The following is a 57,671-nucleotide window of genomic DNA, read 5'->3' as shown; positions in this document are numbered from 1 at the left end:
TGATCGAAATCAAAAAAAGTGCTGTTACCGAACACCTGAATGCACTTGATTTGACCAGCCCCTTTCATCAATATGGAGTTCAAACGCTTTTGGAAAAAAATGACCTTCGGGCCATGCTCATAAGCTTGAATAGCGAAGAAATGCTCCAATACCTGCACGAGCACTACCCCCAGATTCTGCAACAAGTGCCCTCCAAGTACATCGCCAATTTTTTAGGAATCACTCCCCAATGGCTGAGCAAGATCAAACACAAACTCTGATTTCTGAAAGTAGTTTCAGATTTGCCTGATTGTCCCCCTCTAACTTTGCGTAAGCAAAGACGGAGAAATGAAAAACTGGACTTCAGAAGACATTCCCATTCAGGAAGGAAAAATTGCCCTGATCACCGGTGGGAATATAGGACTGGGTTATGAAATTGGCCTGCAACTGGCCAAAAAAGGAGCGACCATTGTAATTGCCTGTAGAACGGTTTCCAAAGGTGAACAGGCACTGGCTCAAATGGAAAAATCCCTGGGGTCTAAAATTCACGGTGACGTTATTGCACTGGATCTGACGAACCTGGATTCCATTCATAGCTGTGCTCAAACCTTTATCTCTAAATATACCCGGCTGGACCTCCTCATCAACAATGCCGGAGTGGTCAATCTAAAAGAGCGAATGACTACTCCCCAAGGCACTGAAATGCACCTGGCTACTAACCACTACGGTCATTTTGCCCTTACGGGACTCCTTTACCCCATCCTCATTCAAACACCTCATTCAAGAGTGGTGACCATGAGTAGCGGAGGACACAAATCAGGGAATATTGATTTTGACGATTTGAATTGGGAAAAACGTAAATACAGCCGGATGAAATCGTATGGCGATAGCAAACTGGCCAACCTCTTGTTCGTTAGAAGCTTGCAAGAAAAATTTGACCTGGCCCAATCCACCTCGCTTTCTGTGGCGGCTCACCCGGGGCTCTCAGCTACCGAACGACAGCAAACCATTGGGATTGGAGGATGGCTAAGCAAAATACTGGCTCAACCGGTATGGATGGGTGCTCTACCCGCCCTGAGAGCAGCCACCGACGATCGGGTTAAGCCCATGGAATACTACGGACCTAAAATTGGGCTTCGTGGTTATCCCACCTTGGCCGAAATGGACAAAAAAGCCTTTGACAAAAAAGTAGCTGACCGGCTTTGGACTATATCTGAACAATATACTGGCGTAAGCTTTTAAGATGATGAAATACACAGCGGTAGTTGTTGGAGCAACTGGTTTAGTGGGAAAGTTTCTCGTTCAGGAACTTATCGAAGATCCTCAATGTGAAAAGATTCGGGTTATTGTTCGGAGAAAGTCCTTTGAGCATCCGAAAATAGAGGAATGTATCATCGACTTTACCCGGGAAGATGACTACCTCGGTCAAGTGAAGGGAGATGTTCTATTTTCTTGTTTGGGCACTACCTTAAGGCAAGCCGGAAGCCGCGAAAACCAATTCGTGGTGGATTACACTTATCAATTTAGAGCGGCTCAATGTGGGGCTCAAAATGGTATTACCCACTATGTTTTGGTTTCTTCTCCGTTTGCCCTGTTAAAATCGAACAACTACTACCGAAGAATGAAGGCGCAATTGGAAGAATCGGTAAAAGCATTGGGTTTTGACAAAACGGTTATCCTTCAGCCCAATGGGTTAATGGGAAAACGTGATAAAAGCCGAAAAGCGGAAGAAATTGCTGCCCTCTTTTTTACTCCGCTCATTCGAGCCATTCCTTCTCTTCGAAAATATACCCCGATTCATGGAAGCCTTGTAGCCAGAGCCATGAGACTTTCTTACCTCAACTCTTTAAAAAGCGATTCCAGGATTTTGGTTTTAAATCGCAACGAGGTAATGTTGGCTGCCCAAGGTAAATAGCTTCAGGCAGTTATAACAACATATTCCCTTTTCCTACTGATAAGTATAGATTGATCGCTTGAAAAAATCAGGATAGATTGTACCTTCCCTCTCCGAATCGATGAGCCGTGGATTACCTTTGATACCCCACTACTCTGAATGAAACTTTTAGGATTGTATGAAGGATGTTTTTAAGGACCTGGAAGCCACGGAATGGCGAACCCGGTTAAAGTTCCTTTCCGACTTTGTTATTGGAACGGCTATGACCATCATGATATTGAGCCTGGAATTGCCTGAAATGGGTAACATTACCAATACCGGAGAACTCACCAAATTTCTACTTCGTCAGTTGAGCAGTATGGGTGGCTTTTTCATTGCCTTTGTAACGGTAGCTATTTACTGGATGAAACACCTGGAGCACTTTGGAATGATTAAGCGGGTCAATCAAACCTTCATGTGGTTTCAATTGCTCTTTATGGCCATGATCATGCTGGTTCCCTTTTGGAATGCCTATGTGACCAATTTCCCAGATAATATTGCTATCAAGGTCTTTTTTAGTTTGAATCTGGTGCTGATTGGATTGTTTTCATTTTTGAGTTTTAACTACGCTACAAGCCCAAAGAATTCATTGGTTATTGAAGGATTGCCTGAAGAATTGATCCTACTTACCAAAAGGCAAATTCTAACCGAACCAGCTATCGCCATCATTGCAGCGGGTTTAGTCTTCGTCCATCCAACGCTATGGGACATTACCTTCGTTTTGATTCCAGTGATGTTTGCCTTGCGCAAAAAGTTTGTTCAGGTACGCAGTGGCAAGTCAAAGAAAGCAGCTAAAAATTAGGCTCTTAGCTAACCCTTTTTAACGATTTACACCAGCTATCCACCTCGTTTTGTCCTAATTTTCAACATGATTCGGAAAACCGTCCTAAACCGACTTCTGTTTTGGCTAATCAGCCTGTTTTGGTTTCTGGCCGGAATGGTATTGGCTGTTTTTTCAGTAGGCCCCATTCGTAGCTTCATTCGTGATCTTTATCAATGGAGTACTGGAAATGCGTTCCTGTTTTATGGCAAACACATTATCATTAATCTGGACTTTATTTATCACCTCATTTTTGGATTGAGTGCAATTGTGGTTTGGGTAAACTTTCGTCACTTGCCTTTCAAAATGGCCTCCATCTGGTTGGGTTATTCGGTTTTAACTACTCTTTTTATTCTGATTAGTATTGCCTTTATTGATGCTCATTTCAAAGTCATTTCTTGCACGGCCTGTGACAATGGGATCGTTAACCTTCACTTAAATTCAATATCCTACAACCTCCTTATGGAAGTCGGGTTGATCGGTGGAATGATCCCTATTGCCTTCAAACTTTGGAAAGAAAAACGAGCCAGATCACTGCAAGCAGGTAATTGATCTTTTCAAATAATTTCAAGAGCTTTGCCTAATCCATGGAATTTCAAGAACAGGTCATAAAATACAAGGATCGGATTGTCTTTATTCGTCTTTCGATGCCCTTCTTCAATCGCACTATCAAGCATTATGTGGAAGATGAAGCCTGCTTTATGTTCGTCAACAAAGGCGAAGTAGGCGTTCGGGCTCCGGAAGACTACCTTAAACTTAATCGTAAAACGGCCATGCTCGCTAAATGCCTGAACTACTTCTTTGAACCGAGCGACGATACGGATGCCTGTAAAGATGGAATAGAATCGGTAGGTGTATTTCTCTACCCTTCGCTGGTGGAAGACCTCTTTGAGTTTGACCTGTCTACATCGAACTATAAGGTGGACTACAACTTAAAGCAGGTAGAGGTAGATCGATTATTGGAAAACTACCGCGAAAGCATAGACATCCTCCTCGACAATCCGGAACTAGCGGATGACACCATGGTTAAAACCAAGCTTAAAGAGTTTGTTTTGCTCATGACCAAATCCCAGGAAGCACCCTCGCAACTTGACTTTTTGGCTTCCTTGTTTCAGCCTCATGAGGTGGAATTTAAAACCGTAATCCAACAGAACCTGTATGCCAATCTCTCTTTGGAAGAATTGGCCGCTCTGGCTCATTTGAGTGTTTCCTCCTTTAAACGAAAGTTTAAGGAAGTGTTTAATGAAAGTCCCAAAAAGTACATCAACCGCAAGAAGGTGGATAAAGCAGCCGAGCTACTCAAATCGGAGGAATTACGGGTTTCTGATGTCGCCTATGATGTGGGTTTTGATTCCCTGGCAACCTTCAACCGAAACTTTACTTCTCAATTCGGCAAATCGCCCAGTGAATTTCGCATGAGCTAAAATGAGAAGTCTTTGAGCTAAAACGAGCTAAGGATCCTCTCCTCTCTCAAGACCTTTGTTTCGAACAATTAAAACAAGGTCATGAAAAATTCAAAAATCTTAAAAGCTTACCTGATCCTATCAGGACTTCTACTCACCTTTATCGGAGGTGCCACACTCTTTATGCCAGTGGTCATGAAAGCCAGTGGTGGAATTGACATTGCAGATAGCGTAAACGCCATTAACGATGTGAGGGCCTACAGCGCTTTGTTACTAGCCTCCGCCCTACTCGCTTTATTCGGCGTCTTTAATAAAGGACTTACCTACACTTCTACATTGGTTACTGTACTCGTATTTCTTTCTCTGGGTGCAGGACGACTCTTAAGCATTCTTCAGGACGGAATGCCAGCCGATGGGTTGGTCAAAGCCACTATCCTCGAATTTGTATTAGGAACTATTGGTGCCATTCTATTCTCAATTTACCGCACTAAAAAATAAATCAAGCCTCGCCTTACCCTCCTTTAATCATCAAAAAAAGAAAATCATGAATAAGACAATAATGATCACCGGAGCAAATGCCGGAATTGGAAAAGAAACTGCCAGACAATTGGCCTTGAAACCTGAAACCGAAAAAATCTATCTCGCTTGCCGAAATCCGGAGAAGGCCAAAAAGGCCAAACAAGAACTCGAACAAAGTACGGGAAAGAAGTTTTTTGAAATCATCATCATTGATGTGTCCAGTCCAGAATCCGTAAGAAAGGCCGTGAAGAATCTACCCGAAGCTGTAGATGCCTTGATCATGAATGCAGGTGGAACCGGAGGCCGTTTTCCTCAACAATTGACCAAAGACGGCGTCACTAACATTACGGCAACCAACTTGCTAGGGCATGTGGTTCTTCTGGAGGAAATGGTTCAGGCGAATAAGTTGAATAAAGTAGCCCTTTTTGCCAGCTCCGAAGCAGCTCGGGGAATCAAAAAAATGGGCATTAAAAAACCCGAACTTAAATCCTCTTCCGTGGATGAATTTGCCTCCGTTTTTAACGGTCGTTTTTTTGGGAAGAATTTCGATCCCATGGAAGTTTATGGTGCGATAAAATACGGCGGAACGCTCTGGATGTCGTCCATGGCCCGCAAACATCCACACCTGCGATTCATCTCCATGAGCCCTGGTGGGACTCGGGGTACTCAAGGATTTGATGATCTTCCGCTTCTTCAGAGAGTCATGTACAAATATGTAGGAATGCCCATTTTCATGCCCTTGTTGGGACTTTCTCACAGCCTCCAAAAAGGCGCTAAGCGTTTTGTGGATGGCATCGGTAATGACGCTCTGAGAAGTGGTGGATTTTATGCCAGTAAAGAAAGTGTTCTTACGGGCCCGATTGTAGACCAGGAGAGTATTTTTCCGGATTTGGCCAACAGCCGTTTCCAGGATAATGCCCACCAGGCGATTCACCAGTTTATCCACTAATTGGAATTGGGTTTCGGCAGCGGGATGTAAGAATTAGCATTGCCGCACGTCCCGCTCCTGCCCTATTTTTTTTAAACGGCTCAAGTGTATTCTTGAGCCGTTTTGTATTTAGGACTTTTCCCCTTTTCTTCCAACTCAAATTAACTAACTTGTGCACTAAGAAAACCAAACCCAATCGCAGCGCCAAGATCATGAGTTTTATATCCCGATTATTCAAAAGTCATACCCAGGAAGGCACCTTGATCAAGGATCCCAACGGCCCTCATACCCTGGGAGGTAAGCCGAGTGCCCAGCTTACCCTACCCAAGTTGGATGGCAGCCCTGTGGTCTACTTCGGCACCTTGAATCGCGACGTACCTCTATTGGACTCCCTCGATTTTGACCTGGCCCTTGTCTGTCCCCTTTTTATCGATTTGCAAGTGCCGGTGTTTCTGGACTATTCCGACCCAAACCGTCCTCAAATAATCCAGGATAATGTGAGCACCAACTTTGCTCCCCTTTTCGATGATATCCCTGCATCCACCTACGTGGAGTATCAGGAAATTGGATTTAAGTTAGATCGAAAAAAACCTCATCGAATGGATCAGGTGTACCCCGGTGAAGTAGGTCATTTTGGAACTCCCAACTGGATTCATGAGGACCTAACCCCAACTTGCCCGATTTCGGGCAAACCCATGGAGTTTCTCTTGCAACTCGGTGATATTGATGACGCCAAAACTATACATGGTCAGGAGGTTTTGGATAAGGAGTATATCGATCCCTACCTTCATTTTGGTCATGGGTATTTGTACGTTTTTTTCCAAGCTGACACGAAAGTGATAGCCTATCTAAATCAGCTTTAATACGAGTGATTGGGTCAATGGAAAAAAATCGTTTCATCGAAAAGTTTGAATCCAAATCCGATCATGAATTGGAGCAGATTATTGCAAATCCGGCAAACTGGCATGAGCAAGCCCGATCGGCTGCCTATTATCTTTTGAAAGAAAGAAACCCAGAATCTCCGGAGATTCAATCCTGGGAAAATGAACATACCAAACTTCTCGAAAAGGAGGAACAAAAAATCGAGGAAGAACGGCTCATAAGGGAACGAATTGTTACCCGTTTAAAGTCGATTCCCTTAAAATCCAGCCAAAAGTACATTTTGGATTATGGCAACGAACTTCAAGTAAAACGGCTCGGTAATAATCGATTTCAAGCGAGGATTGAAGATCATTATCGAAGTTTTTTGGCCCCCGTTGTAATTTACGAGATTAAAGGGCCCGATAGCTACCTGTATTATCCTTTCTTTTATGAAAAACCGTTCTTTACCTGGGGTGTTGGAGGCACACTTATCATTCTTGGGTTGATGCTCGTGGGTTGGATGGAGGTCATAATCCCTATGATTTTCTTTCCACTTGGATTTTTGGTGTTCACCCAGTTAATGGGAATGATTGTACTTCCCTTTTTAATTCATCGCAGGGTGGAAGAAAAAATTGGCAAAAAAGGACGATTGCCTTACCGCAAAAGATTTGATAAAAAACAAAAACACACGCCGTAATGAACGGTCTATTATCCCGTTGTTCAGGTAGAATCTTGTTATGCTTTTTCATTCTTTTTCTGGGTTTAATTCCGGAGGGAAAAGCACAGGATCAGCATAAGCTGGAGTTGGTGATCGACTCCTTAAATTTTAACGGCCAAATTTTTCCTAAGGATACACTTAGAGGTCAGATAGAACCTGGTAAAATCCAATACCTCACCCTACTGGATCAGGACTCCGTAGCTGTGCGAATTCGAATCAAATTGACCAGACGTGGGCAGCAACCCAAAACCCTGAAAGGACGTTTTGACTATTTTGAAAATGGAAAATGGCACAAACCACCGCTTACCTTTAGCCATCATGGTTGGTTTGGTTTTCACCTTTTCCGCTACCAATGTTGGTCTAAAACCACCCTGGGATACAATGCCGGATATCCAACAGACACCTACTGTTCCTGCCAAGAGCCTTTGCTAAAAAAGGACAGTCCCGATTTTCTCTTTCTTGGACAAATCCGGGTACTCTAATGTGCGTCTAATTCTACTCTATGTTTTCTGAAGTACTTTTGTCTCATCGCGAGGGAACAAGTCGAAATGATAAGCACAAAGGATACAGTAGAACGCTACTTTGAAGGATATGGCGAGTATAAGTGTGAAAGGCTCGTCGACTTTTTGGAATCTTTGAAATTGCCCACTTCTATCACCAAACAGAAGGGAGTACTCATGGCCTTTGTTACCCAAGGTGAAATGGAAGTTGGTGCTGGGTATGAGCGCTACCTGGCACGTGAAGGTAACCTCTTGATTATTCAGCCCAACAAACCCTTTTTTCTGGGCAGCCACACCACCGATGTAGACGGTTACGTGTTGCTTTTGAAAGGAGATGGTGTATTAGGGTCCATGGGAAATCACTCCCTGATCTTTAACCTGGAATTCCTCGAGACTTGGAGTGATTCCTTGTTTCACCTGGAACATTTGCCCACAGAATTCATTGAAAACATCTTTAAGCGAATTAAATGGGAAAAGGATGCCGAAGGAAGCAAACTTTCCGTGGTCAATGCTTACGTAATTACCTTACTCTTAGAAGTTAACCAGTTTTACAACGAATCTGCCCTAAGCAATCGGGCTTCGATCGATATTACCCGAAAGTTTAAGATGGAAGTCTACAATAACCTGAACAAAAACCTGAGCATAACTGAATTCGCGGATCGGTTGGCAGTCTCGCCCAATCACTTGAACAAAGCAGTCAAATCGGTCACCGGTGAATCTGCCTCTCAGCTCGCCCATAAAATTAAGATGGTGGAAGCCAAATACCGCCTGATGATGCCGGCCAGCAATATTGCGGAAATCGCGTCGGAACTGGGCTTTTCAGATGCCTCCTACTTCAGTCGCTTTTTCAAGAAGAACGCTTCTCTATCGCCCAAGGAATATCAAAATACGATTGATTTGTCCTAATAATGGAATCCTCTCGCTTCTGACTTAGCGACTCCTGGTACGGAACTTTGCGTCCATGTTTCATCAAAAAGAAAAAACATGTTGCAAAAATTGATCATAGGATTTCTATTGACCCCTGGGTATAGCCCAGCAGATATAATTGGCCTCGATGCCGTATTGGCCATTCATCCTCGTAACCAAGTGTTCTACGTGGCTGAAACAGACTCCATCGTTTATGGGAACTACCGTTTTGGAATTCAGCCCAATGCCACCTTTCAGGACTGCCCTCCTTTGGACATACTCGTAATCGGTGGAATGGCCCCTGAGGAAATGAATAACCCCAAAGTAGTGGAATTCATGACTCGAAAATCCCAAGAGGCCAAACACGTTATCGCCGTTTCCAATGGCGTACTTGCCTTGTATAAGGCCGGTGTTTTAACCCAACAAATGGTAACCGCCGATCGGCACACCCTTCAATTGCTCGAGAGCAGTACCCTTACGCTGAAAAATGAAGGCACTTGTATGGTGGATGGGAAATTTATCACTGGTGGTCCTTCTACTGGAGGTATTGAAGCAGCTTTTACAGCTGTAGATAAAACCCGGGGCAAATGGATTACTCAAATGTTGGAGTTTAACCTGGAATATGATGCCCACGTTCAATATCCGGTGGCCAAAGACACGGTGCTGAAAGCCCCCCATTGCCTGAGCCGATTAAAGTTGGAGTGTTTTTGGGTGATGGAATTTACATCCCCGACGTGATTGGTGCTACTGACGTTTTTGCCAGTATCCCCAATAGCGAAATCTACTTTCTAGGGAAACAAAAAGGACTCTCTAAATCGATTGCCAACGTGGGGCCTACGGTCGTGGCCAATACCACCCTCGAAGAATGTCCTAAGTTGGACGTGATGATTTTTGGCGCGTCACTTCCCGCCTACGTGAGCGACACTGCCATTCTAAACTTTGTGCTAGAGCAGGAAAAGTCAGCTCAAGCCGTGATTAGCGTGTGTGCGGGAACCTTTGTAATCGGATCAGCGGGACTACTGGATGGCCGGGAGGCGACCACCAACTACCACCAGATCAAAGACCTGAAACGAATCGGAGCCTGCTACACGGGTAAAGAGGTGGAAGAGGATGGAAAATTTCTCTCTGCCGGACCAGCTGTTGGTTCTTATGACGTGGGATTGAAGGCCGTAGAAAAAATCGCTGGACGAGATTGGGCCCAATACATAGAACATCAAGTGCTGGAGTTTTCTCCTCACCCGGTTTACGGAACCAACCCAAAAAATGCCAAAGGCTCTATTATCCGGACCACCAAAACCATTTCCTTTTTTGCCCGCAAATTCTTTCGACCTCACATTCGTAAAGGGTATTATGGACAGAGGAAGTAATCTTTTGCTCATGCAAGGCTGAAGTAAGTTTCCTGTTGTAAATTCGGGGTTACCCATTATTACCCCGATTTTACAACCTCATTTGAACCTCAAAAGTCAATACCTATCACTTGCCAAGCCAGATAAAATAATTGTCTCGATCGGTTTTTTGTCTCTTATTGTTGCAAGTGTTAAGCTAATCCTAATTTACGATCAATACGTCCACGGTCCAAGGTTTTATGACCCAAGAATTCTTTATAATATCATGTTTCCCAGGTGGACTTTCTTCTTTTTTGAAGTCATTTGCTATGGCTCACTTGGTTTGGCCGGAACTCTGATATTTTTTCACCGTAAAACGGCCTTTTACCTCTACCATTACTTCTTCTTTAGTTTTATCTATATGGTATCAGTTTCCCAGCATGATATCCCAGGTTGGTGGGATCATTTGGAATTTGGCTTGTGCTTCTTTTGCCTCTTATCCATCTATTTAATGAGGTGGTCCAAAATCTATTCTCTTTTCCAACTGAAAAAACCGCTGCACCTGTTAGGGTACCCAATTATTGCTGGAGTCACTTTCCTGTTCAGTGAATTGCCCTATTTCTTTTAGAAGATTTGAGTGCATAACGGTTTAATACTTTGATTTTGATTGGCCTATCATACCCCCTATTAACCACCTTTAATTCATGTCTGATAAGGGAATATTAATCTATATTAGTTGGAGTGCACCACGCTTACCAATATCTCTATATTGCCGAAAATCGCTTACATGAAAATTTCACTGGCTATACTTCCCATTTTCATCTTTTGTCAAATCCCATATTTCCTGTTTGGGCAGGATACCATTTCTACGGAATACGTTCAAAAAATCTCCTATGAGTTTCACCTCTCAAATGGAGAGCTAACTGGAACAGGTGCGATTTTTTTGAAAGGGGAATTTGATGCCTCCCAGTTTGTGCTGTTGGGCGAATATCATGGAGATGCCAGGATTAGTGAGTTTACTGAAGCCATAATTCCTGAGTTAAATAAATCCGGATTCCGAAACTTTTGCCTGGAAACGGGACCTGTATCTACCCAAATATTGAGTGAATTGGTTCAGTCTGATTCGGTAGAAAAAACACTATTCGATTTCTACACCGAATATTACAAACGGGTTCAGGATATTCCCCTCCCGTTTTTTGAAGGCAAGGAAGATGCAGCTTTTCTCCAGGCAGCAATCGATCATAAATGGCGACTTTTTGGAATCGATCAGGAATACTACTCAGGCACACTACTTCTTTTGGAAAGATTACATGCCCTGGATTCACGCCCTGACAATGAACGGGCCTATCAATCGGCAGTGGAATTTGTTATTGCTGAACAAATCAAGGACGCAAAAAGCAAGGATTATCCCTTGCATGAACGATTGCTCGACTCCAAGGAATTGGAATCGTATTTTGCTCAATTGGATCAATCCAATGCGCAGATTACGATCACTATCGAGCAACTCATCCAGTCTTGGGCCATCTATTCGCTTTACGATATTAACCGCTGTCAAAATCTGGATATGCGTGCCAACCACATGAAAAAGGAGTTTACAAGAAACTACCAATCACTTTCTCGAATGGATGATCAACCTCGGATACTGATCAAAATGGGAGCATCGCATACCCAACGCGGTATTACCTCAAATGCGGTTTATGATATTGGAAACCTGGTGAGCGAACTTGCCGATATGAATGGAACTCAAGACTTGAATATCGGTTTTATGTTTCGCTACATAGAAGATGAAGAAGAGCAACAGGGCTATTTTGATAATTCTGAGGGAGGATCGAAATGGCTGAGGGAACGGGCACCACTGATGCAACAAGGAAAAAAGGATAAATGGGTAGTCATCGATTTAAGAAAATTGAAAGAACCAATGATCAATCGGGAACTCTGGGTTTATCCAGCTATTAAGAATATGATTTATGATCTGGATTTAATCATCATTCCACCCATGGATCGGGAAATCACTCTCAACTATAAAACGAACTAAGGGAGAGCCAATCGCTTGAAATTATACGAGACTTGAAAATTTATTGAAACGACCACCCATGTTAATTAAAGACCTACTCCAACAATACGACCATCGCCCCTGGCCACTTCCCAAAACAAGCTGGAAATATTACCAGGAATGGAATAATGCCCTATTTCTTCATTGGCCGGTGCCGCAGGAAGAATTGATAAAATGGCTTCCGAGTGAATTAGAAATGGATCTGTTCGAAGGCCAACCGTGGGTATCTTTAGTCGCCTTTACCATGGAAAAGATTAGGCCCAGCAACCTACCGGCATTTCCCCCTATATCAAACTTTGACGAGATCAATGTTAGAACCTATGTTCGGTTCAAAGGAAAAAGCGGCGTTCATTTTCTGAGCATTGAAGGTGGAAAAAGTCTCTCTTGTAAGTTAGCAAAAGCGCTTTCAGAATTACCTTATCGCTACTCAAAAATGACCCGAAAAACGAATCACTTCCAATCCCATAACCCGGCGTTTAGCGATCGTTTCAGCATGGAGTACAGAACCGGTCCTTTGGTCAAAGTAAAGTCGAATCTGGATAGGTGGTTAACCGAGAGGTACGCCCTTTTTCAAGACTCTCCAAAAGGGATTAATGCCTTTGAAATTCATCACGTCGAATGGCCTATCCATTCGATTGAAATAAAAAAGAGTACGATCAATTATCCCCGATTTGGTTCATTGCTCACCGATCTTCCGGTTTTATCCCATTACTCCCCAGGAGTCCAGGTAATTGCATGGGATAAAACCCAGCATCCACTTCTTACACCAAAAAAGTAATTTGAATTTCTTGGGTCATGAGGTCAACGTGGCTTCCCGATGCGCCACTCCCCACTCAATCATAGTATCCAAAACCGAGATGATCCTTTTTCCCGATTCCGTCAATTCGTATTCAATTCTGATGGGTGTAGAGGTTTGAACATTTCGCTTAACCACGCCATTCAGCTCCAACTCTTTGAGTTCTTTGGAGAGCATTCTCGGCGTAATTTTATCGATGTTTTCCTGAAGATCTTTAAACCGGTTTTTACCATAAAGTAAGGATGCAATTATGGGAAGTTTCCATTTCCCACTCAACACATTTAAGGTATCATTGATCGCCAAAACATATTGGCGAGGACAAGACTTTACTCCTTCTAATGGATTCAATTCACTCATAACTAACGCAGTAAGAAATTCACTATACAAAAGTATACTAATATATATAGTATAGTAACTATAGAATGAGAATTATCATTCTTAATTTTGAAATCGAATTCAAACCTCAAAACAACAAAAGATGATTTTAGTTACAGGAGCAACCGGCGGATATGGAGGAAGCGCCATCCAGCATTTGCTCAATAAAGGAGTACCGGCCCAGGAAATAATTGCTTTGGTTCGGAGTGAAGAAAAAGCCAAGGATCTAAAGGAAAAAGGAATCGAAATCCGAGTCGGTGATTACACCGATTACAATTCTTTGGTTCAAGCTTTTAAAGGAGTGGATAAATTGTTGTTCGTATCCGGAAACGATATTCCAAACCGGGATGATCAGCATAAGAATGTGGTAGATGCCGCCAAAGAAACCGGAGTAAAACACGTGGTCTATACTTCCTTTTACCGGAGGCCTGAAATAGAAAATTCGGCCATCGCCTTTTTACAGGATACCCATATCAAAACGGAAAACTGGCTCAAAGAAAGCGGAATCGCTTACACCCTACTGCAAAATGCACTTTATATGGACATGGTAACAGGTTTTGCCGGAGAAAAAGTATTGGAAACGGGTCTGATTTCGTTACCGGGTGGATCTGGAAAATTTAGTGCTGTGATTCGGGATGAACTCGCTGAAGCCGCGGCCCAGATTTTGACAACAGAAGGCCATGAACACAAAGCCTACCCTTTGACCAATAAGGAAGCCCTATCCATGCCTGAAATGGCAGAAGCCATCTCAAAGGCCAGTGGTACATCTGTAAGCTACAAGCCATTGAGTAATGATGAATACCAAAAGGAAATGGAAAGCCAAGGTGTTCCCGCTCTTTTTATTGGTATTTTTCAAGCTTTTGCCAAAGCTCAGGCACAAGGCGAATTGGACATCGTGGGCGATACCCTCGAATCCTTAATTGGCCGCAAGCCCTATTCGGCTCAAGAGTTTATCGAAAAGGTATACGGATAAAATGAAACGAAAAGATTTTCTTAAACTTATGGGGATTGGAGCCTTGTCCCTGCCTATGCTATCGTCCATGAAAAAACTGGAAAATCTAAGCACATTATTTGACCATTCAGAGCGAATGCCTGTCCTATTCTTGGGGCATGGCTCGCCCATGAATGGGATTGAAGACAACGAATTCGTCCAAGGATTTAAAAAGCAACGAGAATACCTGCAGAAGCCCAATGCCATTATCGTTATTTCGGCTCACTGGGAAACTCGGGGGACCTACGTAACCGCTGTCGAAAATCCAAGAACGATTCACGATTTTGGTGGATTTCCGAAGGAACTGTACGAGGTGCAGTACCCGGCTCCGGGTCACCCAGCACTGGCTCAGGAATTGGGACAGATGATACAGCCAGAAAATACCGTTCAAATGGATCATCAGTGGGGATTGGACCACGGCTCCTGGACGGTCATTAAACCCCTCTTTCCCGAAGCCGATATACCTGTTCTCCAACTGAGTATTGATTATACCAAGCCCGCTGCCTATCACTACGAATTGGCTGGACAGTTGAAAAAACTACGGGAACGTGGCGTATTGTTGGTAGGAAGCGGAAACATTGTGCACAACCTGGGCAAAGTAGCTTGGGACAAAGCCCAAGAAAATTATGCCTACGATTGGGCCATGGAGGCCAGTGAAAAGAGTAGACAATGGATTCTTGATGGAAACCACAAAGAATTGATCGATTTCCGTAAACAAGGGCGAGCTTTTGATCTCGCTATTCCAACTCCCGAGCACTACTTGCCTCTACTCTATACTTTAGGTCTGCAGGACAACAAAGACCAGGTGTCGATCTTTAACGACAAACCTCTGGCAGGATCCCTAACCATGACCAGTGTTCGATTGGCTTAATCGCCCAATTTACCGCTCATACCTGCCTGAAACCATAGGCCGGAATTTTGACGGTGGTGGATGAGAGTTTCGCTATTTTGGTAGAAACAAAATCATTCACGATGTCCAAATCACTTAAATACATTATCATTTCCATTGGTGCAGCAGGTTTGATGGCAAGTGCTAATCAAGCTTATTATGGTGCTGATTTTTTGGATTACTTCATGGGGATATTTTTAGGCGTTACCCTGATTGGAACCGCCTTAATCACCCAGGATAAAAAATCAACCGACACCTCAGGAGAATAAGTCCTAATTTGAAAGTATATGAACCGTTATCTGGTATCTTCGGGCACCAGAAAATAATGGTATGAAATATTCTTTCCTGATCCTGGCAGTCACGCTCCTTTCTATTTCTTGTCAGCAGGAGCAAACCCTGGAAAGTGAATTCACAAAAGGAATCCAAGATTCACCAAAGGCCTCTACCCTAACCTGGATGGCCGATAGTAGCCTTCGGGTTCTGGATTTGCACGGCTCTCCGTATGATCGCGGGTTTCAGCACGGTCAATTGCTCAAGCAAGACATTCGGGCCGTAACCGATTCCTTGCTCATCGATATTGGGAAAACTACCCAGATGGATGCGATGCAGTACATCGACTCCTTTCTTGCCCAAAGTGATTTTACTTCCGCCCTTGAAAAATGGACCCCCGAATTGCTGGAGGAGATTAAAGGAATTTCGGCTGGTTCGGAAATTCCATACCCAATCATCCTGATGCATCAGCTGGGGGATGAATTCTTCTTTAGCACCAAGTACATGTTTGCCCATAAATGCAGCTCCATAGGAGTGAACCACACCGATAGCCACCCAACCATCGCTGCACAAAACATGGACATCCCCACCTATTTCCACGGCTACCAAACCGTGATGAAAATAAACGAGAAGGATGGCCGAGAAAAGTTGATTCTAACCATACCTGGACATATTGGAATTACAGGCATGAATAGTTCGAGTATTTCCATCAACTGCAATATTCTCATGCAACTGGAGGCTCAGTCGAAAGGAATGCCCGTAAGCGGAATCGTTCGTGGCACATTAAACCACACCGAATATGATCAAGCCCTGAACTGGGTAAAATCCATTGACCACGCTTCCGGTCAGAACTACCTGATTGGTGGAAAAGAAAAAGTAGTTTCTCTGGAATGTTCAGCCCAATCAAAAGAGGAATTCAAACCTTTTGCAGACGCCCCTTTTACCTACCACACCAACTACCCAGTTGCCAACAAAAGCTATAGCGATTGGTACCTCTCCGCTTTGGATGAAAACGGATATACTCTAAAAGACATGCCTCAGTTTTGCTGGCGTTTCCCGTCGTTCCAGAAGCGTTTCAACCAAACAACGGCCGATTTTGGTATAGCCGAAATCAAAGAAGTTCTAAGTTCCCGGGATCACGAAAAGCCTGATGTAGTGAGCAACACTTATACCTATGCCAGTGTGATCTATGTACTGGACGATCAACCCCAATTCATTATCGCTCCTGGAAAACCCCATGAAACGGAATACATTAACATTCCATTTCCTTCACAATCACTTTGAAATCGAGTTCAGCACATAAACTCTCCGGACTACCTCCACTCCAATATGTCCAACCCATGATTCAAGGCGTTCAGGACGGAGTAGCCTACCATGAAATTAGGCCGGAATCAGACGCTAAGGAGTTCATTCACTGCTATTGGCAACTGAAAACACCCTCCCCTCTGGACGAACCTTTCACCTATCGAGTAGCTTCTGACGGTTGCATCGATATTCTTTGGGAACAGCAAAAAGGCGATCAATTATACATTACCGGATTCTCCAAAAAGTTTGTTGAGTTTGAATTGGGCCAATCCTTTGACTATTTAGGTATTCGCTTTGTACCGGCCGGATTTCCCACCTTATTCGATATTCCCGCGAGCACCCTTACCCAGCAATTCCTTCCTCTTCAAGAAGTGGAATCCAATCTGAATGATGTCCTAATCCGAGAAGTAAGGGCTCCTCTTTCCTTGAGCCGTGCCGCTGAGCGGATGGATCTGATTTTTCAAAACTGGATAGATCAAAAAGAAATGCATCCACAAGCCGATGGTCGCTTCCTAAATGCCATGGGACAAATTTTGAAAGCCCAGGGCAACTTGAACGTAACAGAACTGGACGTTGGATTGAGTGAACGTCAATTGAGGCGGTTGTTTGCTTTTTACTTTGGTGAGTCCGCTAAAACCTTTGCCAAGGTGGTTCGTTTTCAAACCTTATTAGGCACGTATCCTACTTCTAAAAGCTTAAAGGATGACAAGATCTTCTACGATCTGGGTTACTTCGATCAGGCACATTTCATCAAGGAGTTTAAGGCCTTTTATGGAATCACACCCAATCGGGCCTTTAGGCGCTGAGTTTGTCCGATTCTTACAATTTATCCCGCTTAGGTCCCGGTAGCTTTGTTTCATCAAAATCAAATTATGAAACGAATTACTCCCCTTATTTTATTCCTGTTCCTACTGAACCTTTCAGGATGGACACAACAAAACAACTTCACTAAAAACGCAAATGACATGAAACTAAATGCCGGAATTATTACCGATAAAATGGATGCAACCAAGCAGTTTTACCAAGACGTATTGGGATTTGGAGTAACCTTTGAAAATGAATTCTACCTACTGCTGCATACGCCCAACAGGCAAGCGGAAATCAGTTTTCTCCTCCCTCAACACGCCAGCCAAAAACCGCTCTTCCAACCCGCTTTTCAAGGACAAGGAGTATACCTCACCATTGAAGTGGAAGATGTGGATTCCTGGTACTCTACCCTACAGGAAAAAGGCATCCCTATTCAAATCGAGATTCGAAATGAACCTTGGGGCGATCGGCACTTTGCGATTCAGGACCCCAACGGAATAGGAATTGATATCGTTACTTATGCGGCACCTGAATAGATTCCAGAGCCAGGGAGGTTGTAGATTCATTTCTACGCCTCTCTTTATATTTTAGCCCTTCGCATTATGTCAGAAATAGAAGATTGGATATACGGTTATGATGGTAATCAACGGGAGATAATGCTCTTCTTCCACCACATGTTGACGAAGGATTTTAACCTTATCGAGAAGATGAAGTTTAAGCTCCCCTTCTACTACGGCAAAAGTTGGATCTGTTACCTCAGCCCCACATCCAATGATAGCGTTGAGCTCGCTTTTACTCGTGGGAACGAACTATCCAACCACCAACAAATTCTGGAATCAAAAGGAAGAAAACAGGTGTATAGCATAGAGCTCAAAGACTTGAAATCCATCCCTCTAACGCCTATTCAGGAAGTCCTTCAAGAAGCCTTGGTGCTCGATGAATCGAAGCCTTACTCGGTTAGACGAAAAAAGTAGGCCAACTTAAGTTTTGGTTGTTACATTCGGAAGACTTTATTTAAGAAATCAATGAATCCTTCCAGTAGCTCAACGACTATCTTACTTGTTTTCCCTATTCTAATTAGCGGTTTACTTATTGCCTGCAATCCAGAATCAACCGTCACCAAGGAATCACCCACACACACTTTACTCTTGTTGGAAAAAGACCGATTGCAACTGGATATACAAAAGAGGTTCATGCATAATCCGTCCCAGTTTAACGAGGTGTACCAAGCCATGAAAAAGGCCAAGAGCCTTCTGGAGGATGGTGCATTTTATGCTTGGTACCAGAAGAAGACTTTTGAAGGCCTGAGTATAGATACAACCGAAATGCAATCGCAAGATTTAAACCTACTTAGTTATGTGTTCTACCTCCACAAAATCAGAACTGAACGCATTGATAAACTCTACCAGTTTGACTCTCTCGATGTTCTCGCAGAATTAACATCACCAGCGTCAGGCCTCAACCGAGGTGATACATTCGAGGTTAATTTAAGGGTAAAGCCATATTGGAAATGGATAAACCCTCCCATCACTTCCAAAGCGATTTACCAGGGGGATACGCTTGAATCAGAAATTTGGTACGATCAAGGAAATTACCAGGTTCGAACTCCTGTAAGCGGTAAAGGCAATTACGAGCTGATTTATTCCTTTGGGGCTCCCACTCCCTTCGGTTTTGACACCTTACCAGAAAAGAGGCAAATAATTACCTTAGAGTGAATTATAAACCATGAAGTATTCATTCATAATACTACCCCTCCTTATTCTCGGGATGGATATTCAAGCTCAAATCGTTAAAAAAACAGGGAGCTTGTTTCAGGAAATCAGTAATCACATAAGCACGATGCCCGGGGATAGTGGATTGGACTATCGGGAGCCCACAAATCGGGAATTAAAAACTTGGGAGCATACGATTCAAAATTTGCTCGCCACCCATTATCAGGCCGCAGGAGATTCGGCTCAGAAGGTGGGTTATGAATTGCTGGAATTTAGTGATACCACCTCCGGACAAAACAAACTTTACTATCTCCTGCAAACCCAAGATTCAAACCACTGGGGTGCCTATATCTACAACCCTCATTACTGTCGCCCATTGGTGATTCAATCTCCTCATGCCAAGAAAGATGCCAACACGGGCCTTCAGGGTGCCTATATATTTATGGAAACCGGGGCGATGTTTTTTGAGGTAAATGGAACCCATCGATGCAACAGTTCTTCTCCCAGTACCTGCAGTGGATCTACTACAGTTTGTTCGAGTAATTCAAGCTCAAGGCCCTACCCCATTTCGGATTTGTCTCACACCACTCAATCCTTGTTTCAGAAAACTACGGAAGTGATCTTTCAGGAAATAGACAAAAGTTTCTTTATACAACTGCACGGATTTGCTAAGAAAAGCTCAGATCCCTATGTCATCTTGAGCAACGGAACTCAACAGACTCCTTCCACAGACTACCTGGATGACTTTAGGATCAACCTATTTATGATCGATCCAAGCTTGACCTTTAAAGTGGCGCACATCGATACCACCTGGACCCGCTTAAGAGGTTTTTTGAATACCCAAGGCCGGTATATAAATTCCAGTTCTGATCCTTGTCAATCCAACGCTACTCAAACCTCCGGCCGATTTTTTCACATTGAACAGGAGCGGAGCAAGTTGAGAGACAATGAAGCTGGATGGACCAAAATTGCAGAAGCTCTTAAGCGTTCATTCCATTGCCAATCGCTTTCTCAACTTGAGAGGGGATCCATAAATCGCCTACATGTTTATCCCAATCCAGCGGAGGATTACGTTCAAATAGTGGGTCTGAACGGGAGATCATTTGATCCAAGTGCATTCATCTTTAGCGCCATGGGACAAAATGTAAGTAAGGAGGTTATTATTCATGACTCAAGAGGATTGATGAAACTGGATATTAGCGCCCTTTCTCCAGGAGTGTATTGGATAAAACTGGAGCACGAATCTTTCAAGATATTGAAGCGATAGCTCCATCGACACGCCTGAACTGTGTATCTTCGATCATCTCCCCATTTTGAGTTTCAGACGAAAAAAGCGGAGCAATCGTTTCAGACATGAAAGCCATGACATTCATTTTTATCCTTGTTATCAGCGTCTTTTCTTTCTCCTGTAAAAAAGAAGTCATGGAAGCTCCAGTGGTCACAGGCCAAAGCACCTACACCTTTCCCGAAGAAAGTGAAAGGCATGAAGGCACTTGGTTGCAATGGCCCCATCACTACCAATATGGCAAAACTTTTCGCGATCGACTGGATCCAACCTGGGTTGAACTTACTCGTGAATTGGCCAGCAGTGAAAAGGTGCATATTGTAGCCTACGATCAGGTGGAAAAGAACCGAATTACGGCCTTGTTAAATGTAGCTCAAGTGGATTTGGGACAAGTAGACTTTTCACTCTACAAAACCGATGATTTCTGGGTGAGAGACAATGGTCCAATTTACGTAAAGGATCAGGATGGAAACTGGGTAATCGAAGATTGGGGTTTTAATGGCTGGGGCAACAAAGCCGACTACGGCCATTGCAATGCCGTACCGGCAAAAATTGGGATGGATCAAAACCGAACTGTAGTTAACCTAAACTCCATTATGATTAACGAAGGCGGAAGTGTAGAAATGGACGGCCATGGTAGCCTTATGGCCTGCAAAAGTTCGATTCTTAATGCCAACCGAAACCCTGGAATGACACAAGCTGAAGCCGAGAAGATCTTTACTCAGTTTTTGGGTGTAACAAACTTCATTTGGTTAGATGGGCAAGCTGGATTGGAAATAACCGACCAACACATTGACGGATTTGCCCGCTTTGGTAACTCCAACACCATTGTTACTCTGAATCGAGAAGATCTTTTGGCCTACGATGTCCTCCCAACGGATATTGATAAACTCTATGCTGCACGCAACGCCGATGGAAAGGCCTACGACTTTTTAAAACTCCCGCTTACCCAAAATAACGTGGTTACCGAATACGGCAAAAAACTGGGGTACCAAGGTTCCTATTGCAACTATTACATCGCCAATACAAAAGTCATTGTTCCCACCTATTCCGATCCGAATGATAGCCTGGCCCTGAGTAAGCTACAAACCCTTTACCCCAATCGAGAAGTGGTTGGAATAGACTGCCGAAATGTTTATGCCAATGGAGGTATGATACACTGTATTACCCAACAACAGCCATTGTAAAAGGCTATTCCCAACCCATTTAAGGGAATAGACTAAGTTTGTTCATGTAGTTAACCCTAAAACCTAACCAGTATGAAAGTCTATTTCCTAATAACCACTTTGTTTTTCACCTTGGTAGCTTCCTCTCTTCAAGCCCAGGATTCCGATTGCCTAAGTAAGCTTAAAACAGGCACATTTGCTTATGATATGGGGGGAACCACGGTAACCGTGACCCGCACCAAAAGCAAGCAGATTGAAGTCTTTGGTAAGGGAGAATCTAAGATCATCAATAAGGTAAAATGGATTAGTGATACCGAATACGAATTGACCTACGTGAAAAACGTCAATGCCCCTGGCTGTCTATCCAAGGGAGATAAAATGGTGGTGAATGTTTTGGAATGTGAAGCCACCCAATACAAGGTAAAGATTGCCTCTATCAAATGCGGGAGTGCCGAGGCCTGGATTCGGATTGTTGGCGATTAGAAAACATGATTCTTTTGACTCAAATACCCTTCCAGGAAATTCCCATGAACCTGCTCCTAATGGCCGATCCATCGGAAGATCAAATCCGGAAGTACTTACAGAACAGTTGGTGTCTGGCAGCCAAACGCGATGATCAAATACTTGGAGTATTGATTTTAAGTCCAGCCAATTCGCTCAAAGCCGAGATCAAAAACATCGCTGTTTACGATGAATATCAAGGTCAAGGAATTGGAAAAAAGCTACTCCAAAAAGCTCAGGCTTTGGCCCAGGAAAAAGGATTCCATCAAATCCAAATCGCCACAGGAAATTCAAGTATCGGTCAGCTCGCCTTGTATCAAAAAATGGGATTTGAACCGATTCGAATAGAGAAGGATTACTTTCTTAAACACTACAATGAACCCATCATGGAGAATGGCATAGCCTGCAAACATCGGATCCTTTTGGAAAAGGCCTTGATGTAGATTAAACCCAGCCTCTTTTTGGAAGATTAATCCCTATTTTTAGCTTTCTGTTAAACCCATGAATTAAACCAAAAAACTCATGAGATTAGGTGCATTTTCGGTCAGTTTAAGTGTAAAAGACCTAAAGGTTTCCAAGGCCTTTTATGAAAACCTGGGATTTAAAGTTCTTGCCGGAGGCGAAGAACAGAAGTACTTCATCCTGAAAAATGAGAATTCTCTCATCGGAATTTTTGAAGGCATGTTTGAAGGAAACATTCTCACCTTCAATCCGGGATGGGACGAAAACGGGCAAAACCAACCCGACTTTGACGATATCCGAGAAATCCAAAAACACCTCAAAGATTCTGGAGTAGCATTAATGACCGAAGCCGACGAAAGTTCTTCCGGACCAGCGAGTGCCATGCTTACAGATCCTGACGGGAATGTAATTTTGCTCGATCAGCACCGATAGCCTCGTTTATGCAAGACTACATTGGCTTTGCCGAAAAAAATGGCGTAACTCTTCTCAACGAAGGCCCTTGTCAATTTTGTGGGGCTCAAACTACTCGCGGAGTTCACGAATGCCTGGATATTTTCAACCTTGGGTTTCAGTCCATCGATTTTAGTCAAGTTCAAAACCACAAATACCGGTTTTGGATTGTGGATGCACATACCCTGCAACACCCTGAGATTCATGGCCGATGGAATAATCATTTTCACCTAACCCGTCTCCATCTTCAATTTCATCTCGGAGTGAATTGGAGCTACGCCTTGTCTCCAAAATTGAGCGATCATCTCAATGTCTATAAACAACAGCATAAGGACGAGCAACTAACTCCCCCACCCTGTTTACATAGAGGCTCGATCACTACTACCGATATCTTGCGAGTATCCGAAGATGCTGAGACCTGCAAAACTGCCATCGAGAAATGGGCTCGTGAAGTATATCAGGCCTGGAATGAACATCATGCTGTTGTGGAATTCATTGCCAAAGGATTTTTAGAAAGACATCCGGAATTAAGATAAAGTTGACTCAATTGCGCGTTTAATCAGGTGCGCGTTTAAACGCGTACCTGAGTTATATTTCAAACGATTAAAAAGGGCAAAAGGAAAAATAAACCCATGACAAACCATCCCAAAATCACCTTACTTAGTATTCTGCTGTTTGCCATCGTAGCTCCCAAATTCCTTTGGTCTCAAGATCTATGCCCCAATCAAATAGAGCTCTTACATGCACTGAATGCCCCAGTGGTTCAAGTAAATTTGGGATTGAATGATGAAGGGTTGCGGTACTCACTTCAGAAACAAACAGACCTTTCCTTTTGCCCCGGACCAGTAAAGCTGAACGGCCAATTTCAGCTAAACAACAAAGCCTTTTCTACCTTGATTGTAATGGGTGGTAAATGTGACGATAGCACTGGAATTTCCAATGAAAGAGCCTACTCTTCTCATGTATTAGTCAGATCCAAAGATGTACTGATAAATGCCCATCACCAATTGCTGATTAATGGCCATCTGGTTCATGAGGATTCTGTTATTCTCTTTATCCAAAATCTCTCCCTCGAGTTTTTCTGGAAGTATGAATATCGATTAGTAGCCTACTCGGTTCAATGGGAGAATGAGGTTTCCCAATCGTTTCGGGAGCAAATTGTTCAAGATATTATCCAAGGTTTCTTAATGGCCGCTGATTCGGTGAGTGAAAGACTTTACCAAAAATCAGTCTGTCAGCTCAGTTCGGAGGAAGTTAAAACCCTAAAAAAGGATTTTCAATTTGCCTTAGTTTTGGATAAACCAGCTCCTCTTCCACCTCCACCGAGAAAAAGGATGCCAGAGATTAAGGATTAAGCCAAAGAAAAAACCATTCGTAAAAACCTAAGTCATGCGTGAGATCATTAATACCCTTTTCGGAGCCCTATTCGGTATTAGCTCGGTTGCCGGCATGGGACTAATTGCCGTGATCCTTTATCCCGCTCTTCCTGAATGGTTGGCGATTCTGGTTACTATCGTGTTATTGGGTTTAGGCGGCTGGATTGGTATTATTATTTTTAGAAAAGTTGAGGCCATTGGCCTACTTGAATTCTATACGGCTTCGAAAGCCACACCCAATCTAGATCATTTAGAAGTAGGTCCAAATAGCGAAACCAAAAAACGAACACCCCAAGAATGGGTACAACTCATTAATGAACAAAAGCAATTGTTTAAAGGCGGATCAATTCGCATCTTCAACGATTGGTTTGGCAAGCCACATCATAATCACCACGTACTGGTATCTGCATCGTTTGATTCAAAAGAGCAGATATTGACAATCAATTTTGACAGTGGAGAGGTCATAAGCATCTATCAGCCTGAGCCTATTTTTGAATCAACCACCTTCTTAAAAGTCCTTCGGGCAAACCGCATTAAGCTATCCTGGTACAAATACGGTAAACCACAAACGAAGGAAAACCACTATTACATCAACTATCAAAAGAAAGGCAAGCACATCGAGGTAACGACCGATTACAACTTTGGCACGACACGATTTAATGCTTCTGTAGGGTATCCGGCTCTTATGATTTACGGATAAGTCGATGTCCTAGAGCACATTTAGACTCAGGTATAAACTAAGAAACACTAATTTACCTTGATTTACATGCTCCCAAGGGGCATTTCCTAACTTTCGGATTCAATCCTAATTACCGCTGAATCTACTGCCATGAAATACCTTGCTGCCATTGGTTTGTTTCTTTTTCCAATCTTCTTCTTATCCTGCCAGGAGGAGGTCAATACGCCATCCACTTCCCAGACGATAGGGCAAGAAGTTGAGTTTATCGATCCATCAATTTGGGCCATTTTCCAAGATCAAAATAAGGTGTACTGGCTGGGCAGCAAGGATAATGGTGTATATCGATATGATGGTAAAGGATTGGTCCATTACACCCAGGAAGACGGTCTGGTGAGTGATCAAATTCGCGGCATTCAGAGCGATTCTTCGGGCCACCTTTTTTTCGATACCTCAGAAGGGATCAGCCGTTTTGATGGTAACACTTTTACCACCCTCGTTCCGATGGAATCGGATGAGAAGAACTGGAAAATCGAACCCGGTGATTTGTGGTTCAATCAAATTGGATTAAAAAGTGGTGTGTTTCGCTACGACGGAGAAAACCTTTACCATTTGACGTTTCCCGATTTCGATTGGAAAGAACGGTTTGGATATCCCATGCCCGATTTTCGATTTGGAGCAGCCTTTGGGGTTTATGGAATCCACCAGGACAAAGCAGGAAACATGTGGTTTGGCACGCCCTTGGCCGGTGTTATCCGTTTCGACGGTGAATCGTTTCTCTGGATTGCTGAAAAAGAACTCACCGAACTTGAGGATGGCCGGGTTCCAGGTATCCGATTTATTTTGGAAGATAAGCAAGGAGACTTTTGGCTGAGCCACTGCTTAAATCGCTACGAATTTGTTCCCAGAGATCCCAATAATCCGGACTCTAAAGACTCCTATCTCAAAAAACCTGGGGTCCCCGCTCAAAATGGAGGGGCTACCCTGAACTTCCCTATTTTCTTTCCGGTCTAAATGACGATAACCAGAACGACTTATGGATGCTTTCCTACAATGAAGGAATCTGGCGTTTTGATGGAGAAAAAATGCACCACTACTCCATTCAGAATGAGCAAGGTCCAGTCAATCTTTTTAGCCTTTACAAAGACCGGAGTGGGCAACTTTTAGTAGGTACCGAGAGTGATGGTGTTTATAGATTAAATGGAAATCGATTTGAGAAGCTAAATTGGGACTTGGATTAGGCCCAGGTTCCGGCTTTCATAAGAATCAAGTTAAAGTAGTGCCTGAATTAAATGACACAAATGATCTCTAACATCACTTCTCTTCCGACCATAAAACCGCCATCTGATCCTACTTTATAATCGTAACGGTCAATGGTCAGCTTCCCTTTAAACGTGCTATCGGAATAAGTGAAAGGAATGGTTACTGTTTTGGACACTCCGTGCATTGTTAGTGTTCCTGTAACGGTAAAAGATTCACCACTTTTGGCTATCGAGCTGGATTTGAAACAGATCTTTGGATACTTCTCTACGTGAAAAAAGTCTTCTTCCTTAAGGTGATGGTCCCGCTTTTCATTTTCGGTGTTTACGGTGCTCGCATCGATGCAAACATCAAAAGAGGATGCCGGCAGGTTTTGAGGGTTAAAGTTTATGGTTCCGGTCATTCCGGTAAAATTTCCATCCACCGTTTTAAAACCCATATTCGAGATTTCAAAATTCACTTTGGAATCGGAGGTCTTAACGGAGTTTTGTGCTATCGCAAAATTGAATCCCAACAATGCGATCGAAAGGATGAGCATATTCTTTATCATATCTGTTTTATTTGATTTTAGGCTACAAATTTCAGTACGAGAATGTGCCTGTGCATTCACCTAGGTTAATAAATGCCGCTTTTTGAATTTTTTTTGATCGGACAAAACGACTGCCAGGATCGAGATAAACAATCGGTTATTGCTCGGATTTAGCCCAATCGCTTCTAATTCTGCTCAGAGCTTGAGGAGTAATTCCGAGGTATGAGGCTATCATTTTTTGAGGAACCCGATGAATCAATTGAGGATAAACGTCCATAAAATGTTGATACCGTTCCAAAGCAGATGAACTCATGTGCATCAATACCCGGTTTTGAAGCACCCCTGCCCTCTTGAGTAGTTTTTCGATACTTGATCTCAGGTCTTCAGGCGTCAGGTTATCCATGGTTTGCTGAAGGGGAACAACATCAGAATCTTCCAAGGCGTCGATGAACAAACGGGTTGGCGTGCTCGAAGAATAAGCCAGAATATCTCCCATAAACCAATTCTCGGGGGCAAACATGAATACATGTTCTTTTCCCTTTTCGTCGATAATATAACTACGTAGAAGCCCTTTAATCACAAAATAGGATTTCAACTGGCTATCACCCTCCAACTGAAGTATGGTTCCTTTCTTGATTCGTTTTTGCTTACTCGTATCTATGAACATGGTCCTTCTTTCTGAGGATTAAATTCTGACTAAACGGAAGACAATGTTAAACCGGATTTTTTAAGTAAAAAACAATAAACGGATGAAATATTGATTTTGGAATAATTTCCTCTGGCTTAGTTCCGGCATAATACGACAAGAATAACTGGGCGGTAAAGAATCCCTTTAATTTTGAATTTCAGAAAAAGGTCTTATCTCATGTTCAAATTCACTTAAGCTCTCATGAATCTCAATCAAATTACTGTTCCTTCCTTGGATTTGTTGCAATCGGTCCCTTTCTACCAGGCACTTGGACTCCAATTGATTGTTAAATCCAGCGACGACTACGCTCGTTTCGTTTGCCCGGATGGTGGATCCACTTTCTCCATTCATCGGGTGACAGAGCTGCCTTCAGGCGATGGAATCTATGTCTATTTTGAATGTAACGACCTCGATAACGTTGTTTCTGAATTGATTTCAAAAGGAATAAAGTTTGATCAACTCCCCAGGATCAACCCTGGTTATGGAGGGAAGCCTACCTCAAGGATCCTGACGGTAATCAGATTATTCTTTATCATGCCGGTGAAAACCGGGAGAATCCCCCCTGGAGGTTAAAAGATTCAAAGTAGAAAGGGGGAACTTCTTTTGACTCGGAACCATTTCATAATTATCCAATATCTTGGACTTGGGAATTGTTGAGTTTTATGGCCAATAAGTTAGAGACATTCGATGTAGACAAATGGACCGTCTTTGGTCGAAATACCTTTCTTCCTCCCTTCAAAATCACCGATGCGCTAATCAATGAAGCCCGAATCGTTTATGTGGTCAAGGGCAAGTCTCGTCTATATTCCGCTGAGCAATACACGGACCTCACAAATGGTGATTTATTAATCATGAAAACGGACAACTTCATCAACCACTGGCAGGAAAATGAAGACGGGTCCCATACCCAGGTTATCGTTTTTCAACTTACTGCCGATTTTCTGAAGTTTCTCTACCAAAATCGTCCTCCGTCCTGGTTTTCGGATACGGAGATTCCCGCGGGTTCTTCTGTCGTAAAAGTAAACCCACATCCCATTCTTAGCTCCTACTTTGAGCAATTCAAGTTTTACCTGGAAGAACCCAGCCAATTGACTGAGGAAGTGATCCAAATCAAGATACGGGAACTGATCTCTATCCTGGTACAAACCGATCAGGATGGCGCCATCCGACAAATCATGGGAAACCTGTTCACGGCCACCGATTACGCTTTTCAAGAAGTCATCAGTAAAAACCTCTACGAAGATCTAAACCTGGAGGATCTGGCCTTTTTTACGGGAATGAGCCTTTCTTCATTTAAGCGTAAATTCTCCTCCGTTTATGGAACGACACCCAACAAGTACATCATTTCCAAACGTCTCGAAAAAGCACAAACACTTTTAACCACGTCCAACTTAAGTATAGCCGAAATCGCCTACGACTGCGGATTTAGCGAAATCGGATATTTCTCCAAAACCTTTCGAAAGTATTACAACGTCTCACCCTCAGATTTCAGGAAGTAAGAATTTCAGAGTCGAGAGTCGAGAGTCGAGATTACCTACGGTGATCGCTTCGCTCTGAGTGGGAGATTGGAGATTGGAGATTGAAGATTCGAGATTGAAAAAGAGCTGAGCCAAATTTCCCATTCTTTGAACTTTTTCTCCCAACGATCCGGTTAGGGTTTCAAGAAGTTTGCATTGTAACATTTTTAAAACGATGCAATTATGAAAACTTCTTATGGAATCCTGATAACCACCTTAACCCTCCTCATTAGTTCAATAGGCTTTGCTCAAAAGGTACAGTCCTTTACCATTGAAAGAACCATTCAAGCTTCTGCAGATAAGGTTTGGAAAGTGGTTGGCGAGGAGTTCGCCGATATCGCCAAATCGCATCCCAAATTGTCGGGATCGCATTATGTAGAAGGCTCTCCACTATCTGGTGAGGGTTGTGAAAGAGTATGCAGTCTCAATGCTAACGGAAGCAAATACACCCAGGAGAAAATGGTGGACTATAATCCGACTGAATTCTCCTTTAAAGCAGAAATCAAAGGAGTTGGCGGATTACCGATTGACACGACTACCAGCTACATGATTTACGATGTAGATCCAATTGATGAGAACACCTGCAAAATCACACTAACCATGGTCTACCGCACCAATCCCGCCTTTATGGGAGGCTTGGCTAAAGGTAAGTTCCGCAAAAACATTGAAGACTACGCCATAGCTATCGAGCATTACACGCTTACCGGCGAGGACGTGAACCCTGAGAATTTCAAAAGAATCAAAAAACAATACTCCTAATTCTTCTACCATGATAAAAGATGCCTCAATTCTAATAACCGGTGCCAATGGTGGTATTGGATTAGAAACCGTAAAACTACTCGTCAAGCAAGGAGCCGGAAGAATTGCCCTGGCCTGCAGAACGGTTGAAAAAGCCCGTAAAGCTATTGCTGAAATAGCCGATCCAGGGACAACCGAGCTTGAGCCCTACGGAGGTTTTGATATGAATGATGATACCTCCATCAATGTGGCCGTGAGATCGCTCCCCGCTTCCAAACCCTTCGATATTGTGTTTCTGCAATCCGGGGGAATGATTGTAAGCCAAGATTTTCAGTTCATCTATGGCGCTGGAAAACCCATTGAAAAAACGATTTACCAGAATGTATTCGGGGCTTATCTTACCGTGAAGGCCTTGAAAAAAGAGGGGTTACTTGCTCCGCAGGCTCGAATCGTTTTTGCCGGAGGAGAAGGAGCTCGTGGAGTTAAAGGATTGATTGAAAAACCCGTGTTTAGATCGGTTGATGAATTCAACTCTTACATCTTTAAGGGTGGAGACAAGTACGCCGACATCAATGCCTTAGGTGTATCCAAGTTTATGAGTGCTCTCCTGGTTCAAAAGCTTTCTCTGGTGGATACCGAGCATACCTATGTCTGGTTTTCACCCGGACTAACGGCAGGAACGAATGGTCTCGCCCAAGTACCTCAACCCAAGCGTTTTGTGATGGAAAATATCGGTTTCCCATTGATGCAGTCCTTAGGATTTGCACAAGGTCCGAAACAGGCTGCTCAAAAATTCGTGGACTGCCTCGATGGCCAATACGGCGAAAGCGGAGATCTCATAGGGGCTCCGGAAGGAAAAGCCCTGGGTGCCTTGGTAGACCAGAAGCCTATGAACGAAGGCCTGACCAACCACCAATTCCGAGATACATTCTGGGAAATCGTAACGAGTAAATGTGGAACACTTTAAAATACAAGAACATGATGACTAAAGACGAACAAATCAAAGACTTGGACAAAAGAGTAAAATGGGTAAAAAAGCATTTGACCATTACCTTCTTACTCTCTTTAGTAACCTTCGCCATGCTGGTGGGTCATTTCATCCTTCATGCGACCGGGCGGTTGCCGCACTAACAGGTAAAATTCAGAGCGGGTACGAGTACGAAGACGAGAGTAAACGTATAAATTGAAATCAATCCCAATCTCGTCTTCGTCCTCGTTCTCATTCTGCAACCTCCCTCGTTTATTAGCATTTTTTTTCGATTTATCCTATGCGCGCATACCAACGGAGCCCTACTGCGTTTTGTTTATATAGGTAGAGGCTTTTGGTCATGATTAAACCTTCCGGACATATCATCTTGTGGACTTGGGTCATCCTGGTTTTCTGGGGTTGCGAAAAGGAATTGACCATGGCCAGTCTCCCGATAGATCTTCGAAGCGAACAGAACTATGTACTGGATGGAGAAGGCCGAATCAAATCACTACAAATTACCGAAAATGGCACCTTGGCGTTTCAAGTTGCTTTCACCTATCACCAGGATTCTATTGTAGAAATATCCAGAGATTGGCGTAAAAATGAATCTTCTGAAGTCACTTATTACCTGAACCCTAAAGGAGAGGTTAAACGCCAATCCCGGTACTATTTTGATTGCCCCAGTCAAAAACAATGCTACACCGAAGCGCTCTACAAATACAAAAACAACCGGCTTGCCGAATGGACGGAAACCACTTACCAAATTGCGGGGACAGATTCACTTATCGAGCGCAGCCAACAAAGCCATAAGTACTTTTACCTAAACAACCAGCTTGTGCGTGAGGAGAAGAAAATTGGTGACTATGTCTGCTTTCGGTTGTATGCTCATGGCCAAGATCAGTCCTTGGTAAACCTGCACAATTTTAGAGCGGGAATCTTAAAGATTCAAGGCAGTTTGCTTCGAACCAGTGAAACCGATTTCTCCTGTTTGGAATCGAATCTTGAATGCCAAAATCAGTATGAATACGAGTACGACGATCAGGATAGAATTTCCGGATGCCATTTCTACCGGAAGTGCCGCGATCAGTTTAGCAACAGTACTATTTACCACAGCTATACGAAGTACAACTATTGGATTGAAGAATAAGTGTGGAAGTAGAAACGTTCAACCTTCAGAATGCTTCCAATAACCATTGGACTTAAAACTTGGGACAAGGAATCATAAACCGGCTTCTTCGGCGGCGTTTACGCTGGTTTTTGCGGGAAGCAAATTCAAACTTTACCGAAACTTCGTGAGCTCCTCCTGAGGTGGCAGCGGTTAATTTAGAAACCGTCAGGTCGAAGGAATAGCCGAGGGCAAATCCATCTTTGTTGTAGCCTACCAGAATAACAATAGCATCGTTGTTGATGAACTGAGGTTCGATATTTTTAAGTGGAATTCCGCGGTACCACAATCCGAACATCACGGGCTTGTAGTTAAAATACCCTCCAATATCCAACTGATCCCGGTTTCCTTCGTGCTTGTAGTTAGCCGCAATAGTTACCTCAGATTTGATCCGCTTTTTGATATCACGCTTTACTGGGATTTTGTAGCCCCCGTGAAGGTGAAACTTAACTGGAATTCTTACCCCGTTACCCAGCAATGAAATATCTGGTCGATTGAGGTGCAAAAGCGACACTCCGAAATAGTACATCCGGGTGTATCCAATAGCCCCCACATTAATGTCCATGTAGTAACGTGCTGCCTGACGAAAATCGGCCTCAGCACTGGAAACATTAGATCCGGTTTGAAGCTGATCGTTGAAGGTGAGTTCGCTAAAATCAATAAAGCGATTCCCAACTCCAAATTGTAATCCGGTCTTGATGGAAAAATGACGGGTTACCCGAATTCGGTAGGCATACCCGAGCATAACAGTCGTAGTTCGAAGCGCTCCTGTTCCCGCACGGTCGTGCAGAAATTGAAGGCCGATACCGCTGTTGTAATTCTCCATATTATGTTCGTATCCAAAGGCGTAAGTTGTAAATCCTGTTGAATTCGGCACTCCAGCCCATTGGTTTCGGTAATTCGCCGTAAATCGACTTTGGATGGTATTCCCAATGAAGGCAGGATTAATCAATACCGGATTCGCATAAAACTGCGAGAATTGAGCATCCTGTGCCCGACCCTGAATCCATACAAGAAGTAATGTTGCTATGACAATGCCAATCCTCATTAGCGCAACAAGGTCACCTCCCCTGCCTCTTCAAACCGTTGTCCATTAATGTATTTTCCCATCACTTTCCAGACATACACATCCTGGATACAAATCTTGTCCGTATCCCGGTAATAGCCATCCCAGCCCTGAGCGACATCTGACGTTTCAAAGACCATTTCTCCCCAGCGATTAAAAATCATCAACTGGTACTCCACTACTCCCTGGTAATGGGGAAGAAAATGGTGTTGTCTAAGGTAAGTGGATCGTAAATTCCGCCGTTGCGCCCACCTTCGTCTGGAGTGAAGGCGGTAGGAAATTCAATGGAACCTACGCTTCTGGCCGTAACCGCATTTTCGATTTCCATGGTATCCGGACAGCCGAATTCGTTGTCAGAAATTAAGCGAACGGTGTAGAGTCCTCCTTCCTGGTAATAATGCGTTGGATTTCTTTCCGTATAGGTGGTTCCATCTCCCATATCCCAAAGCCAGTTTTCAGAGAACTGAGATAGGTTGTAAAAAATCACCGGTTGGGCCGGTACCGATACTTCTCTCGGACGATAATCGAAGAAGGCTGTAGCATTTTCATAAACCACCGCACTATCTCTTTTGATTACCGTTACCGGTACACCATCATGACCAACCACGGTCAGGGATATCGCATATTTACCGGCATTGTAGTAGGTATAAGGTGCTGGATTTTCCAAGCTGCTGGTTCCACCATCACCAAAATTCCAAATGAATTCTTTTCCGTAAATCGTCTTGTTGACAAAGGAAACTGTCAACGGTCGGCAGCCCTCTCCTGACCCAATAAATTCCACCACCGCACGAGGAGGCTGAATGGTTATCGTTTGCACCGCAGTATCCTGGCAATTCGCATTAGCCACGATCAACTGGATATCAAAATCGCCCCATGTTGGGTAGGTATAATCTGCTGGATCTCGTAGAGTGGATCCTACACTGGTATCGCCAAAGTTCCATTGATAAGTCCATGGTCCAAGGCTACTTGTGTTGACCAGCGATATGGTAGAATTTGGAAATTTCTGAACAACAGGAGTTGCGGAAAAAGAGGCTTTAGGCTGAGGATAAACCGTTACCGTTTTGGTGATGGAATCGGAACATCCATAGGCTGAGACTACTTTCAGTTGAACCTGAAACGTCTGGTTGAGTGTATCCGTATTGGAAAACAAATGATTCGGATCGCTCAACCGATCGCTTTGCCCATCACCAAAGGTCCAGAAGTATTGGTTTTCGCCAAAACTCTGGTTGGTAAATTGCACGGCCAAATCAGAGCATCCCGCCGTATCAGAAAGGGCAAAACCAGCTTGAATATTGGGAAATACTTCGATCGTTGTAGAATTACTGTCCTTACACCCTCGTAGAGTTTCCACCACCAATTTAGCATCATAAGTCACCGGGAGCGTAGAAGCATGGGTGTAGGAATGAATGGGATTTCCGGAAGACTGAGAAGTATCGCCGTCCCCAAAATACCAGGTGTTGAAATGGTTCAAAACCGAGGCATTGTTAAACGTCACATCCAGCGGTTGACAGCCTCTAATAGTTGACGGAGTAAAACTTGCAATAGGCTTAGGAAATACATGAATGTCCTGTTCTACTGAATCCTTACAACCATAGGTGGATTCTACGCGAAACTTCATGGCGTAGGTAGTATCATTGAAACTCGTATTCTGATAGGTATGACTGCTATTGGCAGTAGGTGCCGAGTTTCCATCTCCGTAGAAATAGGTAAAGAACTGGGCCCCTTTAGAGCTATCGGTAAAATTGACTGTTAGATCGGTGCAACCCATGGTATCCGAAATACCTAATCCTGCGATAATTTCGGGATAAACGTCTACCAAAAACTGGAAAGAATCCCGACAACCATGAACCGTTTCCACTTTTAGTTCTACCGTTCTCATGATCGAAGCACTCCCGGTATTGGTATAGGTATGTTGAATGTTGGATTGGTTGGTAAATAAACTATCTCCATCACCGAAATACCAGAAGTTGGTATCGGCGATTTGCGATGTATTGGTAAAGGATACGGGCAAAGGATGGCAACCGGAACTCACACTTTGATTAAAGCTTGCCACGGGTCTGGGATGAACCAAAACAGTTCGGGTCAAAGAATCCTCACAACCATAGGTGGAGCGTACATTATACTTCACCGTAAAAGTGGTATCGTGTAAAACAGGATTCACATACGTATGACTACTATTGGCCGTATTAGACGAGGTACCGTCTCCAAAATCATAGGTAAAAAACTGCGCACCGGTCGATTGATCTGAAAAATTGACGGTCAGATCTGTACAGCCAACGGTATCGGATAAACTGGTTCCTGCAATAATTTCAGGGTAAACATCAACGGTATAATCGATCGAATCTCTACAACCATATTGGGTTTCTACTTTTAATTCAACCGTTCGCAACACCGAAGCAGATCCCGAATTGGTGTAGGTATGTGAGACCGTGGATTGGTTGGTAAACAAGGTTGTTCCATCACCAAAATACCAGAAATTGGTGTCTGCTATCAAAGAGTTATTGGTAAAAGTAATGGGTAGCGGATGGCATCCCTGGGTATCGCTTCTGGCAAATTCAGCACGGGGCAAGGGATGAACCAAAACCGTATCCTGAATGCTGTCTACACAACCGTAAACACTGGTCACCACAAGCCGAGCAATGTACTGACTATCCACCAAAGCGGAGTTGGTAAAGGTATGAGACGGCGAACTTGAAGTACTTCCAGAGGACTGATCTCCAAAATCCCATTGATAGGTATGACCGCCTGTTGACGTATCCTGAAAGGCCACCGTGAAGGGCGAACACCCAACGCTATCATCCATCTCATAACCGGCAATTACTTTAGGATAGATAGAAACCGTACGATAAGCAGTGTCAAAACAACCATCCTGGGTTTCTACGGACAGCTGAACCGTGTAGTGTTGAACACTGGATTCATCATGGGTATAGGTGTAGTTAAACACCGCGGCTGACGTATCGCTGGTATCCCCATTCCCAAATTTCCAATAGTAGTTAATGGCTCCGGTAGATGAATTGGTAAAGGTTTCTGAATGTGGTTGGCATCCGGCCGAATCCTGAACGGTGAATATCGCAGCAGGATTGGGATGAACCAGCACATCTCCATAATTGGTATCACTACATCCAAAACTCGAAGTGGCTATCAGCATGACGGTGTAGCTCACATTATTGGTGGTATTGTTGATGTACGTGTGCGAAGGAGAAGGACCAACAGAAGAATCACCATCCCCAAAATACCACTTGTAGGCCACTGCTCCAGTCAAGGCTGGAAACGATACTGAAAGCGGGCTACATCCACTATCCGGATTGATCTGAAAAGGGAATATTGGTTCCGGATAAACCACAATACTTTGCGAACTGGTATCTGTACATCCGTTACTCTGGTAAACCACCAACCTGGCCGTATAGATTTCTATAAACAGGGTCTTGTTTTGATACAAATGAGAGGGATTGGTCGCAATGGAAGTATCACCGTCTCCAAAGAGCCATTTGTAGCTTGTTCCACCGGTGCTGGTATTGGTAAAGTTGACCAGATTGGGCCCACACTTCGGTACCGCATTGGAGGTAAACGAAGAATTGGGAACATGGAAAACTTCCACAGAATCTGCTATGGTATCCTTACAGCCAAAGGTGGTACTGGCGATCAAGGTGATTTCGAATTTCTGGTTGTTTCCGGTTGAATTGGTAAATACATGAGTGGGCGACGTCAACGTACTCGTATCACCATCTCCAAAATCCCAGAGGTAGGTAGTTGAAAGTACCGATGTATTGGAAAACACAACTGGAAAGGGAGAACAATTGGCGGTATCACTCATGGTAAAACCAGCGGTTGGCTTCGGCTCTACTACTAAGGGAAAGGAATCGGTTGTGGTACAATTGGCTGTGGCTACAGTGAGCACCAAAGTGTAGGATTTGGCCGTATCGTATCGATGACTCGGATTTTGGGCTGTGCTCGTTTGTCCATCTCCAAAGTTCCAGTTCCAACTCACCAAAGGGTCACCTGGAGGAGAAGTAGATTGATCGGTAAAAGTGGCCAATACTCCCTCACATACATTGTGTGGTGTAAAAGCAACTACTGGAGAACCATATACGGTAACTGAGTTCTGGGTATTGTCTGTACAACCGTTGGCATGGGTTACGGTAAGCGAAATGTTGTAGGTGGCAACGGAATCGTATTTATGAGGAGGTGGATTATTGGCGTTACTGGTCGTACCATCATCAAAATCCCAGGCCCAGGCAGCCGCAGCTGTGGAGTTTTCGGTAATGGTAACGGTGAGCGAATCACAGGCCGAAACCGGATTTAATGAGAAATCTGCCGTTGGTCCAGGCAAAACGTGAATGTCATAACTAACGGTATCCACACAACTCACTGTACCGCCACTGTTTTCTACAGCCAAGTAAACGGTGTAATCCCCCGGGGTGTAAAACCGGCGGTTTTGGTTGTTCATGTTTCGTTGCCTCCAAACGCCATCTCCAAAGTTCCAATAGGAAATGTTTGCACCGCCAGTGGTATTGTTGAAAAAGCGAATTCTTTCTCCCGCACAAATGGTATCGTTATCCACCGTAAATGCAGCCACAGGTGGGTCACCAATGGTAATGGTTACGTTAGTCGTATCCTGACCACACATATTACTGTCGATCATCGTAACGGTGTAACTCCCTTTTCCGGGAAATCTGAGCTGATAGGTTTGTGAAGGAGGATTGGCAAAAGGAATCCAACCTACAATAGAATCTCCTCCTCCACCCCAGTGGTTACCAAAATTCCAATACTCATAGCGCTGAATAGTATTCCCTTGAGGTCGGCAATTAAGGTTGGAAGTATTCAGAAAATCTACGATGGTATCAGGGTAACACAAAAAAGCATCGGATACGGTGATGGCAGCATCATCAAGGTCATAAATATTAATGGGGCCCACGGATGCGAACGAAGGCGTAGGCGTACAGTAATTCTCGGCTTCCAGTGTAACTACGGTATTGCAATTTACCGTATTTCGCAAGTAGGTATGGCTGTTCGTTTGTCCTGAGTCTGTGTAGTTTTTAGTCACGATTGGACTACCATCTCCGAAATCCCAACGAAAAACAGTGTTCTCAGATACATCGGTACTGGTATTGATAAAATCAAGTGATCCCGGCGCACAGATGGTCGATACTCCTCCCGATCCTGCAGGTCGGGTAATGGACGCATTTACTGGCCTTTCCAATACGAGCAAGCCATTGACTACACAACCCGTTCCGGTTTCGGTAAAAACTACGTTGTAGTTTCTGAGTGTAGCGGGATAGGTATGAGAAATCGTTGCTGGCGGCACCAAACTGGCTCCTGCGGAAGTATTCCCATCCCCCCAATCAATGGTGTATGCTCCGGTGGCTTGATTGGTTTGAATAAAAAGGGTGTATCCCGTTCCATTACAATGGGCCCAAATCGGGGCATTGCTCGCCGCTCCGTTTCCATCTATGATTTGCGGGCACTGGGCTGATAGTTGAAATGTGAGAAGAGTTAAGAGCCCAAAAAGAATGCCTGACTTAATCAATTTTATGTGGAGAGGGACTGGCAATTTTTTATTTAGGATACGAAGTACAATTTTAAAGGTTTTAAGCCTTCGATCTTTGGGAGTTAATAATTTATTAAAGGCCTTTATAGGGTATACGGGAAGATCAAGTTGAGGTGGGCTAAAACCTCAAGTCATTGGTCCATTAATTCCGCAGATAATCTATTAATTGGGATCCGAAAAAGCAGGATTGGTCTTAAAGGATGGATCAGACAGGGTCTTCAAAAAGGCCACCAAATCTGCCTTCTCCTGGTTGGTCAGGTTGAGTCCACCTGCTATACCATGATCCTTCATGATTTTGTCTAAGGTAGGAGAATCTTTTACATCGGTGTTGTAAAAATCGATAACCTCTTCCAAGGTTTCAAAACGACCGTCGTGCATGTAAGGTCCAGTGAATTCAACATTACGCAGAGTTGGAACCTTGAACTTTCCTTTATCGGATGCACGGCCACTTACCTCCATCAATCCGTCTTCGGGATCACTATCCAATCCATTGTTCATGTACGAATTATTGGTAAACAACATGTTGTCGCTGTTGTGGCAGTGAAAACAGTCTCCTCCTCCACCGGTAGGTGTAGGTTCACTATTAAAAATCCTCAAGCCTCGGTATGGAGATGGTGGCAATGGAGGATCAATGTTAGGATCTCCATTAATCTTGGCCACGGCCTCATCATACTCACTTCCATAGGAAAGCAGTGTCAACTCAAACTGGCTAATAGCCTCAGCCGCATGGGTGGAATCCCAATTGTCTGTACCAAAAGCGGCATAGAACATATCGATATATTCCTTGTCACCCTTGATGGTGTTGATGGCCTTCTCCCAAGTATTGTGCATTTCGATCGGATTGATCACCGGCTCAATAGCTTGATCCTGCAAAGTAGCCGATCGTCCATTCCAGAAAAAACCGATGCTGTACCCAAGATTAAAAAGCGACATCGCATTCATGTCCCCTTCCTTGCCATCAATTCCTTTAGAAAACTGTCGACCATTATCTGTAAAGGCAAACTCCTGGGAATGACAGCTGGCACAAGATTGTGTACCATCGCCCGAGAGGCGTTTTTCGTAAAACAGTTTACGCCCAAGTGCTACTCCCTCTTCAGACAATTTGTAGGTCTGTGGAAAGTCTGGGAAATAGGGAGGCTTTTGCAAGTTAAAGTAAGTCGGATTGAAAACTCGATTATCAGAAGTTTCACAACACTCCTCCACCGGCTCCTCTTTCTTTTTACAAGATTGATTTAAGGAGACAAGCAGGGACATCATTAAAATCCCAGAGAGTAGCGTATGTAATTTTTTCCGTTTCACCGATGCGTAATCATTATCCGATAAGCTTCAGAAGCCGAGTTGTCCTGCAACCTCACAAGGTACATTCCTTCTGGCCAATCTGCTGTTTCTATAACCAGCTGACCATCTGTTTTCCACTCGGTTCTTATCACTTCCTGGCCTTGTAAATTTACAACAGAAAGTTGCAGCGGTTTGGCCAGTGGTGTTATACTTTGTAAAACCAGTCTATCGTTTGCCGGGTTGGGGTAAATTAGGATTTCATGGGTTCTTAGATGCTCTCCAACGCCCACCTGGTAATCGTTGTAAGCAGCATTAACAGCGCCATGCATATCCAATCTTCCATCGGTAACTAACATTCCGTTTAGAGCCGGAATTACCTCCACTCCTTCGCTCAAAAGATACCCCTTCATGCGTGCGGTTAAATCCTTGGGGGAAAGCTGATCGAATATCGTATCTGGCAAAGCCGCATACATTAACCCAATTGCCCCGGTAACCATGGCCGTAGAAAAGGAGGCTCCACTCGTTTTTGTCGTCGAATTATTCGGAAAGGTGGTCAATATTTCAACGCCTGGCGCCGCCATATCCATATGGGTGGTTCCATATCCGGCAGATTTCAAATTATCATTTTGATCGGTTCGGGTTACAGTAACCAGATAATCGGAAGGACAAGTACAGGGAACATCGCCTTTTTCATCAATGTTGATGGCCACATTCGGTGCCGAAGCAATAGATAAAATCCCTACTTCTCCCATCTGGTTGTACATATCACACCAAAGAGGATAATCTGCGGGGTTTCCAAAATCCACCCCAAAAGAAGAATTACAAGCAACGATAAAGGCTCCGGAATCACCATTGGTACGATTGTACCTCATTCTCATTTTCAAAACGTAGTTATACGATTTTAAAACGGTGGATTCGGTGGTGGAAGATCCGATAACTGGCATCATTTTCACCTGCCAATTTGCTCCGGCAACATCCAGGTTATTATTTGAACGAGCCCCAATTATTCCAGCCACACGAGTACCATGGGTATATCGGTTATTAAAGGTATGTATGTGTCCGGTATCCTCGTAGAAGTTGAATCCGTCGTAATCATCCACGTAACCATTGGAGTCATCGTCTATCTGGTTGAAGGGAATCTCATGTTTGTTCTTCCACCAGTTGTCTTTCAAATCATCGTGATTGAGCTCATAACCGTCATCCACAATAGCAATTACGATTTCTTTCCCATTTTTGGTCATTCCGCCGGTAACCATGCTCCAGGCATCTTCCGCTCCAATTTGTGTCCAGTGCCATTGAGCGATGTATTGTGGATCGTTAGGACTTTTACGAACCTGGATACCTGTGTGGTTCCACTGCGCCATACGTACCCAAGGATGTTGGGCAATGATCTTGGGAAGGTCAGGCATCGCCTCTACGACTTGTTCATTGAAGGAAAGGCTATGAATACCCAGTTCGGGGGAAATAACTTCTTTGGGATTTAAAGACAGCTGAGGGTAGGTTTCATTAATAGCTTCAATAGCCTCCAACAAATTCTCATCGGCTTCCAAGGCTATCAACAATTCTCCTTTAACACGATCCTGCGCAAACCCAGAAAAGGCTAAAGCTAAACCAAGTACAATCCCCCAAAAATGTTTCATCTCACAAATAAAGGTGCTTTTCAGCAAAATAGTGCTTTCCTAAGAGTAAACGGTCGTTTTCCGAAAGCGTTTGCCGGATTATGCAAAATTCACGTTAAAAAAAGCGATGAAACGGGATGAATTTTAAATGTTAACGTCAAATTTTAAATGATCATTGTTTTGCTGACCACTTCTAAAATCTTGAAAATTTAGAGTTGTTCCTTAACATTTACGATTGTAAGGCCCATGAGGAATCTTAAATCTTAAAGTTAAAGTCAAATCTTGAGGTATGATATTAGGCAATCAAATCAATTCTCTTGAAAGATTAACATCGGAATTTTAGGAGATGAAAAAGCCAACCAACGCCAAGGTCATAGAGATTAAGGCGAAAAGGATGATGAGCCAGCGAAAAGTTGCATCGGGTATGAATCGGCTGCGGAACTTTCCAATGGTGAGGTGATTGAGCCGAACGGCTTCTTTTAGGTCTTTTTGGTGCAAAGCAAAATAGTAGACCATTCCGGCAGGTTGACGCTCGTCGTGTCGTTCAAACTCAATCTTATGTTCCACCAATAGATTTTCGAAAAACGCGGCATGCTGCGCTGTTTTAAAATGAAAAACCTGGTATTCGTATTGAGTGGGGTGTCGGCGGTAATTGGTTAAATCAATCCAATCTTCCATGTTACAATATCCTGATTTTCTGCCCTATTCGCAAGGGAGAATTTCTTTTAATGCCGTTTGCTTCACAAAGTTGGGTACACGTGGTTCCGTACATATCGGCGATTTTGTACAGATAGTCCCCCTTTTTCACGGTGTAGTACTCTACTCCATCGGGAATGGCTGTGTAGCCCCATTTGTTCTTTTTCAAGGTTACCTGGTCGTCGATCAATTCACCGGTCTTAAAATTGATGAGTTGAGACGGGTTTAGTGCTACGCCTTTAAAACGACATTCAAAGTGAAGATGACTTCCGGTGGAATGTCCAGAACTTCCTCCCAAGGCAATCAATTGGCCTGCATCTACATCGTCGCCCACTTTTACCTTGAACCGGTGTAAGTGTGCGTACAATGTTTCCAATCCATTGTGGTGTCTAACTACAACCGTTCTCCCATAGCCTCCGTAATAACCCACGTAACGAACTTTTCCGCTAAACATGGTTCTTACTGTATCCCATACTTGAAGATCGAGATCTACTCCCCGGTGAAATCTTTCCCAGCGATATCCAAACAAGGATGTCACTACAATTTTGTCTACGGGCATCACCATTTCGCCTAAACCTCCGCCGGCCAATTTTAGACGCGTAGTCGTGTCGTCCTGGCACAATTTGGGAGAATAAGGGTGCGGTTTCTGGGTATTCCAACTGTTGTAGAACAAGTCTGCCGGATAGTCGTAGGTGTTGCGGGTATACTCAAATTCGTCAGGCTGCTGTTCGTTAAAATCATTTTGACTAATAAACAGATTGATCTGATTGATCAAGGCGTAATTGTTACCTCCTTTTTCAAACAAAGAATCCATCATCAGCGCAATCTCCAACTGCGTCATGGTCTTTACCGAAAGGAACAAATCGATTTGATCCATCAGCTGTTTTGGAGGCTCAGGTAATTGCTTGAGGGAATCGTAGTAATGCTGGATGTGTTCGTCGCTCAGGTGGTCGATAGACTGAAACAAGAGGCTTTCCCCATAGAACACCACGGCTTTTTTGACAGGCTTTCCTTCCTTGTCTCCCTCTGCGGCATTCAACAGTCCTAAGGCGGCTAACAGGCCTATGATGATGGTTAGAGTTTGCTTCATTCCAGCGCTCACAAATATATTAATAACCCTATTTAAACCCCGGTGCTTCCTTGAAATCCTTTTCTACCTTTGCGGCAAAATTGCACTTCATGAACGCCTTCCGTTTAATTCTTATCGGATTTGCCACCCTGTTTATTGCCTACTTCACGGTCTGTATTTTTTCTCCAGCACGTGTGGCCATTTCTCAAACCCGGGTGATCAACGAGCCGATTGATGAGGTGTACGCAAACATCAGCGATTTAGATTCCTGGACCCAATGGCACCAATGGTTCCGTGAATTGGACTCCGGCCAATACGTCATCACCTCAATCGATAGTACGGGTAGCCAACTCGAATGGTTTAGTCAAAATGGGAAAGGTGGAAAACTTTTGTTGACTCAAACTGAGCCTCATACGGTAATCAACACCACAATAGCCTACGAAAAGGACCAATACGAACCCTCCACAAAAGGTGAATTCTTGTTGGAAGCTCAAGGAAAACGAACCAAAGTAAGTTGGGTTTTCGTGGGAAGAGAATATCCTTTTTTTCTTAGCCCGGCCACCCTCATCTGGAAGGAATTGCTCAACGACAACTACGAAACCGGCCTGATCAACCTGGCAGCCTATTGCGAAGGGCGTCCGATCCCAAAGGCTCCTGGTCCAGGGAGATAGCACATTATTTTTTTAAAGATCAAATAATCACTATATTGGGGATTATTGTTTCTGGATCGAAAAGCCACTTAACCTAACAAATATGCCTGCACTAAAACCAATTGCCATCTCTTTAGGAGTAATCCTTGGAATCATCTTTCCATCGCTTGTTCAAGCTCAGCATTCAGTTTATACCTTGTTTCGGCCTGGTGTGATGTATTGGTATCCAACGGATCTGAATTGGCAGATACACCAAACTAATGATCAGCATTTCGTCCCGCTCACCATTGATTCGAGCAAATTCGGATCCGGAGATAGTGTTCACTATTTATCCAATTATGTCCAATTTCCTGACTTCATCCAATGCCATAATTATGCGTACCTGTGGGCTGGTGTGGCATACAGAGTAGACTCTGTTGGAAATCAAAGTTTAGAGTTGGATAGTGGTATTCAGGCATTAGTACTTCCCGAAGATAAGCGTCCACCATGGACATTGATGAATTTAAACAACAACCGATCCATAGAGGTGATCAAAGTTATTCGCGATACACTCAGTGTTTTGGGGTACAAGGATTCAGTACTGCAACTCCAATTAAGATTAATCCAAACCAGCAGTGGAAACTCTTTAGTGGATTTTGATGATTCATTATCCATCATTATTGGCAAGAATCTTGGCGTTATGCAAACCATAAACCTCAACGAGTTAAGAATCCAGGATACCCTATCCAATCAGTTGAACCTAAAACGTATTAAGCTTATTGGCAACTCGGTGCTCAACGGAAGGCCATGGAATCCCACTCATCGAGAGGTTAATGACTTTGATTTAGGTAATGTTTTTATTTACAAAGTTCTTGACCTCTCCAGGATGGATGTTCAAACTTCTCATGACTTTAAAATTGAAACAGATTCCATAATTGGAAAACGGGATTATGGTAATCGCCTGGTTTATGATGTATATCGAGAGACCTTTTCATATGACGTTGACCATTGGAGCATAGGTGGGAATATGGGAGTCGATACATTCAGGACCTATACCCAGCATATCGATTCCCTGGTTATTGATAATCCGAATGATCAGATTTTACGCTGTTTACCCTACAAGACCAGCGAAATGATCAGCAACAGCTTTGAATGTGATGATTTGTTCCAATTTGACTCCGACAAAATGACTTGGAAATGGACTCGGGAAATCTCAAGACAAATCACCAATTTGGGGCCAGATTGCAGTCAGACCGATATTGAAGGACAAGGCTATGTCCATTATTACTATGGCTTAGGCAAAGAGTCCTACTGGACACATGGCAGTCAGGCCAACACAACAGCTCGTGAACTCATCTACTTCAAAAAGAATGATCAATCCTGGGGAGATCGCCCCGTTTCTGTGCAGCAATATCGAGTAGCTCAAAAGGACATTCACCTATTTCCGAATCCCTCCTCCGGTACTATTCATTTATCTGGCTTACCCATCCATTGGACTCAACTGGAGGTAATCGATCTGGGTGGACGTGTAAAATTCTCAGAGGCTAATCAGGCCATGGACCCGGATGCTGAAGATTTTGAGATAGACCTATCTAACCTGGAACCGGGAACTTACATCTTGAAAGTAGCCAGTCCCTCTGGGGTGATTCGGAAGAAGGTTGTGAAAACGGTGACCGATTAGTACCGTGTTCACCTTACCATGAACAACAAATCAAACCTATTCGAGTTTTAAGTAGGTAAACACCTACAGCCATGCGGACTCCCCTTGTTCTCCTACTCGGATTATTTACCTATTCGATAGGTTACACCCAAACTAAGTTGCCCTTTACCTTTAAGTCTGGTGCGATTCCTGAGGAGGTATATGCTGAACTGCTCACCGCTTATCAAACCATCGAACCCGGGCAAGAGGTGGTATTTGACATGCTAATAGCTAAGGAGGAGAAAAAACTGGAGAACAAGGATAAAATCGGATTTAGCCGAAGTCGATGCGAAAAGCTGGCTAAATACTGCAAAGAGGAATTACACATCCATCCCCTGCTCATTCAATACCAGTTTAAACCGACGGCTCCAAAATCTGCTGCACCAGCCATGTCTAACAAGGCCTACCGGAGCTTTACCAACCGCAATGGTATTTATCAATTGGTTTTGCGCCGATTTGATCGTTTTGAATCAACTGGAGAAATTGATCTGGACGCAGTGAAACCGATTACCTTAGACATGACTCAGTACGATTGCGACTACTCCAATACGCTGTACGGAAGTTTTGTAGCCGTCCAAATCCCAGAAGGGGCCTTTGACTGCCCTTGTCAAAATACGCGTGTAGAGCTTCGAGAATTCTTTGATGTGCAGGACATTCTGGCCTCAGGGCTTACGACTACGAGCAATGGAACCTTGCTTGAAACCGGAGGAATGATTCACCTGGCTGCCTTTTGCAAGGGACAACCAATGGAACTCGCCAAAGGAAAGGAGGTAAAAATTCTAATCTACTCCCTCGATGAGGCTTCAAGCTTTCAGCAATTTTCAGGTTCGCCCTCACACCATATGATCAACTGGGAAGAGGAAGGCCCGATTGAACCCGTGGACATTAGAGATTTGGGTGAAGGAGGCTTCGAGGCAGAAGAGGATTCCTGGATCATGTCCAGCACGCAATTGGATTTTATCAATATCGATCGCTTCGATAAATCGGAATTGGATACGCGACTGATGGTTAAACTGGAAAAATCCGATCCTAAACTTTTGGTTCGCCTTGTATTCAAAGAGCAAAAAACTGTTTTACCCGGATATGCCGTTAGCCAGAAAGGAGACAAAGTAGAATTCCCTCAGCTACCGTCTAACAAGCCCGCATCGATTTTGGTGTACAAAAAAATGGCCGACGACAAAGTGGCCTGGGCCGTGGAAGACTTAGTTACCGGACAAACTACAGGACTTACTTTAACGAGTGTAAAAGTCACCACCAAAAAGGAATTCGACGAACAGATGAAAAGCCTCTGGTAATCTTATACGGGATTACCGATCAAAAAAACGGTCCAGCAGATTTTCGATCAAGAAAAAAGGTAAAGCCATCAAAAAAAGCACACCCGGAATCCATAGAAACTGAACCCACAAGGCCTCTACCGGTTCAGGAAAAAAGTAGAAGCCAATGCGTAAGAGGGTAAACACTAAGGCAAAAAGAAACAAAAAACGAAGGCGTTTTCTACTCACCTTTCGTTTACCAGCCTGATGTTCTTGCTGAGAATTTTCCATGATAAGAGCAAGTTAGAATAAAAAAGAATACCGGCCATTTTTTGGGGATAAATTCCTGCCTGCAACATCCCATGGCAAAGGGTCAATGTGTAATTTAGCGGCCACCTGATTCAGGACAAACAATGCCGCTAAAGGAATACCAAAGAATACTCAAAAGCGTTCGCGACCGGGAATTTAAACCGGTGTACTTTCTACAAGGAACAGAACCCTATTTTATCGATGTGATCACCAAGTATTTGGAGATGTCTGTGCTGGATGAATCCGAAAAAGCCTTCAACCAAACAGTGGTTTACGGTAAGGATGTTTCCTTTGATGAATTGGTGGAAACGGTAAAACGATTTCCCATGATGGCCCCCTACCAGGTGGTGATTGTTAAGGAGGCTCAATCCATTAGAAACTTAAAGGAAAAGCTTCTCTCCTACTTGCAATCTCCGGTGGACACAACCATTCTTGTGGTGTGCTACAAGTACAAGAAAATCTCCGATCGGAAGTTTTTGGAGGCCATCAAAAGCAAAGGTGTATTCTTCGATAGCAAAGAATTGCGCGATGATCGCATTCCGGAATGGATTATTGAATATGTAAGGAGAAAGAAACTCAATATTAGTCCCAAGTCGATCCTGATGATTTCGGAATATTTGGGTAACAACCTTTCCAAAATCTCCAATGAGCTGGACAAGTTGGCCCTCATTCTGGAACCTGGAAGTGAAATCACAACGAAAGATATTGAGGAAAACATTGGAATCAGTAAGGATTACAACTCCTTTGAATTGGTGAATGCCCTCGGTAAAAAAGATGCCTTAAAAGCGAACCGCATCGTCAACTACTTTGCGGATAATAAAAAGAGTCATCCACTGGTACTAACCCTGGCCAGTGTTTACGCCTTTTACAGCAAGCTATTGGCTTATTACTACCTGCAGGACAAGTCCACCAAAAATGTAGCGTCCAGTCTTAAGATTAACCCCTACTTCCTCAAAGATTACCTCAATGCGGCCCGCCAGTACAACCCGGCCAAAGTGGCAAACATCATTCACGAAATCCGGGAATGCGATCGAAAGTCGAAGGGAATTGGAAATAGCTCGGTTCCTGAAGGAGAGCTTTTGAAGGAGTTGGTTTTTAAAATCCTTCACTAATGAATTTTGAATTCTGAGACTCATTGAATGGGCATCCATTGAAATTCAAACTTTTGAGAAAATTATATACTCCACCGCGTTGATTCAATAATGTTTCGAAATTCAAAATTCAGAATTCAAGATTCAAGATCCACCCAGTCCATTTATCCCCCAAATAGTCCATTCACAAAGTAATTTCGGGTGGTAGGCAACTAACGTCGTTTCGTATGCTTAAACGACTATTTTTGCGGATTAAATTTATTAGCACATGCAATTAAATCGCCTGACCGCCCTGGTCGCCCTCTGCTTCTCCTTGATTTTGACAGGATTTGTTCAAGCCCAAGAGACAGGTGGTGTGAAAGGATTTGTGTACGATGAGGAGACCCGTGAGCCGGTTATTTTTACCAACGTTCTATTAAGTGGTACCACTTATGGAACGCCAACAGATGCAAATGGTTTTTACGCCATTTCAAAAGTTCCTCCAGGCGATTATACCCTGATGGTGATTGGAATTGGTATGGATACGCTTCAAATGCCCATCAAAATTGAAGCGGGTAAAATCAAAAATGAAAACCTCTACCCCAAGCAATCCAACGTGGAGCTTGGAACCGTGACCGTTTCAGCAGACAAGTCGGAAGCTCAATCAGAAGTTAGAATGTCGGTTGTAACGATTACTCCAGCGGAGATCACTTCGATTCCAGCTGTGGGTGGTGACGCGGATTTCGCTCAGTATCTGCAAGTTATTCCCGGTGTAGTTTCTACCGGTGATCAAGGTGGACAGCTTTATATCCGGGGTGGTTCTCCGATTCAAAACAAGATTTTGTTGGATGGAATGATCATCTACAACGCCTTCCACTCCATTGGTTTGTTCTCCGTATTTGATGCGGACATCATGCGTAGTGCTGATGTGTACACGGGTGGATTTGGAGCTGAGTACGGTGGTCGTATTTCCTCTATCATGGACATTACCACACGTGACGGTAGCAAAAAGCGCTTCGGTGGAAAAGTAAGCTTAAGTACTTTCGGTGCCAAGGCTTTTGTAGAAGGTCCATTGAAAAAGCCAAAAAACAAAAACGACGGTTCAACCAGCTTTATCCTGTCGACTAAAACATCTTACCTGGATCAAACTTCTAAGTCGATTTATTCTTATGCGGATTCCAACGGACTTCCTTATAACTTCTTCGATATTTATGGAAAAATCAGCTTTAGTGGACCTGCAGGAAGTAAGTTAGACTTATTTGGTTTTAACTTTCAAGACAACGCTGAATACTCTAACGGCACCAAACTAAACTGGAGAAACTACGGTGGAGGTGGTCGCTTCATATTGCTACCCAAAACTTCCAGTGCAATTATCGATGGTAACTTCGCCTACTCCAACTATTTGATTGGAATGGACGAAGCGAATAACCGCAAAAGAGAAAGTGGTATTAGCGGGTTTAATATGGGATTGAATACGACTTACTTTCTGGGAAGTAATGAGGTTAAATTTGGCGTGGATATCGTAGGATTTAACACCAACTTCACCTTCAATAACGCCTTTAACCGGGTGATCGAACAATCGGAGAACAACACTGAAATTGGGCTCTTCTTTAAGTACAAGTGGCGCATTGGAAAATTGGTGATCGATCCAAGTTTCCGTCTCCAATGGTATGCATCTCTTTCCCAGATTTCACCAGAACCACGATTGGGCTTGAAGTATAACCTTACCGACGATATTCGAATTAAAGCCGCCGCAGGTATGTACTCTCAAAACCTGATTGCTGCTAACTCTGACCGTGATGTGGTTAACTTGTTCTACGGATTCCTTTCCGGTCCGGAAAGCATTCAAGGACAGTTTACAGATAAGAACGGTAAAACTTCGGACGTAAACAGCAATCTGCAGAAAGCAAATCACTTCATCTTAGGAGCTGAATGGGACATCCTGAAAGGGTTGACCTTTAACATTGAAGGTTACTACAAGCAGTTTACTCAGTTGATCAACATCAACCGAAACAAAATTTACGACGACACTCCTGAAAACAGCGACAAACCAGACATCCTGAAAAAAGACTTCATCGTAGAAACAGGAGATGCCTACGGTGTGGATTTTGCCATAAAATACGACTACAAGCGCTTGTATTTGTGGGCTGTTTATTCATTGGCTCAAGTTGATCGTTGGGATGGATTACAGGAATACCACCCAGTGTTTGACCGTCGTCACAACGTGAACTTTGTAGCGGCTTATACCTTTGGTAAAAACTTGGATTGGGAAGTGAATGTACGTTACAACTTCGGTAGCGGTTTCCCATTCACCCAAACTCAAGGTTTCTACGAGCAAATCAATTTCTCTTCTGGACTGGATCAGGATTACACAACCAGCAATGGCGATTTGGGGATTCACTACTCTGAGATTAACCAAGGAAGACTTCCCTCCTACTCTCGTTTGGATGCTAACGTGAAGAAAAAATTCACCCTTGGCGCCAATTCTATTTTAGAGATCAACGTAGGGGTTACGAATGCATTGAACCGCGACAACATCTTCTACTTCGACCGTGTGACTTACACCCGTGTAGATCAGTTGCCTATTATGCCGAATGCTGCGATTAGCCTCAGCTTTTAGAATTCTGAAATTTGAATGTTGAATTCTGAAATTTGAATCTCTATCCTTCGGGTATAGATCTCTACGCTAAGATTGTGACAGCCTTCAAGATTCGAAATTCAAGATTCGAAATTCAAAATATTCTACTTTGGTTCGCGTTTTGTGTTTGCGTGCCCTATGAGATTTTTACGATTCCTATTTCTTCTCGTATTCGTTTGGCCTATCGTATTGATGGGGCAAGGAAAGTTTGATCTCCAGCGATTAAACCATCCCTCTTCCTATGGAAAGGAGCTTCAAAGCATGCTTCCCACCATTGAGGTCTACGAATTTGATACAAGTGCCAAAAAACAAGCTCTCATTCCAAATGGACTTCGCAGTTCGAAATACCTCAAAGAGGAAAATTGGTTAGGCATTAAGGGTGAAGTAGACGCGGTTCGAGTGGATCTGGTGTTTTCCAAATACCCTATTCGAAATGGCAAATACACCATGCAATATGGGCTGCTCTGCAACCGAATCAAAAGACTACTCCAAATTGATCCTGAACTGAATGATCCTGAAATAGAATGGCGATTGGTACTGCAAACCCATTGCGAGAATGACGATCAAGTGGATCAATTGTACCATGGTGCGGTTATACATTACCATCCGGAACTGATAGATGACGATGCATCCATCGAAGAAGTCCAAACAGGCACCAGCATTGAGCCAGAAATCTCTGAAGTACCCTTTCAGGAACAGGATGACAGCAAACAACTTTTTGACCTGGTAGATGAGGCTGAAAACAGCGAGGAACTTCCTGAAGAGGTCAAAAAAGAATTGCGCGGAAAAAGCCCTAAAGAGAAACAAGAAGTTTTAGAAAGTTACCTGGAATCTGTGCAAAATCAAATTCCAGAAGAACCCAGATCGACCTTGAGCCCGAATCGGGTAAAGCAATACAAAAAAGACATTAAGAACTTTCAATTGGTCTTTGGAGGTAACATCGATCCCACAGTTTCCTCTGTGCTCGATCGCAACAAACAATGGAAGGACGTATTGGTAGTAGCCGATTGGACAGGAAGTATGTACGGCTATGGGGCTCAGGTATTGGAGTGGCATTTGGATCACTTGGACGAATCGGGGGTGGAAAACCTGGTACTGTTCAACGACGGTGATAAGAAGCAAACAGGCGATAAGGAAATGGGCTCTACCGGAGGGATTTATTCGGAAAAAGCGGATAACGTAAAACGCTTGTTTAACCTGTACAAATTGGTGATGGCCAAAGGCAGCGGCGGTGATATTCCAGAAAACGATATTGAGGCTTTGCTCACTGGAATCAATCGCTTTCCTGAATCGGGCGACGTCGTTCTAATCGCCGATAACTATGCCTGTGTCCGCGATTTGAAATTGCTTCCAAGAATCGACCGCCCGGTTCATGTGATTCTGTGTGGTTACAATCCTATGGTGGGCGTGAATCCCCAGTACATGGAAATTGCTTTTCGCACGGGTGGAAGCATTCATACGCTGGAAAAAGACATCTACGACGTTCAAGTGGAGCTCACTACCGAAGGTGATTTGGTCGGCTACAATGATCCACGAATAGCTGTTACCGATTCCTATTGCGACAATTCTGGAGCACCACGCCCTAAACGAAGAAGATCGAGCACACTTCAAAAAACCTATACCAGCCTGGAAGAGGCCAAAGCAAGTGGTAACAAATACATCGTTCATTTAGAATTAAAGGAAAAGAACTATACCAAAATTCCTGGACAGGTTTTTAAATATAGCCGATTGAACACCTTGGACTTAGGAAAAAATGAGCTTACCTCGTTGCCGGGAAGTATGAAGAAATTCACCTTTATCAGGACACTAAAACTCAATAACAATCACTTAACTGAAATTCCGGAAAAGGCCCTCGTAAATTGGAAGTACCTGGTCCATTTTGACCTAAGCAACAATGAGATCACCCAACTGCCTGATGCACTTGGTCAGAAGCAATTTCTGCAATACCTAAACCTATCGTCCAACCAAATTCAGGAGTTGCCCGAATCCTTGAACATGCGCAAACTTCAGTATTGCTACCTGGCCTACAACGACCTACAAAACCTCCCCAAGATGAACCGGTTGCGACGATTGATCGAACTGGACTTAAGTCATAACCAATTGAAGGAATTGACTCCTACCATCAAAAGTCTAAGAAAGCTTCAGGTGCTTGATTTGAGTAACAATGAGATTACCCAAATACCGGATGAAATAAAGTACCTGACCCGACTCAAAGTACTCAACCTAAAAGGAAATCCCCTCTCTTTGGAAGAAGTAGAAAAGGTAAAACAATTACTACCCAATACCCAAGTGAGATTTGACGCCTAAAACAACCTTCCGCATGATACAACGTCTACCCTCCAAATAAATCCGGTTATCCAATTCAACTGAGAATTGAATGACGATATTGTATCTTTTCCTGTAGCAATCAGGATCGCTTCACAACACTTACAATAAAACTTCAAAATCGAGTGACTTATGTTTACCATGCCAACTCATGGCTACTCTTTCCTATGGAATAGGATACGCCTGCCCCTTTTTACCTGCCTTACAATACTGCTATTCCTTGGCCCTAATCAGGTTAGTGCCCAAGCCCTTCCTCCGTCAAAACCTAATCCCGATAGTTTGATGCAGGTATTGGATACTATATCCAACGATTCTTTGCGAATTGAAAATTTGGTTCTTTTAGGACATGGGCTAATTAATGACCAACCAGATACGGCCCTCACTTTGCTACAGCAGGCCTACAATCAGGCCGTAGAATCCGGATTCATTTACCGTAGAAAAGCTGAAATACAACTGCTGGTGGCGTCGGGCTACACGGAAAAAAATGAATTTGATCGCTCGTCCGAGATCATCTTCGATGCGCTTGAATTGTATAAATCGAATCAGGACAGTATTGGAATAGGAAAGTGCCTGCAATCGTTGGGAAGAAGTTACCTGGAAATGAGGGATTTTGAACGCGGATTGAATTACACGTTAAGAGCCTACGAAATTTTGGCCAGCAAGAACGATACGGTTTACCTCTACCCCTGCTTGCAAAACATTACCCAGCTCTACGCTCATCATAGTATGATCGATTCGGCGAGATACTATCATGATAAAGGCATTGAATATCTGGACGAGCACCCCTTCTATCTTGGACGTTCGAGTATTCATCAATCCCTTGGGATAGGTTACCGCTATGTTGGAGCCATAGATTCCTCAAATCTCTACTTTCAGCTTGCCTTGAAAGCGGCCAAAAATCACCCAGAGAAAAGGGGACAAATCCTAGCCAGCATTAGCATCAATTTTAGAGTGATGGACCAACCAGATTCTGCCTTACACTACATCGAACAAGCCTGGGCCATTCAAGAAAGATTTCCAGACGATCATTGGAAATGGAATTTATACAGCGAATACATCAACATTTATGAAGACTTAGGCGACTATAAAACCGCATTGGAGTACTTCAAAAAGTTTGATACCATTTGCTCCATTGTTTACGATCAAGAGCGTTTGGATCTGGTGAGGGATTTGGAAATTCAATACGAGGTTCGCGAACAAGAGCAACAAAATGAAATACTCTCCCAAAAGGCAGAGCTAAGGGACTTACAATTGGCTCGTAGAAATGCCTGGATTATTGTTTTATTGCTCTCCTTGGCACTTGGAATTTGGATTGCCTATGCCGGAGTGAAACGTATTAGGCAACGGGCCCGACACCGAGAGGTGGATTTGAAACAAAAGGCTCTTCGTTCTCAAATGAATCCGCACTTTGTGTACAACGCCCTCAGCTCGATACAGCATATCGTGTACAACAATGACAAACTGTTTGCAGTAACCAACATATCCATTTTTGCCAAACTCATGCGATCGGTACTCAATCAATCGGAGAAAGAAACGGTGAGCGTTCGGGAAGAAATGGAGACCTTAGATCTCTACCTTTCGCTCGAAGCCTTGAGGTTTGAAGATCGCTTTAACTATTCGATAGCGGCCGATGAAAACGTACCCCTTGATCAATACACGCTCCCTCCCCTTCTACTTCAGCCCTTGGTCGAAAATGCCATCAAACACGGATTATTAAACAAAATACCTGCCGGTGGTTCAGTCTCTATTCGCATTCAGGTAGCTGATTCCAATTTGATCTGCCACATTGAAGACGATGGTGTGGGGAGGCAAAAAGCCCATGACATTCGCTCAAAACAAGATCGGGATCATCCATCCTTTGCCACCCAATCCATTAAACAACGCATTGAATTGCTAAACAATCAGAATAAGACCAAAATCACCTACCAAACGGAAGACCTTTTTGAAAATGGACAACCCAGTGGAACCCGTGTAACCTTAATTTTTCCTCAAGACGATACCGATGTATAGCTTAGCCCTTATAGACGACGAACCCCGAGTAAGATCCCTCTTGCGATCTTTGATAGAAGAACACTATCCCTGGATAACCATTGTTGGCGAAGCCCAATCGGTTGAATCGGGTTTGCAGTTGATTCGTTCTGAAGTTCCAGATATTCTCCTGCTAGATGTAGAGATGCAAGACGGCTCTGGATTTGATTTGATCAATCGACTTGATCGGGGTGAAACCCAAGTTATTTTTGTTACCGCATTTGATCACTATGCCATTAAAGCCATTCGAAGCAGAGCCTTGGATTACCTTGAAAAACCGGTTAATCCCATGGAATTGGGAGATGCGCTGCTCAGAGCCCGAAGCGAACTCCAAAAGACCAAGCCATTCAAGGATAATGAACCGTCAAAAAATCGATTATCCATACCAACGGGATCCGGAATGCGTCTGATCGACTTTGAAGACATCTCCTATATCCAAGCAGACGGGTCTTATTCTGAAATCTACCTCGTTGGTGAATCTAAGCCCATTGTGGTTTCCCGAAAGCTCAAGGCCTTGCAGCAAACCTTAACCCCGCTTGGTTTTATTCGCCCCAACCACTCCAATCTGGTAAACTTGCAAGAAGTGAAGGAAGTGCACAAAACGGATGGTGGATTTTTGACGCTCAGGAATGGCAAAGAAATTCTACTTACCAAGAGCTATAAAGATGCTTCTCTGAGTGCTCTAAAAAACTTTGCACATAGACTGGGTTAAGGGAGCTTATTAAAAGAACCCAAATCCTGTTAAAAAAAACCGAATTATATCCCGGTATTCCTATTCGCCCCATGCTTTAATGTTTACATTTGCACCCCGTACGAAATAGTTCATTAATGGCTGATAATTGCAAATATATTTTCGTTACGGGTGGAGTAACTTCTTCTCTTGGAAAAGGAATCATCTCAGCTTCTCTGGCCAAGTTACTTCAGGCCCGAGGATACTCCGTAACCATTCAAAAACTCGATCCCTACATCAATGTAGACCCTGGTACACTAAACCCGTATGAACACGGTGAGTGTTATGTGACCGAAGATGGGGCTGAAACGGATCTGGACTTAGGACACTACGAACGCTTCTTGAACGCAGCAACGTCTCAGTCCAACAACGTGACAACTGGACGCATTTATCAGCGTGTTATTCAACGTGAGCGTCGCGGAGACTACCTGGGAAAAACGGTTCAGGTTATTCCTCACATCACCGATGAAATTCAAGAATCTATTCGTACCCTTGGACGTACTGGCAAGTTTGACTTTGTCATTACTGAAATTGGTGGAACGGTAGGTGATATCGAATCTCTCCCCTATGTGGAAGCCGTTCGTCAGTTGAAATTGGAATTAGGTCACCGTGCCTTGGTTATTCACCTGACTTTGATTCCATTTTTGGAAGCATCTGGTGAGCTTAAAACCAAGCCGACTCAGCACTCGGTTAAAACCTTGCAAAGCCAGGGAGTTCAACCTGAAATTATTGTAGCCCGTACGTCTCATGAATTGGGCGAAGGCATCAAGAATAAAATTGCTCAGTTCTGTAATGTAACTCGCAATGCGGTGGTACAGTCGATTGACGCCTCTACTATTTATGAGGTTCCCCTCTTGATGAAGGAAGAGCAATTGGATGAAGTGGTTCTGGCTAAATTCCAGATTGAAGATGCTCCTGAGCCGAATTTGGACAAATGGATCACCTTCCTAAACCGAATCAAGTATCCAAAAAGTAAGGTTACTGTAGGATTGATTGGAAAGTATGTTGAGCTTAAAGATTCCTACAAATCTATCCTCGAAGGATTTATTCATGCCGGTTCGCAAAATGAGTGCAAGGTAAAAGTTGAACTCATTCATTCTGAAAGCATTAACGATCGAACCGCTAAGGAACAGTTGAAGCATTTGGACGGTATTCTGGTAGCTCCAGGATTTGGTGAACGAGGAATTGAAGGAAAGATATCGACCGTAAAATTTGCCCGTGAAAACAACATTCCGTTTTTCGGAATTTGCCTCGGAATGCAATGTGCGGTAATCGAATACGCCCGTAATGTGTTGGGCCATGAAGAGGCTAATACAACGGAGATTAACGAAAACACTCCCGATCCGGTTATCTACCTGATGGAGGAGCAACGAGACGTTGAAGATAAAGGTGGTACCATGCGATTGGGTTCCTATGCCTGCGAACTCATTGAGGATACTATCGCCTTTAACGTATATCAGGAAAAAGAAATTAACGAAAGGCACCGCCACCGCTACGAATTCAACAACAAGTACATGGAAGAATTCGAAAAAAGCGGCATGATTGCCAGTGGTAAAAATCCGGAAAAAGGATTGGTAGAAATTGTTGAAATTCCAGAACACCCTTGGTTCATCGGAACTCAGTTTCACCCTGAATACCGCAGTACTGTGGTGAACCCACATCCCCTCTTTGTATCCTTCATTGGGGCGGCATTGAAACACCACAATTTGAAAAACTAATTCTAAGAAGAAAGAATGGCGCAGAAGATGGATAAAAACAGCCTGATAGGCTTTTTGCTTATCGGGGTAATTTTAGTGGGCTGGACTTGGTGGAATACGCCATCTGCTGAGGAAAGAATTGCG

At 43.6% G+C, this 57,671-nt stretch carries 61 protein-coding genes and 1 pseudogene (2 of these 62 only partly in view); 51 read left to right on the top strand and 11 right to left on the bottom strand.

Translation table 11 applies throughout. The features are described 5' to 3' along the window. The 17 genes from KFE98_14755 to KFE98_14675 form a co-directional block, all read left to right on the top strand. Positions 1-260, top strand: partial view of a Crp/Fnr family transcriptional regulator gene (locus KFE98_14755; GenBank protein ID UTW61266.1) — the 3' portion only. 286 nt of this gene lie to the left of the window's left edge; 260 of the gene's 546 nt are visible here — the last part of the coding sequence; its start codon lies off the left edge, out of view; the stop codon is at positions 258-260. Positions 261-327: 67 nt separating this feature from the next. Next, the gene (locus KFE98_14750) at positions 328-1,221 is read left to right on the top strand and encodes an SDR family NAD(P)-dependent oxidoreductase (GenBank protein ID UTW61265.1); all 894 of its coding nucleotides are present in this window, start codon (positions 328-330) and stop codon (positions 1,219-1,221) included. 1 nt (position 1,222) lies between these two features. Further along, positions 1,223-1,894: an NAD(P)H-binding protein gene (locus tag KFE98_14745; GenBank protein ID UTW61264.1), complete on the top strand. Its 672-nt coding sequence runs from the start codon at positions 1,223-1,225 to the stop codon at positions 1,892-1,894. A gap of 157 nt (positions 1,895-2,051) precedes the next feature. Beyond that, positions 2,052-2,714: a DUF1211 domain-containing protein gene (locus tag KFE98_14740; protein ID UTW61263.1), complete on the top strand. Its 663-nt coding sequence runs from the start codon at positions 2,052-2,054 to the stop codon at positions 2,712-2,714. 66 nt (positions 2,715-2,780) lie between these two features. After that, entirely contained in the window at positions 2,781-3,284 is a 504-nt protein-coding gene (locus KFE98_14735; protein UTW61262.1) for a hypothetical protein, read from the top strand. A 74-nt stretch (positions 3,285-3,358) separates the two neighbouring features. After that, positions 3,359-4,156: a helix-turn-helix transcriptional regulator gene (locus KFE98_14730; protein ID UTW64720.1), complete on the top strand. Its 798-nt coding sequence runs from the start codon at positions 3,359-3,361 to the stop codon at positions 4,154-4,156. Between the two features lie 81 nt (positions 4,157-4,237). Further along, positions 4,238-4,633 (top strand): DUF4345 domain-containing protein, encoded by a 396-nt coding sequence (locus tag KFE98_14725; GenBank protein ID UTW61261.1) that lies wholly within the window; start codon positions 4,238-4,240, stop codon positions 4,631-4,633. Between the two features lie 46 nt (positions 4,634-4,679). Next, positions 4,680-5,603: an SDR family NAD(P)-dependent oxidoreductase gene (locus tag KFE98_14720; protein ID UTW61260.1), complete on the top strand. Its 924-nt coding sequence runs from the start codon at positions 4,680-4,682 to the stop codon at positions 5,601-5,603. Between the two features lie 149 nt (positions 5,604-5,752). Then, a complete protein-coding gene (locus tag KFE98_14715; GenBank protein ID UTW61259.1) occupies positions 5,753-6,445 on the top strand; it encodes a hypothetical protein in 693 nt (230 codons plus the stop codon). A gap of 17 nt (positions 6,446-6,462) precedes the next feature. Then, complete coding sequence (locus tag KFE98_14710) at positions 6,463-7,140, top strand: hypothetical protein (protein UTW61258.1); 678 nt, start codon at positions 6,463-6,465, stop codon at positions 7,138-7,140. Beyond that, positions 7,140-7,643: a hypothetical protein gene (locus KFE98_14705; protein UTW61257.1), complete on the top strand. Its 504-nt coding sequence runs from the start codon at positions 7,140-7,142 to the stop codon at positions 7,641-7,643. Before KFE98_14710 ends, KFE98_14705 begins: the two co-directional genes overlap by 1 nt. Positions 7,644-7,709: 66 nt before the next feature. Then, positions 7,710-8,567, top strand: a complete 858-nt coding sequence (locus KFE98_14700; GenBank protein ID UTW61256.1) for a helix-turn-helix transcriptional regulator — start codon at positions 7,710-7,712, stop codon at positions 8,565-8,567. A gap of 78 nt (positions 8,568-8,645) precedes the next feature. Next, positions 8,646-9,305 (top strand): DJ-1/PfpI family protein, encoded by a 660-nt coding sequence (locus KFE98_14695; protein UTW61255.1) that lies wholly within the window; start codon positions 8,646-8,648, stop codon positions 9,303-9,305. Then, positions 9,275-9,934, top strand: coding sequence for a DJ-1/PfpI family protein (locus KFE98_14690; protein UTW61254.1), 660 nt, complete (start codon positions 9,275-9,277; stop codon positions 9,932-9,934). The genes KFE98_14695 and KFE98_14690 overlap by 31 nt, the downstream gene beginning before the upstream one ends. A gap of 244 nt (positions 9,935-10,178) precedes the next feature. Further along, positions 10,179-10,520 carry a hypothetical protein gene (locus tag KFE98_14685; GenBank protein UTW61253.1) on the top strand — a complete coding sequence of 114 codons (342 nt, stop codon included), beginning with the start codon at positions 10,179-10,181 and terminating at the stop codon, positions 10,518-10,520. Between the two features lie 159 nt (positions 10,521-10,679). Next, entirely contained in the window at positions 10,680-11,927 is a 1,248-nt protein-coding gene (locus KFE98_14680; protein UTW61252.1) for a hypothetical protein, read from the top strand. Positions 11,928-11,985: 58 nt separating this feature from the next. Beyond that, a complete protein-coding gene (locus KFE98_14675) occupies positions 11,986-12,723 on the top strand; it encodes a DUF2071 domain-containing protein (GenBank protein UTW61251.1) in 738 nt (245 codons plus the stop codon). 15 nt (positions 12,724-12,738) lie between these two features. On the opposite strand, the gene KFE98_14670 is transcribed toward KFE98_14675, so the two are convergent. Then, the gene (locus KFE98_14670) at positions 12,739-13,098 is read right to left on the bottom strand and encodes a helix-turn-helix transcriptional regulator (protein UTW61250.1); all 360 of its coding nucleotides are present in this window, start codon (positions 13,096-13,098) and stop codon (positions 12,739-12,741) included. Positions 13,099-13,219: 121 nt separating this feature from the next. On the opposite strand from KFE98_14670, the gene KFE98_14665 reads away from it, so the two are divergent. From KFE98_14665 to KFE98_14580, 18 genes are all read left to right on the top strand, one after another. Next, complete coding sequence (locus KFE98_14665) at positions 13,220-14,089, top strand: SDR family oxidoreductase (protein UTW61249.1); 870 nt, start codon at positions 13,220-13,222, stop codon at positions 14,087-14,089. Between the two features lies 1 nt (position 14,090). Next, positions 14,091-14,978 carry a 4,5-DOPA dioxygenase extradiol gene (gene ygiD / locus KFE98_14660; GenBank protein UTW61248.1) on the top strand — a complete coding sequence of 296 codons (888 nt, stop codon included), beginning with the start codon at positions 14,091-14,093 and terminating at the stop codon, positions 14,976-14,978. 101 nt (positions 14,979-15,079) lie between these two features. Beyond that, positions 15,080-15,265, top strand: a complete 186-nt coding sequence (locus tag KFE98_14655) for a hypothetical protein (protein ID UTW61247.1) — start codon at positions 15,080-15,082, stop codon at positions 15,263-15,265. 61 nt (positions 15,266-15,326) lie between these two features. Further along, positions 15,327-16,550 (top strand): hypothetical protein, encoded by a 1,224-nt coding sequence (locus KFE98_14650; GenBank protein ID UTW61246.1) that lies wholly within the window; start codon positions 15,327-15,329, stop codon positions 16,548-16,550. A gap of 56 nt (positions 16,551-16,606) precedes the next feature. Further along, positions 16,607-17,377, top strand: a complete 771-nt coding sequence (locus tag KFE98_14645) for an AraC family transcriptional regulator (GenBank protein UTW61245.1) — start codon at positions 16,607-16,609, stop codon at positions 17,375-17,377. Between the two features lie 159 nt (positions 17,378-17,536). Further along, positions 17,537-17,914, top strand: a complete 378-nt coding sequence (locus KFE98_14640; protein UTW64719.1) for a VOC family protein — start codon at positions 17,537-17,539, stop codon at positions 17,912-17,914. A 66-nt stretch (positions 17,915-17,980) separates the two neighbouring features. Beyond that, positions 17,981-18,352 (top strand): DUF1801 domain-containing protein, encoded by a 372-nt coding sequence (locus KFE98_14635; protein UTW61244.1) that lies wholly within the window; start codon positions 17,981-17,983, stop codon positions 18,350-18,352. 51 nt (positions 18,353-18,403) lie between these two features. Then, positions 18,404-19,093 carry a hypothetical protein gene (locus tag KFE98_14630; protein UTW61243.1) on the top strand — a complete coding sequence of 230 codons (690 nt, stop codon included), beginning with the start codon at positions 18,404-18,406 and terminating at the stop codon, positions 19,091-19,093. Positions 19,094-19,103: 10 nt separating this feature from the next. After that, entirely contained in the window at positions 19,104-20,357 is a 1,254-nt protein-coding gene (locus KFE98_14625; protein UTW61242.1) for a T9SS type A sorting domain-containing protein, read from the top strand. Positions 20,358-20,443: 86 nt separating this feature from the next. Further along, positions 20,444-21,562: an agmatine deiminase family protein gene (locus KFE98_14620; protein UTW61241.1), complete on the top strand. Its 1,119-nt coding sequence runs from the start codon at positions 20,444-20,446 to the stop codon at positions 21,560-21,562. 72 nt (positions 21,563-21,634) lie between these two features. Continuing rightward, positions 21,635-22,024, top strand: coding sequence for a hypothetical protein (locus KFE98_14615; protein ID UTW61240.1), 390 nt, complete (start codon positions 21,635-21,637; stop codon positions 22,022-22,024). Between the two features lie 5 nt (positions 22,025-22,029). Next, on the top strand, positions 22,030-22,485 hold the full coding sequence (locus KFE98_14610; GenBank protein UTW61239.1) for a GNAT family N-acetyltransferase: 456 nt from the start codon (positions 22,030-22,032) through the stop codon (positions 22,483-22,485). A gap of 79 nt (positions 22,486-22,564) precedes the next feature. Next, on the top strand, positions 22,565-22,936 hold the full coding sequence (locus KFE98_14605; protein UTW61238.1) for a VOC family protein: 372 nt from the start codon (positions 22,565-22,567) through the stop codon (positions 22,934-22,936). 8 nt (positions 22,937-22,944) lie between these two features. Continuing rightward, positions 22,945-23,490 carry a hypothetical protein gene (locus KFE98_14600; GenBank protein ID UTW61237.1) on the top strand — a complete coding sequence of 182 codons (546 nt, stop codon included), beginning with the start codon at positions 22,945-22,947 and terminating at the stop codon, positions 23,488-23,490. 96 nt (positions 23,491-23,586) lie between these two features. Then, positions 23,587-24,309: a hypothetical protein gene (locus KFE98_14595; protein UTW61236.1), complete on the top strand. Its 723-nt coding sequence runs from the start codon at positions 23,587-23,589 to the stop codon at positions 24,307-24,309. A gap of 34 nt (positions 24,310-24,343) precedes the next feature. Next, positions 24,344-25,030: a hypothetical protein gene (locus KFE98_14590; protein ID UTW61235.1), complete on the top strand. Its 687-nt coding sequence runs from the start codon at positions 24,344-24,346 to the stop codon at positions 25,028-25,030. Between the two features lie 129 nt (positions 25,031-25,159). Beyond that, complete coding sequence (locus KFE98_14585) at positions 25,160-26,020, top strand: hypothetical protein (protein UTW61234.1); 861 nt, start codon at positions 25,160-25,162, stop codon at positions 26,018-26,020. Between the two features lie 26 nt (positions 26,021-26,046). Next, the gene (locus KFE98_14580) at positions 26,047-26,247 is read left to right on the top strand and encodes a hypothetical protein (protein UTW61233.1); all 201 of its coding nucleotides are present in this window, start codon (positions 26,047-26,049) and stop codon (positions 26,245-26,247) included. A 47-nt stretch (positions 26,248-26,294) separates the two neighbouring features. Here the strand turns inward: KFE98_14580 and KFE98_14575 are convergent, their stop codons facing one another. After that, the gene (locus KFE98_14575; GenBank protein UTW61232.1) at positions 26,295-26,816 is read right to left on the bottom strand and encodes a YceI family protein; all 522 of its coding nucleotides are present in this window, start codon (positions 26,814-26,816) and stop codon (positions 26,295-26,297) included. Between the two features lie 136 nt (positions 26,817-26,952). Then, positions 26,953-27,462, bottom strand: a complete 510-nt coding sequence (locus KFE98_14570; protein UTW61231.1) for a Crp/Fnr family transcriptional regulator — start codon at positions 27,460-27,462, stop codon at positions 26,953-26,955. A gap of 222 nt (positions 27,463-27,684) precedes the next feature. On the opposite strand from KFE98_14570, the pseudogene KFE98_14565 reads away from it, so the two are divergent. The 6 genes and pseudogenes from KFE98_14565 to KFE98_14540 all read left to right on the top strand — a co-directional run bounded on the left by KFE98_14565 (position 27,685) and on the right by KFE98_14540 (position 31,855). Further along, positions 27,685-28,070: pseudogene (locus KFE98_14565) on the top strand (VOC family protein). A gap of 75 nt (positions 28,071-28,145) precedes the next feature. After that, a complete protein-coding gene (locus KFE98_14560) occupies positions 28,146-28,982 on the top strand; it encodes a helix-turn-helix transcriptional regulator (GenBank protein ID UTW61230.1) in 837 nt (278 codons plus the stop codon). A gap of 201 nt (positions 28,983-29,183) precedes the next feature. Beyond that, on the top strand, positions 29,184-29,759 hold the full coding sequence (locus KFE98_14555) for an SRPBCC family protein (protein UTW61229.1): 576 nt from the start codon (positions 29,184-29,186) through the stop codon (positions 29,757-29,759). A 10-nt stretch (positions 29,760-29,769) separates the two neighbouring features. Further along, entirely contained in the window at positions 29,770-30,705 is a 936-nt protein-coding gene (locus KFE98_14550) for an SDR family NAD(P)-dependent oxidoreductase (protein ID UTW61228.1), read from the top strand. 11 nt (positions 30,706-30,716) lie between these two features. Further along, entirely contained in the window at positions 30,717-30,869 is a 153-nt protein-coding gene (locus tag KFE98_14545; protein ID UTW61227.1) for a hypothetical protein, read from the top strand. A 197-nt stretch (positions 30,870-31,066) separates the two neighbouring features. Next, positions 31,067-31,855, top strand: coding sequence for a hypothetical protein (locus KFE98_14540; protein UTW61226.1), 789 nt, complete (start codon positions 31,067-31,069; stop codon positions 31,853-31,855). Positions 31,856-31,907: 52 nt separating this feature from the next. On the opposite strand, the gene KFE98_14535 is transcribed toward KFE98_14540, so the two are convergent. The 7 genes from KFE98_14535 to KFE98_14505 form a co-directional block, all read right to left on the bottom strand. Continuing rightward, positions 31,908-32,921: a type IX secretion system membrane protein PorP/SprF gene (locus tag KFE98_14535; GenBank protein ID UTW61225.1), complete on the bottom strand. Its 1,014-nt coding sequence runs from the start codon at positions 32,919-32,921 to the stop codon at positions 31,908-31,910. After that, a complete protein-coding gene (locus tag KFE98_14530; protein UTW61224.1) occupies positions 32,921-33,118 on the bottom strand; it encodes a gliding motility-associated C-terminal domain-containing protein in 198 nt (65 codons plus the stop codon). The genes KFE98_14535 and KFE98_14530 overlap by 1 nt, the downstream gene beginning before the upstream one ends. Further along, the gene (locus KFE98_14525; GenBank protein ID UTW61223.1) at positions 33,118-38,490 is read right to left on the bottom strand and encodes a PKD domain-containing protein; all 5,373 of its coding nucleotides are present in this window, start codon (positions 38,488-38,490) and stop codon (positions 33,118-33,120) included. Before KFE98_14525 ends, KFE98_14530 begins: the two co-directional genes overlap by 1 nt. 159 nt (positions 38,491-38,649) lie before the next feature. After that, a complete protein-coding gene (locus tag KFE98_14520; GenBank protein UTW61222.1) occupies positions 38,650-39,744 on the bottom strand; it encodes a c-type cytochrome in 1,095 nt (364 codons plus the stop codon). A gap of 38 nt (positions 39,745-39,782) precedes the next feature. Beyond that, positions 39,783-41,405 (bottom strand): S8 family peptidase, encoded by a 1,623-nt coding sequence (locus KFE98_14515; protein UTW61221.1) that lies wholly within the window; start codon positions 41,403-41,405, stop codon positions 39,783-39,785. Between the two features lie 318 nt (positions 41,406-41,723). Then, entirely contained in the window at positions 41,724-42,062 is a 339-nt protein-coding gene (locus tag KFE98_14510) for a hypothetical protein (protein UTW61220.1), read from the bottom strand. Position 42,063: 1 nt separating this feature from the next. Further along, positions 42,064-43,170: a peptidoglycan DD-metalloendopeptidase family protein gene (locus KFE98_14505; GenBank protein ID UTW61219.1), complete on the bottom strand. Its 1,107-nt coding sequence runs from the start codon at positions 43,168-43,170 to the stop codon at positions 42,064-42,066. 89 nt (positions 43,171-43,259) lie between these two features. On the opposite strand from KFE98_14505, the gene KFE98_14500 reads away from it, so the two are divergent. The 3 genes from KFE98_14500 to KFE98_14490 all read left to right on the top strand — a co-directional run bounded on the left by KFE98_14500 (position 43,260) and on the right by KFE98_14490 (position 46,772). Beyond that, positions 43,260-43,820 (top strand): SRPBCC family protein, encoded by a 561-nt coding sequence (locus KFE98_14500; protein UTW61218.1) that lies wholly within the window; start codon positions 43,260-43,262, stop codon positions 43,818-43,820. Between the two features lie 82 nt (positions 43,821-43,902). Then, positions 43,903-45,459, top strand: a complete 1,557-nt coding sequence (locus KFE98_14495; GenBank protein UTW61217.1) for a T9SS type A sorting domain-containing protein — start codon at positions 43,903-43,905, stop codon at positions 45,457-45,459. A 71-nt stretch (positions 45,460-45,530) separates the two neighbouring features. After that, a complete protein-coding gene (locus KFE98_14490; protein ID UTW61216.1) occupies positions 45,531-46,772 on the top strand; it encodes a hypothetical protein in 1,242 nt (413 codons plus the stop codon). 12 nt (positions 46,773-46,784) lie between these two features. Here KFE98_14490 and KFE98_14485 read toward each other — a convergent pair whose 3' ends face one another. After that, positions 46,785-47,021 carry a hypothetical protein gene (locus tag KFE98_14485; protein UTW61215.1) on the bottom strand — a complete coding sequence of 79 codons (237 nt, stop codon included), beginning with the start codon at positions 47,019-47,021 and terminating at the stop codon, positions 46,785-46,787. Positions 47,022-47,143: 122 nt separating this feature from the next. Between KFE98_14485 and holA the strand changes: the two genes are divergently transcribed. From holA to yidC, 7 genes are all read left to right on the top strand, one after another. Then, on the top strand, positions 47,144-48,151 hold the full coding sequence (holA, locus tag KFE98_14480; protein ID UTW61214.1) for a DNA polymerase III subunit delta: 1,008 nt from the start codon (positions 47,144-47,146) through the stop codon (positions 48,149-48,151). A 247-nt stretch (positions 48,152-48,398) separates the two neighbouring features. Then, positions 48,399-50,729, top strand: a complete 2,331-nt coding sequence (locus KFE98_14475) for a TonB-dependent receptor (protein ID UTW61213.1) — start codon at positions 48,399-48,401, stop codon at positions 50,727-50,729. A 156-nt stretch (positions 50,730-50,885) separates the two neighbouring features. After that, positions 50,886-53,054, top strand: a complete 2,169-nt coding sequence (locus KFE98_14470; GenBank protein UTW61212.1) for a leucine-rich repeat domain-containing protein — start codon at positions 50,886-50,888, stop codon at positions 53,052-53,054. Positions 53,055-53,204: 150 nt separating this feature from the next. Continuing rightward, complete coding sequence (locus KFE98_14465; GenBank protein ID UTW61211.1) at positions 53,205-55,082, top strand: histidine kinase; 1,878 nt, start codon at positions 53,205-53,207, stop codon at positions 55,080-55,082. Then, positions 55,075-55,812, top strand: a complete 738-nt coding sequence (locus KFE98_14460; GenBank protein UTW61210.1) for a response regulator transcription factor — start codon at positions 55,075-55,077, stop codon at positions 55,810-55,812. The genes KFE98_14465 and KFE98_14460 overlap by 8 nt, the downstream gene beginning before the upstream one ends. A 116-nt stretch (positions 55,813-55,928) precedes the next feature. Beyond that, on the top strand, positions 55,929-57,548 hold the full coding sequence (locus tag KFE98_14455) for a CTP synthase (protein ID UTW61209.1): 1,620 nt from the start codon (positions 55,929-55,931) through the stop codon (positions 57,546-57,548). Positions 57,549-57,563: 15 nt separating this feature from the next. Next, positions 57,564-57,671, top strand: the 5' portion of a protein-coding gene (gene yidC / locus KFE98_14450; GenBank protein ID UTW61208.1) for a membrane protein insertase YidC. Its footprint extends 1,560 nt past the window's final position; only the first 108 of its 1,668 coding nucleotides appear in the window; it begins with the start codon at positions 57,564-57,566; its stop codon lies beyond the right edge, outside the window.

This window comes from bacterium SCSIO 12741, from assembly GCA_024398055.1.
Lineage (GTDB): Bacteria > Bacteroidota > Bacteroidia > Flavobacteriales_G > Salibacteraceae > SCSIO-12741.
Note: the sequence above shows the minus strand (reverse complement) of the source record. Positions and strands in the feature narration are given on the sequence as shown.

Bases quoted from the DNA above. Each gene is read 5' to 3' on its own strand.
- KFE98_14750 (UTW61265.1), top strand. From the start codon at position 328: ATGAAAAACTGGACTTCAGAAGACATTCCCATTCAGGAAGGAAAAATT.
- ygiD (UTW61248.1), top strand. From the start codon at position 14,091: ATGAAACGAAAAGATTTTCTTAAACTTATGGGGATTGGAGCCTTGTCC.
- KFE98_14635 (UTW61244.1), top strand. From the start codon at position 17,981: ATGTCAGAAATAGAAGATTGGATATACGGTTATGATGGTAATCAACGG.
- KFE98_14625 (UTW61242.1), top strand. From the start codon at position 19,104: ATGAAGTATTCATTCATAATACTACCCCTCCTTATTCTCGGGATGGAT.
- KFE98_14575 (UTW61232.1), bottom strand. From the start codon at position 26,816: ATGATAAAGAATATGCTCATCCTTTCGATCGCATTGTTGGGATTCAAT.
- KFE98_14705 (UTW61257.1), top strand. From the start codon at position 7,140: ATGAACGGTCTATTATCCCGTTGTTCAGGTAGAATCTTGTTATGCTTT.
- KFE98_14500 (UTW61218.1), top strand. From the start codon at position 43,260: ATGAACGCCTTCCGTTTAATTCTTATCGGATTTGCCACCCTGTTTATT.
- KFE98_14475 (UTW61213.1), top strand. From the start codon at position 48,399: ATGCAATTAAATCGCCTGACCGCCCTGGTCGCCCTCTGCTTCTCCTTG.
- KFE98_14570 (UTW61231.1), bottom strand. From the start codon at position 27,462: ATGTTCATAGATACGAGTAAGCAAAAACGAATCAAGAAAGGAACCATA.
- KFE98_14535 (UTW61225.1), bottom strand. From the start codon at position 32,921: ATGAGGATTGGCATTGTCATAGCAACATTACTTCTTGTATGGATTCAG.
- KFE98_14740 (UTW61263.1), top strand. From the start codon at position 2,052: ATGAAGGATGTTTTTAAGGACCTGGAAGCCACGGAATGGCGAACCCGG.
- KFE98_14600 (UTW61237.1), top strand. From the start codon at position 22,945: ATGCAAGACTACATTGGCTTTGCCGAAAAAAATGGCGTAACTCTTCTC.
- KFE98_14545 (UTW61227.1), top strand. From the start codon at position 30,717: ATGATGACTAAAGACGAACAAATCAAAGACTTGGACAAAAGAGTAAAA.
- KFE98_14460 (UTW61210.1), top strand. From the start codon at position 55,075: ATGTATAGCTTAGCCCTTATAGACGACGAACCCCGAGTAAGATCCCTC.
- KFE98_14700 (UTW61256.1), top strand. From the start codon at position 7,710: ATGATAAGCACAAAGGATACAGTAGAACGCTACTTTGAAGGATATGGC.
- KFE98_14680 (UTW61252.1), top strand. From the start codon at position 10,680: ATGAAAATTTCACTGGCTATACTTCCCATTTTCATCTTTTGTCAAATC.
- KFE98_14580 (UTW61233.1), top strand. From the start codon at position 26,047: ATGCTTTCCTACAATGAAGGAATCTGGCGTTTTGATGGAGAAAAAATG.
- KFE98_14585 (UTW61234.1), top strand. From the start codon at position 25,160: ATGAAATACCTTGCTGCCATTGGTTTGTTTCTTTTTCCAATCTTCTTC.
- KFE98_14515 (UTW61221.1), bottom strand. From the start codon at position 41,405: ATGAAACATTTTTGGGGGATTGTACTTGGTTTAGCTTTAGCCTTTTCT.
- KFE98_14590 (UTW61235.1), top strand. From the start codon at position 24,344: ATGCGTGAGATCATTAATACCCTTTTCGGAGCCCTATTCGGTATTAGC.
- KFE98_14640 (UTW64719.1), top strand. From the start codon at position 17,537: ATGAAACTAAATGCCGGAATTATTACCGATAAAATGGATGCAACCAAG.
- KFE98_14550 (UTW61228.1), top strand. From the start codon at position 29,770: ATGATAAAAGATGCCTCAATTCTAATAACCGGTGCCAATGGTGGTATT.
- KFE98_14675 (UTW61251.1), top strand. From the start codon at position 11,986: ATGTTAATTAAAGACCTACTCCAACAATACGACCATCGCCCCTGGCCA.
- KFE98_14630 (UTW61243.1), top strand. From the start codon at position 18,404: ATGAATCCTTCCAGTAGCTCAACGACTATCTTACTTGTTTTCCCTATT.
- KFE98_14455 (UTW61209.1), top strand. From the start codon at position 55,929: ATGGCTGATAATTGCAAATATATTTTCGTTACGGGTGGAGTAACTTCT.
- KFE98_14560 (UTW61230.1), top strand. From the start codon at position 28,146: ATGGCCAATAAGTTAGAGACATTCGATGTAGACAAATGGACCGTCTTT.
- KFE98_14735 (UTW61262.1), top strand. From the start codon at position 2,781: ATGATTCGGAAAACCGTCCTAAACCGACTTCTGTTTTGGCTAATCAGC.
- KFE98_14595 (UTW61236.1), top strand. From the start codon at position 23,587: ATGACAAACCATCCCAAAATCACCTTACTTAGTATTCTGCTGTTTGCC.
- KFE98_14620 (UTW61241.1), top strand. From the start codon at position 20,444: ATGAAAGCCATGACATTCATTTTTATCCTTGTTATCAGCGTCTTTTCT.
- KFE98_14520 (UTW61222.1), bottom strand. From the start codon at position 39,744: ATGATGTCCCTGCTTGTCTCCTTAAATCAATCTTGTAAAAAGAAAGAG.
- KFE98_14665 (UTW61249.1), top strand. From the start codon at position 13,220: ATGATTTTAGTTACAGGAGCAACCGGCGGATATGGAGGAAGCGCCATC.
- KFE98_14610 (UTW61239.1), top strand. From the start codon at position 22,030: ATGATTCTTTTGACTCAAATACCCTTCCAGGAAATTCCCATGAACCTG.
- KFE98_14725 (UTW61261.1), top strand. From the start codon at position 4,238: ATGAAAAATTCAAAAATCTTAAAAGCTTACCTGATCCTATCAGGACTT.
- KFE98_14605 (UTW61238.1), top strand. From the start codon at position 22,565: ATGAGATTAGGTGCATTTTCGGTCAGTTTAAGTGTAAAAGACCTAAAG.
- KFE98_14495 (UTW61217.1), top strand. From the start codon at position 43,903: ATGCCTGCACTAAAACCAATTGCCATCTCTTTAGGAGTAATCCTTGGA.
- KFE98_14695 (UTW61255.1), top strand. From the start codon at position 8,646: ATGTTGCAAAAATTGATCATAGGATTTCTATTGACCCCTGGGTATAGC.
- KFE98_14655 (UTW61247.1), top strand. From the start codon at position 15,080: ATGTCCAAATCACTTAAATACATTATCATTTCCATTGGTGCAGCAGGT.
- KFE98_14645 (UTW61245.1), top strand. From the start codon at position 16,607: ATGATTCAAGGCGTTCAGGACGGAGTAGCCTACCATGAAATTAGGCCG.
- KFE98_14490 (UTW61216.1), top strand. From the start codon at position 45,531: ATGCGGACTCCCCTTGTTCTCCTACTCGGATTATTTACCTATTCGATA.
- KFE98_14720 (UTW61260.1), top strand. From the start codon at position 4,680: ATGAATAAGACAATAATGATCACCGGAGCAAATGCCGGAATTGGAAAA.
- KFE98_14505 (UTW61219.1), bottom strand. From the start codon at position 43,170: ATGAAGCAAACTCTAACCATCATCATAGGCCTGTTAGCCGCCTTAGGA.
- KFE98_14540 (UTW61226.1), top strand. From the start codon at position 31,067: ATGATTAAACCTTCCGGACATATCATCTTGTGGACTTGGGTCATCCTG.
- KFE98_14555 (UTW61229.1), top strand. From the start codon at position 29,184: ATGAAAACTTCTTATGGAATCCTGATAACCACCTTAACCCTCCTCATT.
- KFE98_14470 (UTW61212.1), top strand. From the start codon at position 50,886: ATGAGATTTTTACGATTCCTATTTCTTCTCGTATTCGTTTGGCCTATC.
- KFE98_14485 (UTW61215.1), bottom strand. From the start codon at position 47,021: ATGGAAAATTCTCAGCAAGAACATCAGGCTGGTAAACGAAAGGTGAGT.
- KFE98_14615 (UTW61240.1), top strand. From the start codon at position 21,635: ATGAAAGTCTATTTCCTAATAACCACTTTGTTTTTCACCTTGGTAGCT.
- KFE98_14465 (UTW61211.1), top strand. From the start codon at position 53,205: ATGTTTACCATGCCAACTCATGGCTACTCTTTCCTATGGAATAGGATA.
- KFE98_14670 (UTW61250.1), bottom strand. From the start codon at position 13,098: ATGAGTGAATTGAATCCATTAGAAGGAGTAAAGTCTTGTCCTCGCCAA.
- KFE98_14650 (UTW61246.1), top strand. From the start codon at position 15,327: ATGAAATATTCTTTCCTGATCCTGGCAGTCACGCTCCTTTCTATTTCT.
- KFE98_14745 (UTW61264.1), top strand. From the start codon at position 1,223: ATGATGAAATACACAGCGGTAGTTGTTGGAGCAACTGGTTTAGTGGGA.
- KFE98_14685 (UTW61253.1), top strand. From the start codon at position 10,179: ATGTTTCCCAGGTGGACTTTCTTCTTTTTTGAAGTCATTTGCTATGGC.
- KFE98_14510 (UTW61220.1), bottom strand. From the start codon at position 42,062: ATGGAAGATTGGATTGATTTAACCAATTACCGCCGACACCCCACTCAA.
- KFE98_14710 (UTW61258.1), top strand. From the start codon at position 6,463: ATGGAAAAAAATCGTTTCATCGAAAAGTTTGAATCCAAATCCGATCAT.
- holA (UTW61214.1), top strand. From the start codon at position 47,144: ATGCCGCTAAAGGAATACCAAAGAATACTCAAAAGCGTTCGCGACCGG.